Annotated in this window: 63 protein-coding genes and 1 riboswitch (2 of these 64 only partly in view); of the genes, 50 read left to right on the top strand and 13 right to left on the bottom strand. The window is 60.8% G+C overall.

Annotated features, from left to right (window positions below; translation table 11 throughout):
- From addB to K3166_RS07510, 6 genes are all read left to right on the top strand, one after another.
- Positions 1-2,118, top strand: the 3' portion of a protein-coding gene (gene addB / locus K3166_RS07535) for a double-strand break repair protein AddB (protein ID WP_221421677.1). It extends 903 nt beyond the left edge of the window; 2,118 of the gene's 3,021 nt are visible here — the last part of the coding sequence; its start codon lies off the left edge, out of view; it ends in the stop codon at positions 2,116-2,118.
- Positions 2,115-5,579 (top strand): double-strand break repair helicase AddA, encoded by a 3,465-nt coding sequence (gene addA / locus K3166_RS07530; protein ID WP_221421676.1) that lies wholly within the window; start codon positions 2,115-2,117, stop codon positions 5,577-5,579. The genes addB and addA overlap by 4 nt, the downstream gene beginning before the upstream one ends.
- A 51-nt stretch (positions 5,580-5,630) precedes the next feature.
- Positions 5,631-5,951 carry a thioredoxin gene (gene trxA / locus K3166_RS07525; protein ID WP_221421675.1) on the top strand — a complete coding sequence of 107 codons (321 nt, stop codon included), beginning with the start codon at positions 5,631-5,633 and terminating at the stop codon, positions 5,949-5,951.
- Positions 5,952-6,018: 67 nt separating this feature from the next.
- Entirely contained in the window at positions 6,019-6,804 is a 786-nt protein-coding gene (locus K3166_RS07520; RefSeq protein ID WP_221421674.1) for a LysR family transcriptional regulator, read from the top strand.
- A gap of 46 nt (positions 6,805-6,850) precedes the next feature.
- Positions 6,851-7,513 carry a hypothetical protein gene (locus tag K3166_RS07515; RefSeq protein ID WP_221421673.1) on the top strand — a complete coding sequence of 221 codons (663 nt, stop codon included), beginning with the start codon at positions 6,851-6,853 and terminating at the stop codon, positions 7,511-7,513.
- A 4-nt stretch (positions 7,514-7,517) separates the two neighbouring features.
- Complete coding sequence (locus K3166_RS07510; RefSeq protein WP_221421672.1) at positions 7,518-8,036, top strand: GNAT family N-acetyltransferase; 519 nt, start codon at positions 7,518-7,520, stop codon at positions 8,034-8,036.
- Here K3166_RS07510 and K3166_RS07505 read toward each other — a convergent pair.
- Entirely contained in the window at positions 8,033-8,515 is a 483-nt protein-coding gene (locus K3166_RS07505; protein WP_247714572.1) for a GNAT family N-acetyltransferase, read from the bottom strand. The genes K3166_RS07510 and K3166_RS07505 overlap by 4 nt on opposite strands.
- Between K3166_RS07505 and K3166_RS07500 the strand changes: the two genes are divergently transcribed.
- From K3166_RS07500 to K3166_RS07490, 3 genes are all read left to right on the top strand, one after another.
- On the top strand, positions 8,514-8,714 hold the full coding sequence (locus K3166_RS07500; protein ID WP_221421671.1) for a hypothetical protein: 201 nt from the start codon (positions 8,514-8,516) through the stop codon (positions 8,712-8,714). The genes K3166_RS07505 and K3166_RS07500 overlap by 2 nt on opposite strands.
- Positions 8,715-8,919: 205 nt before the next feature.
- Complete coding sequence (locus K3166_RS07495) at positions 8,920-10,680, top strand: copper resistance system multicopper oxidase (protein WP_221421670.1); 1,761 nt, start codon at positions 8,920-8,922, stop codon at positions 10,678-10,680.
- On the top strand, positions 10,680-11,645 hold the full coding sequence (locus tag K3166_RS07490) for a copper resistance protein B (RefSeq protein WP_221421669.1): 966 nt from the start codon (positions 10,680-10,682) through the stop codon (positions 11,643-11,645). Before K3166_RS07495 ends, K3166_RS07490 begins: the two co-directional genes overlap by 1 nt.
- A gap of 54 nt (positions 11,646-11,699) precedes the next feature.
- Here the strand turns inward: K3166_RS07490 and K3166_RS07485 are convergent, their stop codons facing one another.
- On the bottom strand, positions 11,700-12,386 hold the full coding sequence (locus K3166_RS07485) for a hypothetical protein (RefSeq protein ID WP_247714571.1): 687 nt from the start codon (positions 12,384-12,386) through the stop codon (positions 11,700-11,702).
- A 549-nt stretch (positions 12,387-12,935) separates the two neighbouring features.
- Between K3166_RS07485 and K3166_RS07480 the strand changes: the two genes are divergently transcribed.
- The 40 genes from K3166_RS07480 (at position 12,936) to K3166_RS07285 (ending at position 40,915) form a co-directional block, all read left to right on the top strand.
- On the top strand, positions 12,936-14,069 hold the full coding sequence (locus K3166_RS07480) for a DUF4062 domain-containing protein (RefSeq protein WP_221421668.1): 1,134 nt from the start codon (positions 12,936-12,938) through the stop codon (positions 14,067-14,069).
- Positions 14,066-14,551 (top strand): hypothetical protein, encoded by a 486-nt coding sequence (locus K3166_RS07475; protein ID WP_221421667.1) that lies wholly within the window; start codon positions 14,066-14,068, stop codon positions 14,549-14,551. Before K3166_RS07480 ends, K3166_RS07475 begins: the two co-directional genes overlap by 4 nt.
- A 367-nt stretch (positions 14,552-14,918) precedes the next feature.
- Positions 14,919-15,290 (top strand): 30S ribosomal protein S12, encoded by a 372-nt coding sequence (rpsL, locus tag K3166_RS07470; RefSeq protein ID WP_054118152.1) that lies wholly within the window; start codon positions 14,919-14,921, stop codon positions 15,288-15,290.
- 24 nt (positions 15,291-15,314) lie between these two features.
- Entirely contained in the window at positions 15,315-15,785 is a 471-nt protein-coding gene (gene rpsG, locus K3166_RS07465) for a 30S ribosomal protein S7 (RefSeq protein ID WP_221421666.1), read from the top strand.
- Positions 15,786-15,905: 120 nt separating this feature from the next.
- Positions 15,906-17,999: an elongation factor G gene (gene fusA, locus K3166_RS07460; RefSeq protein ID WP_221421665.1), complete on the top strand. Its 2,094-nt coding sequence runs from the start codon at positions 15,906-15,908 to the stop codon at positions 17,997-17,999.
- Between the two features lie 92 nt (positions 18,000-18,091).
- A complete protein-coding gene (gene tuf, locus K3166_RS07455; protein WP_221421664.1) occupies positions 18,092-19,282 on the top strand; it encodes an elongation factor Tu in 1,191 nt (396 codons plus the stop codon).
- A 317-nt stretch (positions 19,283-19,599) separates the two neighbouring features.
- Positions 19,600-19,911 carry a 30S ribosomal protein S10 gene (rpsJ, locus tag K3166_RS07450; protein WP_006831877.1) on the top strand — a complete coding sequence of 104 codons (312 nt, stop codon included), beginning with the start codon at positions 19,600-19,602 and terminating at the stop codon, positions 19,909-19,911.
- Between the two features lie 241 nt (positions 19,912-20,152).
- Positions 20,153-21,034 (top strand): 50S ribosomal protein L3, encoded by an 882-nt coding sequence (gene rplC, locus K3166_RS07445; RefSeq protein WP_221424011.1) that lies wholly within the window; start codon positions 20,153-20,155, stop codon positions 21,032-21,034.
- A gap of 2 nt (positions 21,035-21,036) precedes the next feature.
- Complete coding sequence (gene rplD, locus K3166_RS07440; protein WP_221421663.1) at positions 21,037-21,660, top strand: 50S ribosomal protein L4; 624 nt, start codon at positions 21,037-21,039, stop codon at positions 21,658-21,660.
- The gene (locus tag K3166_RS07435) at positions 21,653-21,973 is read left to right on the top strand and encodes a 50S ribosomal protein L23 (RefSeq protein ID WP_221421662.1); all 321 of its coding nucleotides are present in this window, start codon (positions 21,653-21,655) and stop codon (positions 21,971-21,973) included. The genes rplD and K3166_RS07435 overlap by 8 nt, the downstream gene beginning before the upstream one ends.
- A complete protein-coding gene (gene rplB, locus K3166_RS07430) occupies positions 21,973-22,809 on the top strand; it encodes a 50S ribosomal protein L2 (protein WP_221421661.1) in 837 nt (278 codons plus the stop codon). Before K3166_RS07435 ends, rplB begins: the two co-directional genes overlap by 1 nt.
- A 6-nt stretch (positions 22,810-22,815) precedes the next feature.
- On the top strand, positions 22,816-23,091 hold the full coding sequence (gene rpsS, locus K3166_RS07425; RefSeq protein ID WP_221421660.1) for a 30S ribosomal protein S19: 276 nt from the start codon (positions 22,816-22,818) through the stop codon (positions 23,089-23,091).
- Positions 23,091-23,468 (top strand): 50S ribosomal protein L22, encoded by a 378-nt coding sequence (rplV, locus tag K3166_RS07420; RefSeq protein ID WP_221421659.1) that lies wholly within the window; start codon positions 23,091-23,093, stop codon positions 23,466-23,468. Before rpsS ends, rplV begins: the two co-directional genes overlap by 1 nt.
- A gap of 1 nt (position 23,469) precedes the next feature.
- Entirely contained in the window at positions 23,470-24,165 is a 696-nt protein-coding gene (rpsC, locus tag K3166_RS07415; RefSeq protein WP_221421658.1) for a 30S ribosomal protein S3, read from the top strand.
- A gap of 21 nt (positions 24,166-24,186) precedes the next feature.
- Positions 24,187-24,621, top strand: a complete 435-nt coding sequence (gene rplP, locus K3166_RS07410; RefSeq protein ID WP_221421657.1) for a 50S ribosomal protein L16 — start codon at positions 24,187-24,189, stop codon at positions 24,619-24,621.
- Complete coding sequence (gene rpmC, locus K3166_RS07405) at positions 24,621-24,827, top strand: 50S ribosomal protein L29 (protein ID WP_221421656.1); 207 nt, start codon at positions 24,621-24,623, stop codon at positions 24,825-24,827. Before rplP ends, rpmC begins: the two co-directional genes overlap by 1 nt.
- 10 nt (positions 24,828-24,837) lie before the next feature.
- On the top strand, positions 24,838-25,128 hold the full coding sequence (gene rpsQ / locus K3166_RS07400; protein ID WP_221421655.1) for a 30S ribosomal protein S17: 291 nt from the start codon (positions 24,838-24,840) through the stop codon (positions 25,126-25,128).
- A 60-nt stretch (positions 25,129-25,188) separates the two neighbouring features.
- Positions 25,189-25,557 (top strand): 50S ribosomal protein L14, encoded by a 369-nt coding sequence (gene rplN / locus K3166_RS07395; protein WP_138615862.1) that lies wholly within the window; start codon positions 25,189-25,191, stop codon positions 25,555-25,557.
- Positions 25,557-25,877, top strand: a complete 321-nt coding sequence (rplX, locus tag K3166_RS07390) for a 50S ribosomal protein L24 (RefSeq protein WP_221421654.1) — start codon at positions 25,557-25,559, stop codon at positions 25,875-25,877. The genes rplN and rplX overlap by 1 nt, the downstream gene beginning before the upstream one ends.
- Entirely contained in the window at positions 25,870-26,451 is a 582-nt protein-coding gene (gene rplE, locus K3166_RS07385; protein ID WP_221421653.1) for a 50S ribosomal protein L5, read from the top strand. Before rplX ends, rplE begins: the two co-directional genes overlap by 8 nt.
- A gap of 41 nt (positions 26,452-26,492) precedes the next feature.
- Entirely contained in the window at positions 26,493-26,798 is a 306-nt protein-coding gene (gene rpsN / locus K3166_RS07380) for a 30S ribosomal protein S14 (protein ID WP_090478779.1), read from the top strand.
- Between the two features lie 11 nt (positions 26,799-26,809).
- Positions 26,810-27,205, top strand: a complete 396-nt coding sequence (gene rpsH / locus K3166_RS07375) for a 30S ribosomal protein S8 (RefSeq protein ID WP_221421652.1) — start codon at positions 26,810-26,812, stop codon at positions 27,203-27,205.
- The gene (rplF, locus tag K3166_RS07370; RefSeq protein WP_221421651.1) at positions 27,205-27,738 is read left to right on the top strand and encodes a 50S ribosomal protein L6; all 534 of its coding nucleotides are present in this window, start codon (positions 27,205-27,207) and stop codon (positions 27,736-27,738) included. Before rpsH ends, rplF begins: the two co-directional genes overlap by 1 nt.
- Before the next feature lies 1 nt (position 27,739).
- Positions 27,740-28,084: a 50S ribosomal protein L18 gene (rplR, locus tag K3166_RS07365; RefSeq protein ID WP_221421650.1), complete on the top strand. Its 345-nt coding sequence runs from the start codon at positions 27,740-27,742 to the stop codon at positions 28,082-28,084.
- Positions 28,084-28,944: a 30S ribosomal protein S5 gene (rpsE, locus tag K3166_RS13445; RefSeq protein ID WP_247714784.1), complete on the top strand. Its 861-nt coding sequence runs from the start codon at positions 28,084-28,086 to the stop codon at positions 28,942-28,944. The genes rplR and rpsE overlap by 1 nt, the downstream gene beginning before the upstream one ends.
- Positions 28,945-28,949: 5 nt before the next feature.
- The gene (rpmD, locus tag K3166_RS07355) at positions 28,950-29,135 is read left to right on the top strand and encodes a 50S ribosomal protein L30 (RefSeq protein WP_221421649.1); all 186 of its coding nucleotides are present in this window, start codon (positions 28,950-28,952) and stop codon (positions 29,133-29,135) included.
- Between the two features lie 94 nt (positions 29,136-29,229).
- Positions 29,230-29,769: a 50S ribosomal protein L15 gene (gene rplO / locus K3166_RS07350; protein ID WP_221421648.1), complete on the top strand. Its 540-nt coding sequence runs from the start codon at positions 29,230-29,232 to the stop codon at positions 29,767-29,769.
- A gap of 106 nt (positions 29,770-29,875) precedes the next feature.
- Positions 29,876-31,240, top strand: coding sequence for a preprotein translocase subunit SecY (secY, locus tag K3166_RS07345; RefSeq protein WP_221421647.1), 1,365 nt, complete (start codon positions 29,876-29,878; stop codon positions 31,238-31,240).
- A 31-nt stretch (positions 31,241-31,271) separates the two neighbouring features.
- On the top strand, positions 31,272-31,916 hold the full coding sequence (locus tag K3166_RS07340; protein WP_221421646.1) for an adenylate kinase: 645 nt from the start codon (positions 31,272-31,274) through the stop codon (positions 31,914-31,916).
- 60 nt (positions 31,917-31,976) lie between these two features.
- On the top strand, positions 31,977-32,546 hold the full coding sequence (locus K3166_RS07335) for an SRPBCC family protein (protein ID WP_221421645.1): 570 nt from the start codon (positions 31,977-31,979) through the stop codon (positions 32,544-32,546).
- Positions 32,547-32,907: 361 nt separating this feature from the next.
- Complete coding sequence (gene rpsM, locus K3166_RS07330; RefSeq protein WP_100259017.1) at positions 32,908-33,276, top strand: 30S ribosomal protein S13; 369 nt, start codon at positions 32,908-32,910, stop codon at positions 33,274-33,276.
- 55 nt (positions 33,277-33,331) lie between these two features.
- Positions 33,332-33,721, top strand: coding sequence for a 30S ribosomal protein S11 (gene rpsK, locus K3166_RS07325; RefSeq protein WP_221421644.1), 390 nt, complete (start codon positions 33,332-33,334; stop codon positions 33,719-33,721).
- 104 nt (positions 33,722-33,825) lie between these two features.
- Positions 33,826-34,881, top strand: a complete 1,056-nt coding sequence (locus tag K3166_RS07320; protein ID WP_221421643.1) for a DNA-directed RNA polymerase subunit alpha — start codon at positions 33,826-33,828, stop codon at positions 34,879-34,881.
- An 88-nt stretch (positions 34,882-34,969) separates the two neighbouring features.
- Positions 34,970-35,389 carry a 50S ribosomal protein L17 gene (rplQ, locus tag K3166_RS07315; protein WP_221421642.1) on the top strand — a complete coding sequence of 140 codons (420 nt, stop codon included), beginning with the start codon at positions 34,970-34,972 and terminating at the stop codon, positions 35,387-35,389.
- Positions 35,390-35,488: 99 nt separating this feature from the next.
- Positions 35,489-36,055 carry a GbsR/MarR family transcriptional regulator gene (locus K3166_RS07310; protein WP_247714570.1) on the top strand — a complete coding sequence of 189 codons (567 nt, stop codon included), beginning with the start codon at positions 35,489-35,491 and terminating at the stop codon, positions 36,053-36,055.
- Between the two features lie 49 nt (positions 36,056-36,104).
- The gene (locus tag K3166_RS07305; protein WP_221421641.1) at positions 36,105-36,740 is read left to right on the top strand and encodes a DUF4166 domain-containing protein; all 636 of its coding nucleotides are present in this window, start codon (positions 36,105-36,107) and stop codon (positions 36,738-36,740) included.
- Positions 36,733-37,890 carry a saccharopine dehydrogenase NADP-binding domain-containing protein gene (locus K3166_RS07300; RefSeq protein ID WP_221421640.1) on the top strand — a complete coding sequence of 386 codons (1,158 nt, stop codon included), beginning with the start codon at positions 36,733-36,735 and terminating at the stop codon, positions 37,888-37,890. Before K3166_RS07305 ends, K3166_RS07300 begins: the two co-directional genes overlap by 8 nt.
- Positions 37,887-39,257, top strand: coding sequence for a serine hydrolase domain-containing protein (locus K3166_RS07295; RefSeq protein WP_221421639.1), 1,371 nt, complete (start codon positions 37,887-37,889; stop codon positions 39,255-39,257). The genes K3166_RS07300 and K3166_RS07295 overlap by 4 nt, the downstream gene beginning before the upstream one ends.
- Positions 39,258-39,388: 131 nt before the next feature.
- Positions 39,389-39,967, top strand: coding sequence for a hypothetical protein (locus K3166_RS07290; RefSeq protein WP_221421638.1), 579 nt, complete (start codon positions 39,389-39,391; stop codon positions 39,965-39,967).
- Between the two features lie 189 nt (positions 39,968-40,156).
- Positions 40,157-40,915, top strand: coding sequence for a hypothetical protein (locus K3166_RS07285; RefSeq protein ID WP_221421637.1), 759 nt, complete (start codon positions 40,157-40,159; stop codon positions 40,913-40,915).
- A gap of 9 nt (positions 40,916-40,924) precedes the next feature.
- Here the strand turns inward: K3166_RS07285 and K3166_RS07280 are convergent, their stop codons facing one another.
- From K3166_RS07280 to K3166_RS07230, 11 genes are all read right to left on the bottom strand, one after another.
- Positions 40,925-41,560, bottom strand: coding sequence for a trimeric intracellular cation channel family protein (locus K3166_RS07280; RefSeq protein WP_221421636.1), 636 nt, complete (start codon positions 41,558-41,560; stop codon positions 40,925-40,927).
- Positions 41,557-42,258, bottom strand: a complete 702-nt coding sequence (locus K3166_RS07275; protein ID WP_247714569.1) for a PepSY domain-containing protein — start codon at positions 42,256-42,258, stop codon at positions 41,557-41,559. The genes K3166_RS07280 and K3166_RS07275 overlap by 4 nt, the downstream gene beginning before the upstream one ends.
- Positions 42,259-42,320: 62 nt before the next feature.
- Positions 42,321-43,655 (bottom strand): amidase family protein, encoded by a 1,335-nt coding sequence (locus K3166_RS07270; protein ID WP_221421634.1) that lies wholly within the window; start codon positions 43,653-43,655, stop codon positions 42,321-42,323.
- Between the two features lie 86 nt (positions 43,656-43,741).
- The gene (lpdA, locus tag K3166_RS07265) at positions 43,742-45,154 is read right to left on the bottom strand and encodes a dihydrolipoyl dehydrogenase (RefSeq protein ID WP_221421633.1); all 1,413 of its coding nucleotides are present in this window, start codon (positions 45,152-45,154) and stop codon (positions 43,742-43,744) included.
- A 10-nt stretch (positions 45,155-45,164) separates the two neighbouring features.
- Positions 45,165-46,412, bottom strand: coding sequence for a 2-oxoglutarate dehydrogenase complex dihydrolipoyllysine-residue succinyltransferase (odhB, locus tag K3166_RS07260; RefSeq protein ID WP_221421632.1), 1,248 nt, complete (start codon positions 46,410-46,412; stop codon positions 45,165-45,167).
- A 28-nt stretch (positions 46,413-46,440) separates the two neighbouring features.
- A complete protein-coding gene (locus tag K3166_RS07255) occupies positions 46,441-49,275 on the bottom strand; it encodes a 2-oxoglutarate dehydrogenase E1 component (protein WP_221421631.1) in 2,835 nt (944 codons plus the stop codon).
- Between the two features lie 105 nt (positions 49,276-49,380).
- Positions 49,381-50,271: a succinate--CoA ligase subunit alpha gene (gene sucD / locus K3166_RS07250; RefSeq protein ID WP_221421630.1), complete on the bottom strand. Its 891-nt coding sequence runs from the start codon at positions 50,269-50,271 to the stop codon at positions 49,381-49,383.
- Positions 50,268-50,762 (bottom strand): hypothetical protein, encoded by a 495-nt coding sequence (locus K3166_RS07245; protein WP_221421629.1) that lies wholly within the window; start codon positions 50,760-50,762, stop codon positions 50,268-50,270. The genes sucD and K3166_RS07245 overlap by 4 nt, the downstream gene beginning before the upstream one ends.
- Positions 50,763-50,791: 29 nt before the next feature.
- A complete protein-coding gene (mdh, locus tag K3166_RS07240; RefSeq protein WP_221421628.1) occupies positions 50,792-51,766 on the bottom strand; it encodes a malate dehydrogenase in 975 nt (324 codons plus the stop codon).
- A 300-nt stretch (positions 51,767-52,066) separates the two neighbouring features.
- Complete coding sequence (locus K3166_RS07235) at positions 52,067-52,408, bottom strand: hypothetical protein (RefSeq protein WP_221421627.1); 342 nt, start codon at positions 52,406-52,408, stop codon at positions 52,067-52,069.
- Positions 52,409-52,519: 111 nt separating this feature from the next.
- The gene (locus tag K3166_RS07230; protein WP_247714568.1) at positions 52,520-53,551 is read right to left on the bottom strand and encodes a cell wall hydrolase; all 1,032 of its coding nucleotides are present in this window, start codon (positions 53,549-53,551) and stop codon (positions 52,520-52,522) included.
- Between the two features lie 120 nt (positions 53,552-53,671).
- Positions 53,672-53,859: riboswitch (cobalamin riboswitch) on the top strand.
- A gap of 169 nt (positions 53,860-54,028) precedes the next feature.
- Here K3166_RS07230 and K3166_RS07225 point away from each other — a divergent pair.
- Positions 54,029-55,764: the 5' portion of a TonB-dependent receptor plug domain-containing protein gene (locus tag K3166_RS07225; protein WP_247714567.1), read on the top strand. The gene runs 136 nt beyond the window's last position; the window shows 1,736 of its 1,872 coding nt (coding positions 1-1,736); its start codon is at positions 54,029-54,031; the stop codon falls past the right edge of the window.

Below are 55,764 nucleotides of genomic sequence, written 5' to 3'. Positions count from 1 at the left end.
AGCGTTCGGCGCGAAGAGGTGCAGCCATGGCACCGTAAGGGCATGAGCGCTGCCCCGCCTGAACGCAGTCAGGCCATCGGCGCGGTTTTCCTGCCGCCGGAAGCGAGCAAGGTCTGGGCGGACCTTCCGAGCGAGAAGCGGCGCCTGTCTGGCGTGCGCGTCATGCAGACCACCAATCCCGAGGAAGAAGCGCAGGCCATCGCCCTGCTCGTGCGCGAAGCGATCGAAGAACCCGAACGGCGCGTGGCGGTGGTGACACCCGACCGTTCCCTCGCTCGCCGCGTGGTCCATCACCTTGCACGCTGGAATATTTCGGCAGACGATTCCGCGGGCCGCCCGCTGTCACAAACCGCCGCTGGCCGCGCTTTCCTGCTGGCAGCGGAGGTTATGGCCGAGAATGCGATGTCGGTGCCGCTGATGGCGCTGCTCGGTCATCCGCTCGCAAGCGGCGAGATGGAGCGCGGCGTCTGGCTGCGGCAATTACGCCGTGTAGAGCGCGAACTGCGCGGGCCACGGCTGGAAACTGGCCTCGAACCGGTCCGCGAAGTGGTCAGCAAACTTGCGGAAACGCACGCGAATGTGGGTGAGTTCTGGAAGCAGGCGGAGGCGGCCTTGGAGCCTCTTGTCGCCAGCGATCACGATGAACCGGCACTCCTTGCCGAATTGATCGATACGCTTGCAGCCAGCGCCGAGCAGCTGTGCGGTGAGCGGTTGTGGGGGCGCGAAGATGGCCGCAGCCTTGCGGCATTTGTCGAAGAATTCCGCCTCCATGCACGCGAGGCCGCCTTCACGGTCGCGCCGCGTGATGTCGCTGCGCTCTTGTCCGATGCGATGGAGCAAATTGCGGTGCGCCCGCCTTATGGCGGTCATGCGCGGGTCCAGATTCTCGGCCTCCTCGAAGCCCGGATGAACAGGGCGGACCTGGTCGTTTGCGCAGGCCTCAACGAAGGCGTCTGGCCTGCTCGCGGAAGTGTGGATGCCCTGCTGGCACCGCCTGTCCTGAGAACGCTCGGCGTGCCGGGAAGCGATTTTCGCATCGGCCTGTCTGCGCATGATCTTGCCGGAACGCTTGGCGCGCCCGAAGTCGTGTTGAGCCGGTCTGCACGGGACGAAGGCGGTCCGGCTATTCCCAGCCGCTTCCTGCTGCGCGTGCAGGCACTGCTTGGCGAGCAGCTTGGCAGGCACCTCGAGACTGACGCGGTCGATCTGGCCAAGGCCATTGCACGCGCCGAACCCGATGCAGAATATCCGCGCCCCAGGCCGATGCCATCTGCCGAGCAGCGCCTCGTTGCGATCTCCGCAACCGCGCTCGACCGGCTGCGGGGCGATCCGTACCAGTTCTATGCCCAGCGGATACTTGGCCTGTCCGATCTGGATGCGCTCGATGCTGAACCGTCGGCAGCATGGCAGGGCGAAGTTGCGCACCAGATACTTGAGGAATGGCACAAGGCCGATCCGCAGCTGCCCATCCGCGAAACGATGGCCCACGTTTTCGACGAGCGAAATCTTCATCCGCTGATGCGGGGCCTGTGGCAGCCGCGTTTGCAGCGTGCGCTCGAATGGGTCGAAAGTGAAATTGCGCAATATGGCCGGCGCAGCGTCGAGAAAGTCGAGGCCTGGGGCGAAATGCACGTCGACGGTGTGCGCGTGCACGGCAAGATCGACCGGCTCGACCGGCTGGATGACGGGAGCCTCGCCGTCGTCGATTACAAGACCGGTTCGCCGCCATCATCGAAGATGGTGGAAGAAGGCTATGCGCTCCAACTCGGTCTTCTCGGCATGATGGCCGAAAGCGGCGGGTTCGAAGGGATTTCGGGCCATGCCGGAGCGTTCGAATACTGGTCGCTGGGCAAGGCGAAGTCCGATGCAAACCCGTTCGGCTTCGGTTATGTGGAAACCCCGCTGAAAGTGGGCTCGAAACGGTCGGGCGTCGAACCGGAAGAGTTCCTGCCCAAAACGAAGGCCTATCTGACTGAAGCTATAGCGCGCTGGATCAAGGGTGACGATCCATTCACCGCGCGCCTCAATCCGGACTATCCGGCCTATGATACTTACGACCAGTTGATGCGGCTCGAAGAATGGCTTCCGCACCTCGACGCGGAAGAGGATGCGCTATGAGCGGCAAGGTCTATCCTCTCGTCGGTCACCAGCGCGATGCGGTCGACCCGCAGGAAAGCGTCTGGCTTTCGGCCAGCGCGGGCACCGGCAAGACGCAGGTCCTGTCGGCGCGCGTCCTGCGCCTGCTGCTGGAACCCGGCGCGGACCCCTCGCAGATCCTGTGCCTTACCTTCACCAAGGCGGGCGCGGCGGAAATGGCCGTGCGCGTCAACGAAGTGCTGGCCCGCTGGGTCCGTCTGGACGACACCAAGCTGAGCACCGAGCTCGGCAATCTGGGCGCGAAGAGCGATCCGGAAACCCGCAGCCGTGCCCGTTCGCTGTTTGCCCGCGTCCTCGATTGTCCGGGCGGCGGCCTCAGGATTGATACGATCCACGCCTTTGCCCAGTATCTGCTCGCCGCCTTCCCGGCCGAAGCCGAGATCCTCCCCGGCAGCCAACCGATGGAGGACCGCGAGCGCGATCTGCTGAGCCGCGAAGTGCTCGGAGAATTGTTGGAAGAAGGCGATCCGCGCTTCGTGGAGGCGGTCGCCGAAATGAGCCGCCGCAAGGGTGCCGACGCGGTGCGCGGCTGGCTCATGGAATGTGCCGGCTATCTTGACCTGTGGTACCAGCCCGGTTGGCAAGGCGACCTTGCCGGGGCGGTTCGCCGCGTGCTGGGCGTTCCCGGCGATGCAGGACCGGAATGGGTTGCCGAAGCGTGCAGCGATGACAGCTTTCCGATTGCCAGCCTGCAGGCATGCAGCAGGATCAATGCCGAGTGGGGTGCAAAGTCGGGCCTTGAAAATGCCGACTTCGCGGCTTCATGGCTGGCTGCATCGCCAGACGGGCGGATGCAAACATTGGATGGCTTTTACGGTACGCTCCTCACCAAGAAGGGCGAACCCAGCCGGCTTTCCAATCTCGAAAAGATCGATCCAGCGTATGGCGAGCTCATCGAACGGATGAAGCAGGGGATCGAACAGGTCGCAGAACGCCGCGCCTTGCTCGACTTGTCCGATTTCCTTGCGCCGCAACTTGAGGCCGGACGAATATTCGCCTTGCGCTGGGAAGCGGCCAAGGCTCGTGAAGGGCTGGTCGATTTCGACGATCTCATCCAGCGTGCTGCACATCTGCTGTCGAATGCGGCAGTTTCGGACTGGATCCGGTACAAGCTCGACCGCAGCTTCGACCATATCCTGGTCGACGAGGCACAGGATACCAACCGTGCACAGTGGAACATCATCGAAGCGCTGACCGATGATTTCTTCGCTGGCGAAAGCGCCCGCTCCGACCGCATCCGGACGATTTTCACGGTCGGCGATTTCAAGCAGGCCATCTTCGGTTTCCAGGGCACCAGCCCGCGCAATTTCAGTGAAGCGCGCGAGCGTTTCGCTGAAAAGATGCGCCGCACTGCAGAGGCCGCAGAGGATGCTCGCGGTGCTCCTGATCCGCGATACTTGCGCGAATACGGTCTGGGCCAGAGCTTTCGCACCGCGGACAACGTGCTCGACTTCGTGGACGAGGCGATTGCCGCAATCGGTTCTGCCGAACTCGGCCTCGACCGCGAAGCAGAGCCGCATGACGGCCAGGACCGACCGGGTCTGGTCACGCTCTGGAACACCGTCCATGCCGACAGCGGGATGGACGAAGGCGAAGCCGACGATAGCTGGCTGGGCAAGCACGACCGCAAGCTTGCCGACCGTATAGCGCGTCAGGTGAGGCGCTGGATGGACGATGGTTTTCCGCTGGTCAAAGGCGGCAAAGCGCGCCGCGCAGGACCCGGCGATGTGATGGTGCTGGTGCGCAAACGCCGCGATCTTGCCTCGCTGATCGTGGCACGGCTCTATCGCCACGGTGTCCCTGTTGCCGGCGTCGACCGGCTGCGGCTGGGCAACCCGCTCGCGGTCAAGGATCTCATGGCTGCCATCCGCTTTGCCGCGCAACCGCTGGACGATCTGACGCTGGCAAACCTGCTGGTTTCCCCGCTGACTGGTTGGTCGCAGGAAGAATTGCTCGACCATGCCTACCGCGAGCGCAACGTGCGGTTGTGGGAGCACCTTCGAGCCAGCGAGAACCCGCGTGTCAGTTCGACAATGGAGGCTCTGCGCGAAATCCTGCGCCGCGCCGATTACGATACGCCGCAACAATTGCTGCATTGGATATTGGTGGGGCCGATGGATGGCCGCCGCAAACTCGTCGCGCGGCTGGGCCGGGAGGCCAACGATCCGATCGACGAACTGCTCAACGCGGCCAATGCCTATGCGTCCAGCCATGTGGCCAGCCTTCAGGGCTTCATCCGGTGGTTCGACGCGGGCGAGGGTGAAATCAAGCGCGAGGCGGGCGAGGGCGGCGATCAGGTCCGCGTGATGACCGTTCACGGATCGAAGGGGTTGCAGGCCCCTATCGTGATCCTCGCCGATGCGGCCATCGGTCCGGATGGATCAGGCGATCTCGAACTGGAAGACGCGCCGCCGGGAAGCGAACGCAAATTTGCCGTACCTGTGCCGGGTCTCAAGAAAGACGAGAAAGTCGGCCCGCTGCGCGAGGCTGAAGCTATTGCTGCGTCGGCTGCGCTGGAAGAACACTGGCGCCTTCTTTACGTGGCCATGACCCGCGCAGAAGAGGCGCTCTTCATCGGCGGATCGCTGGGTCCGCGTGATGCCAGGAACGGCCCTCACGAAGATAGCTGGTATGCGCGATTGAAGCCGCTCATGGGCGATGATGCCATGGCGGATGATTTGTGGGGCGCTCGCTACGAATGGGGCGCGCTGAGTGATGCCAGGCTGCCCAGTATTGCCGAGGCTGCACCGGAACAGCAGGTCATGCCCGGTTGGGCGACAAAACCTGTCGGACCTGAACCGCGTCCGCCGCGACCGCTCTCACCTTCCGGGCTCGGCGAGATTGAGGGCAGCGACCCTCCTTTGCCGCCCGAAGTGGCCGCCGGTGCTGCGAGGCGGGGCGTGCTGATCCATGCGCTGCTCGAGCGCCTGCCCGAAGTGCCGGCAGAGGACCGCGCAGACCGTGCGCGCGATTGGATGGCGCGGCAGGCACCGGACCTGCCTGATGCCGAACGTGAAGAAATGCTCGGCCGGGCGCTGTCGGTTCTGGAAAACCCGCAGTTTGCGGATATCTTTGCGCCCGGGGCTCTCGCGGAGATACCGCTGGCTGCAACCGTGCAGGGACAGGTGGTCATGGGGACTGCTGACCGTCTGCTGGTGACGGCGGAGAAGATCACCGTGGTGGATTTCAAGACCGCCCGCCGCCCTCCCGCGTCGCTGGCAGATGTGCCGGATGCGACGTTGCGCCAGATGGCGGCCTATGTTGCCGCGCTGGAGGCAATCTATCCCGGGCGCGCCGTGGAGGCGGCGGTCCTCTATACCCAGACGCCGCAATTGATCGCCTTGCCCACTGCGACAATGGACGCCTACAAGGCCGCGTTTCCGGCTCGGCAGGAAAGCTTTGCCCTTCCGCCCGTTGAGTAATCAGACAGCCGCCCCAAATGGGTGGCAGACAAGACTTCAGGAGATTCCCACATGGCCACCATCAATGTAACCGACGACGGCTTCCAGAAAGACGTTCTGGACAGCGACAAGCCCGTCCTCGTGGATTTCTGGGCAGAGTGGTGCGGTCCGTGCAAGATGATCGCTCCGGCCCTCGAAGAACTTTCGGAAGAAATGGCCGATCAGGTCACGATCGCCAAGATGGACATCATGGAAAACACCGGCGTACCGGGACAGATGGGCGTACAGTCCATCCCTTATCTCGTGCTGTTCAAAAACGGCGAACCCGCGGCACAGATGCGCGGCGCTGCGCCCAAGGGCCAGCTCAAGCAGTGGCTCGAAAGCGCGCTGTGAGCCGCTGATAGGCTCATTTTCCTGCCATCTTGTGTTGCATCGCAGCACATCCTAAACGCGTTGGACCATGAAGCGCACGCACCTGCCCCTCAACGCCTTGCGCGTTTATGACGCTGCCGCCCGGCACCTGAGCTTCACCCGCGCTGCGGACGAGCTGGCGGTGACGCCTGCGGCTGTCGGCCAGCAAATCCGTGCGCTCGAGGATCACCTCGGCACGGTACTGTTCCGTCGGACAAGCAAGGGGCTGGAGCTGACACAGGAAGGCTGCGCGGGTCTCGACGCCCTGCGCGAAGGTTTCCTCAAGTTCGAGGAAAGCGTGTCCGCCATGCAGGCGGGACAGGCTTCGGACAATTACACGGTTGCGTGTCCGCGCGAGTTTTACGCGCAGTGGCTGGCCCCGCGCCTGGCGAAATTCGCCGCGAAGAACCCCGACATCAAGTTCACCTTCGTGGCGGACGAAAATGCCGACTTCACCGAGGCCAATCTCGATTGCGCCATTCGGCTGGTCGATGGGCCGGGTGACCTCCAGGGCGTGGAACTGGCAGCGGCCCGCCGCGTGACAGTCGCCGCACCCGGCGCGCCCGACAAATGGATCGACTGGGGCCTTCCGCTGCAGGACGGCACGGTTGCCCACGTCACCGTTAGCAATGCCGGACAGGCGCTTTCCGGCGCGATGGCGGGGCTGGGCAAGGCGATCCTGCCAGAACTCCTCGCCAAGGAAGCGATCGAGGCCGGACAACTCGAAGTTCTCGATGGTCCGGAAGCCGGCACACGGGCCTACTGGCTCGTCGCCCCGACACCGCAATGGCGGACCAAGAAGGTCAAGGCGCTGGTCGCTTTCCTGACGGACTAATCACCGCTATCCCTTAACCGAAAGGTTCAAAGAGGGGGGCGAGCCAATGGATTTCATGAAAATTCTCAAGAGCCTGGAGCAGGCTCTTTACGAGGTCATGGTCTGGCTGGTCTTCTATCCGCTGACAATGTGGAAAGTGCTGGTACGGCCAGGTCAAATGATGACCTATGCCGACGACGAGTTGTCGGATGATGATGAAGACCGGTATTCGGATCGGCTCAGCCCGCCCATCTTCCTGGCGATAACGCTTGGTTTGGCGCATGCGCTGGAATTGGCGACCGGACAGGTAGTGGAGCAAACCGGTCTGCTGCAAGACGACAAGAACCTGCTTGCGTTCCGGATGATCGTCTTCAGCGTCTATCCGCTCACCTTGTCGGTGCGGCTGTTGCGCAAGAAGGGCATCCCCCTGGATCGCAAGTCGCTTCTCGGACCGTTTTACGCCCAATGCTATGTTGCGGCCCCGTGGGCCTTCGTCTCCAGTTCAGCCGCCTTGATTGCGTTCTCGCTTCGCGGAGAAACCGGTGAGGCGCTTTTATACGCACTTGGCGGGATCCTCGTGGCCAGCATCTGGTATATTACGCTGCAAGCGCGTTGGTTCGCACGCTCTCTTGGTATCGGCATAGGCGGGGGTCTCAGGAATGCTTTGCTGACCTTCGCTGAAGCAACCATAATCATGGTGATCCTGGGTTTGATCGTAGAAAAGTTCTAAGTCGATGCGGCAGGTGGCTTCTCTGGAAACATCCCGTTTTACGCTCCGCTCCCTCCGGATGGAGGATGCTGCTGCGCTTTATCCCACGCTATCCAATGATGCGCAGTGCCTGTATCTCACCCGCCCCGCGTTCACATCCGAGGAAGAGCTGTGGGGCTGGCTGGCCGAACCCGGTTGGAACGGCCGCACCTGGATTGCCGAGGATGCAGACGGAAATGTTGCCGGACGGTTCGTTGCGGTTCCGGGGCACCAAGCGGGTGTCGAAGAGATCGGCTACGTCACCTGCATGGACCGGCAGGGCGAAGGCATCGCGCGCGAATGCACTGGGGCGCTGGTCGAACACCTGTTTGCCACCGGCACGCGCAAGCTTACTGCGGAGGTCGATATCGACAATGCGCCTTCGATCCGGCTGCTCGAACGTCTTGGCTTTACCCGCGAGGCCCTGTTTCGCGAGCATGAAACGACCCATGCAGGCCTCCGCGATGTGGCGGTATACGGCTTGCTCGCCCGCGAACGCGGCTAGCCGTCGAAGGCGGCGAAGACTGATGCGATGGCCGGGGGGTCGCACTGATCGCGCAGGCGCCGGATTGCTTCCGCCACATCGAGATCGAAACCGCGGGTCATGTCGGCGGAGCCTTTGCCCACGCCGCCCAGCATCTGAGTGAAGTTGGTCGCGCTGCGGTTCTCTGCCAGAGTATCCACATGGAAGCGAGTGATGCCCTCTTCCAGCGCATCGAGCAGGATCGTCGCTGTCAGCAGCTTGCCCAGACCAAGGCCGTGCCAATCATCGAGGATGGCGACGGAGAATTCCGCACAATCGGGGTCTTCCTTGTCGCGGAACGCGTGGACGACCCCGATCGCCGGACGGTCCACGCCTGACAGGTCGATGGCACCCCACGCCAGATGCGTATGGTCATCCACGTCGAGAAGGCGGTCGATGACCCAGTCTGGCGGGGTCCGCATGCCGGAGAAGAAGCGCAGGTAGCGCGAGCGGGGCGACATGCGTTCGATTCCCGCGCGCAGCAGGGCTTCGTCGTCCGGAGTGACGCGGCGTATGCAGACCGGCGTGCCATCCTCGAGCGCAGTATTGATCGAACCGGGCCCGCAACCGCCTCGCCAGGATGCCTGGGCTGATGGGGGACTTGGCGGGTTGATCGGGCTGCTCCCTGGATGTTCTGCGAAAGATGTCGATCCGCCATAACATCACCACCGTGGTTTCCACAAAGGTCGTATTCGCGCAGGTGACCGCGCGAATACGGATGCTCGTGAGCACATTCAGAACTTTCGCCTGACGCTTGTGGAATGAAAACAGCGCATTGCCGCCGGGCTGAACATGGCAGCGCGCGTAAAGCGGACATGTACGGTTTTGCACTGGATTCTTCCCCTCGGCGCCTTACTTGGGCCGCATGAACGTTTCGCGCCGACAATTCTTCCGCCGGACCACCGCCGCCTCCGCACTTGCGCTGCCGCTTCCGGCATGGGCCATGGGCGAAAGCCTCATGGAGGCGAAACAGGGGTTCGGAGAGGTTTCGGGAGAGCGCATCGACCTCTCGATCAACCGGCACAGCTTTGGCGTGGGCGGGCGGCGTGGTCACGCGATCGCCGTGAACGGAACGGTACCGGGCCCGCTGTTGCGGCTGCGCGAAGGCCAGAACGTGCGCATCGATGTGACGAACAACCTTGACGAGGACAGCTCGATACATTGGCACGGGCTGCTGCTGCCGTTCCAGTTTGACGGTGTGCCCGGGGTCAGCTTCCCGGGGATCAAGCCGGGCGAGACATTCACCTACGAATTTCCGGTGCGTCAGTCTGGAACATACTGGTGGCACAGCCACTCCGGCCTTCAGGAACAGGAAGGCCACTACGGCCCCATCGTGATCGAAAGTGCCGAGCCGGACCCGCGCTATGACCGGGATTTTGTCCTTCTGCTCAGCGAATTCACGCCGGTGCATCCGCACGAGGTCGCGCGCAAGCTGAAGGTCGGGGAACATTACTTCAACAACCAGATGCAGACCGCGACAGAAGGCGACATGCCTCTGGATGATCGGCTCATGTGGGGCGCGATGCGGATGAACCCGCGCGATATCTCGGATGTGACCGGCGCGACCTACACCTTCATGATGAATGGTCACGGTCCGCTGGACGGGCTCGAATATCTCTTCAATCCCGGCGAAAAAGTGCGCCTGCGGGTGATCAACGGGTCGGCCATGACCTTCTTTAACGTGCGCATTCCGGGCGTCCCCATGACCGTGATCGCTGCTGACGGGCAGGAAGTCAGCCCGGTCGAGGTGGACGAGTTCCAGATCGGCGTTGCGGAAACCTACGATGTCATCGTCGCGCCGGGCGAGGGCAGTCACGCGATCGTTGCCGAGGCGATGGACCGCTCGGGCATGGGCATGGCCTCACTTACTTCGCACAAGGGCCACAAGGCCACCCCGCCGCCGCTGCGCGATCCGGTCACGCTCACCATGGCGGACATGGGAATGGGCTCGATGGAGGGCTCGCACGGCCAGGCGATGGACCACAGCGCGCATGGCGGTATGAACCACGGCGCGGCCAGCGGCGACGCGATGGCCATGGATCACGGCTCGATGGACCATTCCATGCGCGATATCTCCAAGCTGCCGGACGATGTGAAGGTGGGGCCGGGGCTCGACATGGTGGCGCCGATGCCGATGGACCGGATGGATTATCCCGGCCTCGGGCTCGACAATCTCCCGCACCGGGTGCTGCGCTATACCGATCTCAAGGCGCGGCGCGCCAATCCGCACCGGATGCCGACGCGCAGCATGGAGATCCATCTGACCGGCAATATGGAGCGGTACATGTGGTCGTTCGACGGGAAGAAATTCTCGGCGGTAACCGACGATCCCATCCGCTTCGCTTACGATGAACGCGTGCGGGTGAAGCTGGTCAACGACACCATGATGGCGCACCCGATCCACCTCCACGGTCACTTCTTCGAACTGGTCAACGGGGCAGGGATGATGAACCAGCCGCTCAAGCACACGGTAGTCGTCCAGCCGGGCAGCACGGCCACGTTCGACCTCACCGCGAACGAGCCGGGCGACTGGGCCTTCCACTGCCACCTGCTGTATCACATGCACGCCGGGATGATGCAGACGGTGACGGTGCGGCCATTCCCCGCGCCGGAGGAGGGCGCGTGATGGTTCGCTTCTCCATCGCCGCATTGCTGGCCGCGGCCGCTGCGCCCTTGGCGGCGCAGGATCATTCGGGCCATGCCGGACACGGCGCGCAGGCTGAACAGCCCGCGAAGGACGATCATTCCGCTCACCAGCCGCAGGAGCAGGCACCAGCGCCGTTCAAGCTGCCCGACATGACGGGCGCACCGCAAATGGACCATTCCGCGCACCAGGTGTCGGATGTGCCCTCCGGCCCTCCGCCAGCGGAGGCGTTCGAAGGCCCCGCCCACGCTGCCGATGCAATTTTCGGCGAGGCTGCGATGGCCAGGGCGCGCGCCCAAAGCCTCGCCAGCCACGGTGAGATGAAGTTCGGCACCATCATGGCCGAGCGGCTGGAAGTGCGCATCTCAGAAGGTGACGAGGCGTTCCTGTGGGACGTGCAGGGCTGGTACGGCGGCGATATCGACAAGTTCGTGTTCAAGTCCGAAGGCGAGGGCGAGTTTGGCGAAGGCGTGGAAGACGCCGAAATCCAGGCGCTGTGGGGCCATGCGATCGGCCCGTTCTTCGACCTCCAGGCAGGCGCGCGGATTGATCTGGAGCCTGAGACACGCAGCCATCTCGTGCTCGGCGTGCAGGGACTTGCGCCCTATATGTGGCACGTCGACGGGGCGCTGTTCCTGTCCGACCGCGGCGATCTGACCGCGCGGTTCGAGGGCGAATACGACCAGAAGATTACTCAGCGACTGATCCTGCAACCGCGCGTAGAGCTTGAACTTGCCGCACAGGACATTCCCGAACGCGAGATCGGGGCAGGGTTCACCAAGCTGGAGACCGGCCTGCGCCTGCGTTACGAAATCGTGCGGGAATTCGCCCCCTATGTGGGCATCGGTTACGAGGCAAAGCTGGGCCAGACCGCCGATATCGCGCGGCTCGCGGGCGAGGATACAGGCGGCGTGGCGGCCGTGTTCGGCATCAGGGCGTGGTTCTGACGCGCTGAGAGGCCCGCCGCCGCTCTCCCCTGCCGCCCGGCTGAGTAACACCCATCAGCAGCCCGCGAAGAAAGCCTTGCGGTCTTCGGCGATCTTGCGCTTCTCGTCCTCGCTTGGCTGGGTACGGCCGAGCAGGATGCCGCGGCGGCGCATGACGGTAAGCTTGCGGTTGATGCTCTCGATTACCTCGTCATGGTCGGGCTTGTTCGCCTCGATTTCCGCCAGCACCTCGGCGCGGATGCTCTCGTAGAGCGGATGCCCCTTTTCGATGCGCCGCACGCCGTATTTTTCGGGCAGGCGGTGCTGGAGGAGGAAGCGCAGCAGCGTGTTGTCGGGCTTGTCCCACGTGCCCAGCATCTTACCGGCCGAAACGATCGGCGTGGGCGTGCCCTGCAATGCCCGCTCGAGCGCGCAATCCTCCAGCCGCTGCACCCCGCGCTCCAGCGCCGCATCCCAGGCGGCCGCAAACCCCTCGGCCCCGGTGCGCGCCCGCAGCTTGTAAAGCGCCTCCATGCTCTTGCCGATGGAGCGCGCCGCCTGCGTGACGATGCCCGTGGCCGCGAGCGTGCTCACGAAGCGGCGCTGTAAGTCCGGCGTAATCGAATTGCGCCGCGGCGCTTCATGGATGAAGGGCGCGAAGGCGAGCAGCGGATCGTCCTCCCCCGGCTCGGGCGCGACATGCGCGACGGCAGAGGTGGCCTGGCGGGCGATTTTGCGGGTGGGGGCGGGGTGGTCCGACACTAAATGGTCCCTCTCTATCTGGCGAAATCACCGAGCCGCAGGCGAGGCAAGGGCGACCGCCCGCCGCGGCTTATGCCGCGAAGCCAAGGAGCGCGGACGCGCTCCGCCCGGCGTTTGAGGGACGAAAACAAAAAACTGCGAAGTAGGAAAATGCTTTCTATCCGGCGAAATCACCGAGCCACAGGCGAGGCATTGCGAAGCAGAACCGGTGAAGCCGGGACATCGGTAGTCGCCCGCCCGAGATTATGTGGCGGCTATGCGGTGCGCCCGGTGCTCAAAACGCTTCTGTGCAAGATGGGGCGGTACAGCGCTAGAAACATTCAGTGGACAAAATGTGTACAAAATGGAGTTGGAATACCTCTGATGCTTGCTATTAAAGAAACATGCCGATTACGAAAAAGTATCGATGCCTCAATTGCGGAGAAAGGTTCGAAGCCGAGGTGCTCACGCTAGAAGAGGATCTGGAATACGAGCGTCACGATAGGCCTCGTAGCCAACTGCGCTGCCCTAAATGTAGACGGGCAGATTGGCGCGAGGGATGGGAGTAAAATGAGGATATTCATCAGCTCGGTCATTTCGGGATTTGAGCAGTATCGAGATGCTGTCGATACAGCCATTCGTTCTTTAGGGCATGAAGTCATACGCGCTGAAGAATTTCCGGCGTCCGATGCCCCATCTCGCGTCGCCTGCTTAAGCGGAGTACGCGATGCCGACTTGGTGGTGCTATTGCTCGGTGAGAGGTATGGGGTAGCTCTCCCTCCAGCGGACGTTGCGCCGACACACGAGGAGTTTTTGGAAGCGAAGGGCGTCAAGCCCATTCTGGTGTTCGTGCAGCAGGGGGTGGAGCGAGAGTCTGCGCAGGAGGCCTTTATTTCCGTCGTCGAATCTTGGGACAAGGGTCGGCATCGAAGGGGGTTTGTCGACGCCGAGGAGTTAAGGTCGGAGGTCACTCGAGCGATACACCAGTACGAGCTAAGTCTGGCTAAAACCCCTGTGAACCCGGACAGTCTTTTCAAGCGGGCTATTCAAATGTGCCAGATCGACAGGGGCCATAGGGGAAGGGGATTCAATGGGCAGTTGACGATAGCCTTGGCTGGCGGGCCAGAAGCCCAAATCTTGCGTCCGCGCGAGCTGGAAAGCGAGCAGTTGGAGGCTGAAATCTCGAAGATGCTTCTTTTTGCACCGCACAGCATTTTCGATAGAACCCTAGGAATAAAGACCCGCAAATTGGGTGGATTGCTTCATTTCCGCCAAGATGACGGAAGGCAATTCGCGATTTCCGAACAAGGGGACCTGATTATTACACTTGGGATCGTTCAGGCGAATAGCGGCATACCATGTGTGATAATTGAAGATGTTGAAGAGGCAGTTAGGCGCTGCTTTCTCCTCGCATCAGATGTACTCGACCTAATCGACAGTGCCCATAAGCTCTCGCGATTTGTAATCGCAATGCGTGCGAGTGATTTGGAATATGCGGCATGGAGGACGCGTGCGGAGCATGCGGCGAGCCCAAATTCGGTCACGCATGCTGCGTTCTTTGCAGGTGGAGAGCCTCGACCTGTGACACTGAGTCCAGCCGACATTCCCCGAGCAGCAATTGGCTATGACGCCAGTATGATGGCGGAAGATTTTGCAGCACTGCTACAGAGGGAAGCTGCGGGTGAACGAAGAGGTTCGGAATGATCCCTGTATCTGCGCTGCAAGCGAAGCTCCTATCCAAAGTCGAGGGCTTGGCGATTGTCATTCCATCTGGAAAATATGATCAGACTTTCTTGGTTGCCGATGCGGACCCAACAGTTGCAATTTTACTCGATGGACCTCATGCTTTCAATGCTTTCCAGTCCTCTTTGGCTGAGAATTGGAAGGGTGCGGTTGTCGAGGGGGTCGATATATACGTGGATCAAAGTTCCATCTATTCTGTCTCGTCCGATGGAGTTAAGTTGGGTTCGATTGTGATTAGTGGAGATCAGCCCAATTTGGTGGCCAACATCAAAGAGGGGCCGTGGACCAGCGTCGAACTCGTTCCCCTTAGGCGGTCACACAACTCTACTGCTGGGGCTCACAGTGAGAAGGTCGGTTTCACTAGCTGGCAGGCCATCCTGCAAGATGGGAACGAGAAGATCGTTGTTTTTGAGCGTTCGACAGTTGAGGACGTTGAGGATTAGTCCCTCTCCCTTGACCAATCCCCCCATTCCCCCTATCTGCGCGCCTATCCAGTGTAGGATTCGTCCAACACCGGTCAGATAGAGCTGAACATTGCCGGACCTGTCCCGGGAGCCTGTCGCTGACGCGATAAGGCTCTTTTCTATTGCAGCGGGGAAACTCGCTCGGGGCATCCGTCAAAGTAACCCGGTGGCCGTGTGGCCGTGGGTGGAGCGTTTCAGGCTCGTGCGATCAAACCGCCCAGGTGCCCGTTTTTGCGGCGTTTAGCGCGGCGTTCGCCCGAACCGAACCACCACCCGCAGTCACTAGTCGTCACCTTCCACGCTTTGACCCTTACGGGTCGGGCATACGGTGAAGAGAAAGAATTCTATGCCGACGATTAACCAGCTGGTCCGCAAGGGCCGCGTTCCGCAGAAGGCCAAGTCCAAGGTCCCTGCGATGGAGCAGAACCCGCAGAAGCGCGGCGTTTGCACACGTGTTTACACGACCACTCCGAAGAAGCCGAACTCGGCTCTGCGTAAGGTTGCCAAGGTTCGCCTGACCAACCAGCGCGAAGTCATCTCCTACATCCCGGGCGAAGGCCACAACCTGCAGGAGCACAGCGTTGTGCTCATCCGCGGCGGCCGTGTGCGCGACCTTCCCGGCGTTCGTTACCACGTCCTTCGCGGCGTGCTCGATACGCAGGGCGTCAAGGATCGCCGCAAATCGCGTTCGAAGTACGGCGCGAAGCGTCCGAAGTAATCCACGGGACTTAGGAGATAATCAATGAGTCGTCGTCGTCGTCCCGAGAAACGGGAAATCCTGCCTGATCCGAAGTTTAACGATCAGATCCTTTCGAAATTCATGAACAACCTGATGTATGACGGCAAGAAGGCCGTCGCTGAAGGTATCGTCTATACCGCACTCGACGTGGTCGAGGAAAAGGCCAAGGCGAACCCGGTCGAGGTGTTCCACACCGCGCTTCAGAACATTGCACCGCAGGTCGAAGTTCGTAGCCGCCGCGTTGGCGGTGCCACGTACCAGGTGCCGGTCGAGGTTCGCCCCGAGCGTGCCCAGGCTCTGGCCATTCGCTGGCTGATCAGCGCTGCGCGCGGTCGTCCGGAAACCACCATGGCTGCCCGTCTCTCGGGCGAGCTGATGGATGCTTCCAACAATCGCGGCAACGCGGTGAAGAAGCGCGAAGATACGCACCGCATGGCGGATGCGAACCGCGCTTTCAGCCACTACCGCTGGTAAGCCGTTCCGCTTGCAGGACCGGGGGAGGGGCGATCCTTCACCCCGGTCTTCAAGTGGGCACAAAGATACCCATATGGGGCGGGAGAATTGCTCTCCTCCATTTACGCTAAGGAAAACCACATGGCTCGCGAATATCCGCTGGAGCGGTACCGCAACATCGGCATCATGGCCCACATCGATGCCGGCAAGACCACCACGACCGAGCGTATCCTTTACTACACCGGCAAGTCCTACAAGATCGGCGAAGTCCATGACGGCGCTGCTACGATGGACTGGATGGAGCAGGAGCAGGAACGCGGCATCACCATCACGTCTGCTGCCACGACCACGTTCTGGCAGAACGAAGACGGCAAGGGCGAAAAGCACCGCATCAACATCATCGACACCCCCGGGCACGTCGACTTCACGATTGAAGTCGAACGCTCGCTGCGCGTGCTCGACGGCGCGGTTGCAGTCTTTGACGGCGTTGCCGGCGTAGAACCGCAGTCCGAAACCGTCTGGCGCCAGGCCGACAAGTACGGCGTTCCGCGGATGTGCTTCATCAACAAGCTCGACCGCACCGGTGCCGACTTCTATTACTGCGTGCAGTCGATCATCGAACGCCTCGGCGCGAAGCCGCTGGTTCTCTATCTCCCGATTGGCGCGGAAAGCGACCTCCAGGGCGTAGTTGACCTCGTCAACATGCGCGGCATCGTGTGGGAAAACGACGGATTGGGCGCAGACTTCAACTACGTTGAAATCCCTGCTGACCTTGCCGACAAGGCTGCCGAATACCGCGAGATGCTGGTTGAGACCGCCGTCGAACTCGACGACGACATCATGGAACAGTACCTCGAAGGCAACGAACCCGATGCGGCCACGCTGAAGAGCCTGATCCGCAAGGGCACCATGGACCGTGCATTCGTGCCCGTGCTGTGCGGCTCCGCGTTCAAGAACAAGGGCGTTCAGCCTCTGCTCGACGCGGTTGTCGACTACATGCCTTCGCCGATCGACGTTCCGGCTATCAAGGGCGTTCTGCCCGACAGCGATGAAGAGCAGACGCGTCCGTCGTCCGACGATGCTCCGTTCTCTGCGCTGGCGTTCAAGATCATGAACGATCCGTTTGTCGGCTCGCTCACCTTCACGCGCATCTACTCCGGCAAGCTGTCCAAGGGCACCGTCCTGAACAGCGTCAAGGAGAAGAAGGAAAAGATCGGCCGTATGCTGCTGATGCATTCGAACAACCGTGAAGACATCGATGAGGCATTCGCCGGCGACATCGTCGCGATTGCGGGTATGAAGGACACGACCACCGGCGATACGCTGTGTGATCCTGCTAACCCGATCATCCTCGAACGCATGGAATTCCCGGAGCCGGTTATCGAGCTTTCGGTGGAACCCAAGACCAAGGCCGACCAGGAAAAGATGGGCGTTGCGCTCAACCGCCTGGCTGCCGAAGATCCGAGTTTCCGCGTTACCACCGACCACGAATCCGGTCAGACGATCATCAAGGGCATGGGCGAGCTTCACCTCGACATCCTCGTCGATCGCATGAAGCGCGAATTCAAGGTCGAGGCGAACGTGGGCGCTCCGCAGGTTGCTTACCGTGAATACCTCGGCAAGCCGGTCGATGTTGACTACACCCACAAGAAACAGTCGGGTGGTTCGGGTCAGTTTGGCCGCGTGAAGGTCAAGGTTACTCCGGGTGAACGCGGTCAGGGTTTCGTCTTCGAAGACGAGATCAAGGGCGGCAACATCCCGAAGGAATTCATTCCGGCAATCGAAAAGGGTTTCCGCGAGCAGGCCGAGAGCGGCTATCTCGTAGGCTTCCCGATCATCGACTTCAGCGTCACGCTGTACGACGGTGCATACCATGACGTCGACTCGAGCGCGATCGCGTTCGAAATCGCTGGCCGTGGCGCAATGCGCGAAGTGTCGGAACGTGCTGGCATCAAGCTGCTGGAACCGATCATGAAGGTTGAAGTCGTTACACCCGAGGATTACCTCGGCGACGTAATCGGCGATCTCAACAGCCGTCGTGGCCAGATCCAGGGCACTGACAGCCGCGGTAACGCACAAGCTGTCGAAGCCACTGTGCCGCTGGCCAACATGTTCGGCTACGTGAACGAACTCCGGTCCTTCACTCAGGGCCGTGCGCAGTACACGATGCAGTTCAGTCACTACGACGAAGTCCCGGCAAGCGTCGCGGCTGAGGTCAAGGAGAAGCTTGCGTAAGGCAGGTTCACAGTCTAGGGGCGGCGCCTGATTCAGCGGGCGCCGTTTCTTCCCGCAGAAATCCGTATTTTTAAGACAGAGGTTATTGCAAAATGGCGAAGGAAAAATTCGAGCGGAACAAGCCGCACTGCAACATCGGCACCATCGGTCACGTTGACCATGGCAAGACCACGTTGACTGCGGCGATCACGAAGGTGATGGCCGAGGTAAACGGCGGTGCAGCGGTTGATTTCGCGAACATCGACAAGGCTCCCGAAGAGCGTGAGCGCGGGATCACCATCTCGACCGCACACGTTGAGTATGAGACCGAAGCACGTCACTATGCTCACGTCGATTGCCCGGGTCACGCCGACTACGTGAAGAACATGATCACCGGTGCAGCCCAGATGGACGGCGCCATCCTGGTTGTGAACGCTGCTGACGGCCCGATGCCGCAGACCCGCGAGCACATCCTGCTTGCACGTCAGGTCGGCGTTCCGGCTCTGGTTGTGTACATGAACAAGGTTGACCAGGTCGACGACGAGGAAATCCTCGAACTCGTTGAACTGGAAGTTCGCGAACTCCTCAGCTCGTATGACTTCGACGGCGACAACATCGCAATCGTCAAGGGTTCGGCTCTGGCCGCTCTTGAAGGTCGTGACGATGAAATCGGCAAGAACTCGATCATCGAACTGATGAAGGCTGTCGACGAGCACATCCCGCAACCCGATCGTCCGGTCGACAAGCCGTTCCTCATGCCGATCGAAGACGTGTTCTCGATCTCGGGCCGTGGTACGGTTGTTACTGGCCGTATCGAAACCGGCGTTGTGAACGTTGGCGACGAGTGCGAAATCGTTGGCATCAAGGACACCACCAAGACGACCGTTACGGGCGTTGAAATGTTCCGCAAGCTGCTTGATCGCGGTGAAGCTGGTGACAACGTTGGTGCCCTGATCCGCGGCGTAGCTCGTGAAGACGTCGAGCGCGGCCAGGTTCTGGCCAAGCCCGGCACCGTCAACCCGCACACCGAGTTCAGCGCAGAAGTCTACGTCCTTTCGAAGGACGAAGGTGGCCGTCACACGCCGTTCTTCGCGAACTACCGTCCGCAGTTCTACTTCCGCACCACGGACGTCACCGGTGAAGTAATCCTTCCCGAGGGCACCGAAATGGTGATGCCGGGCGACAACGTGACCATCCAGGTCAAGCTGATCGCACCGATCGCCATGGACGAAGGTCTGCGCTTCGCAATCCGCGAAGGCGGCCGCACCGTCGGCTCGGGCGTGGTTGCTTCGATCCAGAAGTAAGCTTCGGCTAAAAAACTGGTAGGCCCGTTCTTCCCATTGGGGAGGGCGGGCCTTCCGGTTTCTGGGGCAGTGCTGACGGTCCAGGGCAACGGTTCGTCGCACTCCGGTCACGCCTGTTGGATTAGGCGGAAATCGGGGGTTGCCAGATACGGGTGTCCCCCGTATATGCGCGGCCACAGGCAGAGATTCGTCCCTGCAATTATCGAATTCATGGAAGGTCGCTCGTTCCGGGAAGCCGGGTTCACTGCGAGGCGGACCTTTCTTTTTGTTTGCGGGTCACCCCCGACCCGCTTGGCTCTTTCGCATCGGTGTAGGTAATGGAAGCACAGAATATCCGCATTCGCCTCAAGGCGTTCGACCATCGCGTTCTCGACCAGGCAACTGGCGAAATCGCAGACACCGCGCGCCGGACGGGTGCCCTCATTCGTGGTCCCATTCCCATGCCGACGCGCATCGAGAAGTTCACCGTGAACCGCGGCCCGCACATCGACAAGAAGTCGCGCGAGCAGTTCGAGGTGCGCACCTACAAGCGGTTGCTCGACATCGTGCAGCCCAACGCCCAGACCGTCGACGCGCTGATGAAGCTCGATCTGGCAGCTGGCGTAAACGTGGAAATCAAGCTGGCCTAAGCCGCATGGTTTCAGTCCTCCTGCCGGACTTTAATAGGTGGGAAAGTTAAAGGGCCCCCGAAGGCCCGCCGGATCGAAAGATCAGGCAAGACATCGGGATACCGCCGGACATTAGTTCGGGACTGCGTCCCCCGTCTGCTTCTCTCCTGAGAGGCAATCAGCCCGGACGGGGCGCGCATCATTTCATCGGGCTGGCACGCACCTCGGATGGGCCGGGGTGCCTCTGTTGAGGAGTTTGACGATGCGCACAGGCGTGATCGCAAAGAAAGTCGGGATGACCCGCCTCTTCCAGGAGGACGGACGGCACGTGCCCGTTACCGTTCTTTCCCTGGAAGATTGTCAGGTTACCGCGCATCGCACGCAGGACCGTGATGGCTACATTGGCCTTCAGGTTGGTTCGGGCGAAGCGAAGCAAAAGAACGTAAACAAGCCGCAGCGCGAAGCATTTGCGAAAGCAGAAGTCGCTCTGAAGATGAAGGTCGCGGAATTCCGCCTCGATAGCGAAGAAGGTCTTCTTCCCCTCGGTGCGCGCATTTCGGCTGAGCACTTCATCGCTGGCCAGAAAGTTGACATCACCGGTCACACGCAGGGTAAAGGCTTTGCTGGCGCCATGAAGCGTTGGGGCTTCGGTGGTCTTCGTGCCACTCACGGCGTCTCGGTCTCGCACCGTTCGCACGGTTCGACGGGTAACCGTCAGGATCCGGGCCGCGTGTTCAAGGGCAAGAAGATGGCCGGCCACATGGGCGACCGTCAGCGTACCCAGCAGAACCTCGAAATCGTGCGCACCGACGCCGATCGCGGCCTCCTCTTCGTCAAGGGCTCGGTCCCGGGCGCGAAGAATGGTTGGCTGCTTGTTCGTGACGCTGTGAAAATCACCCCTGCTTCGGAACTTCCGTTCCCGGGTGTGATGCGCCGCAACCAGGACGAGTTTGCTTCGGAAGAAGCGGGCGCAGGTCTGGTCGAGAGTGCCGCTGAACATGAAGTTGGCTTGGAAGTTTCTGCTGATCAGCAGGCTCAGTTGCTCAAAGAGCAGGAAGCTGGCGCCGACAGCGAAGTAACGAAGCAGAATGCTCAGGATGCCCCGGAAACGGATGTACCTGACGCAGATAGCAAGGAGTCCTGATCGTGAAGGTCAAGGTCCAGAAAATCGACGGTAAGGCGTCGGGCGATATCGAGCTGAACGACGATGTGTTCGGTCTCGAGCCGCGTGCCGATATCCTTCACCGCGTTGTGACGTGGCAGCTTGAAAACCGCCGCGGAACCGCACGCCCTACGCGTGAACGTTCGGATGTCGCCCGCACGGGTGCCAAGTTCGGCCGTCAAAAAGGCTCGGGCGGTGCTCGTCACGGCGATCGCGGCGCTCCGATCTTCATCGGTGGTGGTAAGGCTCATGGTGCGCGCAAGCGTGACTTCGAGCAGTCGCTGAACAAGAAGATCCGTGCACTCGGCCTCAAAATGGCCCTGTCGAGCAAGGCGAAGGACGGCCTCGTCGTCGTCGACACGCTTGAGCTCAAGGATGCCAAGACCAAGGTGCTCGTCGGGCACCTGGCCAAGGCAGGTTGGGGCAAGAAGGTGCTGGTGATCGACGGTGACACCGTGAACGACGGTTTCATGAAGGCGGCAGGCAACATTCCTGGTGTCAACGTGATGCCCGCCATGGGCGCCAACGTCTACGACATCCTGAAGCACGACACGCTGGTCCTTACCAAGGACGCTGTCGAAAAGCTGGAGGGCCGTTTCAATGGCTAAAAAGCAGGAAATCGACGCGCGTCACTATGACGTAATCCTTGCTCCGCACATCACCGAGAAGTCGACTATGGCTTCGGAGTATAACGCGGTTGTGTTCAAGGTTGCAGGCGATGCAACCAAGCCGCAGATCAAGGAAGCGGTTGAAGCAATCTACGCTGGTCAGAAGGCCAAGGTTGTTTCGGTCAACACGATCAACGTGAAGGGCAAGACCAAGCGCTGGAGGGGCAAACCCTACAAGCGCAACGACGTGAAAAAGGCGATCGTTACCCTCGCTGAGGGTTCCATGATCGACATCACGGAAGGTGTGAGCTGATGGCACTCAAGAATTACAAACCGACGAGCCCCGCACGCCGCGGCCTTATCCTTGTCGACAAGTCGGGCCTGTACAAAGGCAAGCCCGTCAAGTCGCTCACGGAAGGTAAGCGCAAGACCGGTGGCCGGAATAACAAGGGTCATGTCACTTCGCGTGGCATCGGCGGCGGTCACAAACAGAAGTATCGCTACATCGACTTCAAGCGTCGCAAGTGGGACGTCGAAGGCACCGTGGAGCGGATCGAATACGATCCCAACCGCACCGCTTTCATCGCACTTGTGAAGTATGATGACGGTGAGCAGGCTTACATTCTCGCTCCGCAGCGTCTCGCTGTTGGCGACAAGGTCATTGCTGCAGAAAAGACCGACACCAAGTCTGGCAACGCAATGTTGCTTGGTCAGATGCCGGTTGGCACGATCTGTCACAACGTGGAAATGAAGCCGGGCAAGGGTGGCCAGATCTCCCGCGCTGCAGGTTCCTATGTCCAGTTGGTCGGCCGTGACCGCGGTATGGTCATCGTCAGGCTCAATTCAGGTGAGCAGCGCTATCTGCGTGCCGACTGCATGGGTACTGTTGGTGCTGTGTCCAACCCGGACAATCAGAACCAGAACCTAGGCAAGGCCGGTCGTCGTCGTTGGATGGGCATCAAGCCGCTGACGCGCGGTGTCGCCAAGAACCCCGTCGATCACCCTCATGGTGGTGGTGAAGGTCGCACAAGCGGTGGCCGTCATCCGGTTACCCCGTGGGGCAAGCCGACCAAGGGCGCTCGTACTCGTAACAACAAGCAGACGGACAAGATGATTATCCGTTCGCGCCACGCCAAGAAGAAGAGGTAATCCGACATGGCTCGTTCCGTCTGGAAAGGTCCGTTCGTCGAACTCAGCCTTCTGAAGAAGGCAGAAGAGGCGCAGGACGAAAGCAACGCGAAGCCGATCAAGACCTGGTCGCGTCGCAGCACCATCCTGCCTCAGTTCGTCGGTCTCACGTTTAACGTGTACAACGGCCACAAGTTCATCCCGGTCTCCGTCTCGGAAGAGATGGTCGGCCACAAGCTTGGCGAATTTGCGCCCACGCGCACATTCCCCGGCCATGCTTCTGACAAGAAGGGTAAGCGCTGATGAGCAAGCAGAAAGCTCCCCGCCGTGTCGCTGATAACGAGGCTCTTTCCGTGGGCACCACTATTCGTGGCTCCGCACAGAAGCTTAACCTCGTTGCCGAACTGATCCGCGGGAAGAAGGTCGAAGAGGCCCTCAACATCCTCGCATTCTCGAAGAAGCAGATGGCCAAGGACGCCACGAAGGTTCTCGCTTCGGCGATCGCCAACGCGGAAAACAACCATAACCTCGATGTCGACTCGCTGGTCGTAGCCGAGGCTTCGGTAGGCAAGTCGATTACGATGAAGCGCTTCCACACACGTGGACGCGGCAAGTCGACGCGCATCCTGAAGCCGTTCAGCCGCCTGCGCATCGTCGTCCGCGAGCAGGAGGAGGCGTAAGATGGGCCATAAAAGCAATCCGATCGGTCTGCGCCTGCAGATCAACCGCACCTGGGACAGCCGCTGGTACGCCGAAGGGCGTGATTATGCCAAGCTGCTCAGCGAAGACATCGAGATCCGTAAGTTCATCCTCAAGAATGCAGCCCAGGCTGCAATCTCGAAGGTGGTGATTGAACGTCCGGCCAAGCTGTGCCGTGTTTCGATCTATGCTGCGCGTCCCGGCGTCATCATCGGCAAGAAGGGCGCTGACATCGAAAAGCTGCGCGGCCAGCTTTCGAAGATGACCGACAGCGAAGTGAAGCTGAACATCGTCGAAATCCGCAAGCCGGAAGTCGATGCCAAGCTTGTCGCGCAGGGCATCGCAGATCAGTTGATCCGCCGTGTCGCGTTCCGCCGTGCTATGAAGCGCGCCATGCAGTCGGCCATGCGCCTTGGTGCTGAAGGCATCAAGATCATGTGTGGCGGCCGTCTTGGTGGTGCAGAAATCGCACGTGTAGAACAGTATCGCGAAGGCCGTGTGCCGCTTCATACGCTGCGCGCCAACATCGACTATGCCGAAGCTGAGGCGCTTACCGCCTATGGCATCATCGGCATCAAGGTGTGGATCTTCAAGGGCGAAATTCTCGGCCATGACCCGACCGCGCAGGACCGTCTCATGATGGAATCGCAGACGTCCGGCGTCCGTCCGGCTCGCTGATTGTCAGTATAGGAAAGCACCATGCTGCAACCGAAAAAACATAAGTACCGCAAGGCGTTCAAGGGCAAGATCCATGGCAATGCCAAGGGCGGAACCACGCTGAATTTCGGCTCGTACGGCCTCAAGGCCCTCGAACCGGAGCGTATCACAGCTCGTCAGATCGAAGCGGCTCGCCGTGCGATCACACGCCACATGAAGCGTCAGGGCCGTCTCTGGATCCGCGTTTTCCCGGACGTGCCGGTTTCCAAGAAGCCTGCCGAAGTTCGTCAGGGCAAGGGCAAGGGCTCGGTCGAATACTGGGCTGCTCGCGTAAAGCCGGGCCGCATCCTGTTCGAACTCGACGGTGTTGCCGGGCCGCTGGCAGCCGAAGCATTCAGCCGCGCCGCTATGAAGCTGCCGATCAAAACCAAGGTCGTTGCCCGTCTCGGTGACACCTCGCACCTGGGAGGCGAATAATGAGCAAGATCGAAGATCTGCGTCAGAAGAGCGACGACCAGTTGTCCGAGGAACTGACCAGCCTGAAGCGTGAGCAGTTCAACCTGCGCTTCCAGGCTGCGACGAACCAGCTCGAAGCGCCCGCTCGCATCCGTGAAGTCCGCCGCTCGATCGCCAAGATCAAGACGCTGCAGACCGAGCGCGCCAGCGCCGCTGCCAAGGCTTAAGGAGTAGACCATGCCCAAGCGTATTCTGGTCGGGACAGTCACCTCCGACAAGACCGACAAGACTGTTACCGTGCTCGTCGAGCGTAAGGTGAAGCATCCCCTGTACGGGAAGATCATCCGCCGTTCGAAGAAGTACCACGCACATGATGAGAAGAACGAGTACGCACTCGGCGACATCGTGCGCATCGAAGAGACCAAGCCGATCTCGAAAACCAAGACCTGGTTGGTCAAGGATCGAGTGACGGCAGGCGGAACCCAGGCTGTCGAGGCTAATCTCGAAGTCGAAGCCGCTGGCAACTGAGTTAGACGTTAGGAACTGCCGGGCAATTGTCCCGGCAAGCCAAGAGAAGGAACCGGATCTATGATCCAGATGCAATCCAATCTCGACGTCGCGGACAACAGCGGCGCCAAGCGCGTCCAGTGCATTAAAGTACTGGGCGGCTCCAAGCGCCGCACTGCGTCCGTGGGCGACGTGATCGTGGTTTCCGTCAAGGAAGCCCAGCCGCGCACGAAGGTGAAGAAGGGCGATGTCCATCGCGCTGTCATCGTGCGCACGAGGAAGGACGTACGCCGCCCCGATGGCAGCGTTATCCGCTTCGACAGCAACGCCGCGGTTCTCGTGAACAAAAACGAAGAACCGATCGGTACTCGTATCTTCGGACCGGTGGTTCGCGAACTTCGCGGCCGCGGCTTCATGAAGATCATCTCGCTTGCTCCGGAGGTGCTGTAATGGCTTCCGCTAAGATCAAGAAGGGTGACACGGTCGTCGTTCTGTCCGGCAAGGACAAGGGCAAGACCGGTACGGTTTCGAAAGTGAGCCCCAAGGACGGCAAGATTGTCGTCGAAGGCGTGAACATCGCAGCCCGTCACCGTAAGCCGACCCAGCAGAACCCTCAGGGTGGCATCGACCGCTTCGAAGCACCGATGCACATCTGCAAGGTTGCTGTTGCCGATCCCAAGGATGGCAAGCCCACCCGCGTCCGTTTCGAAGAAAAGGACGGCAAGAAGGTGCGTGTAGCTGTCAAATCTGGGGAGACAATCGATGGCTGATTCCAGCCCCCGTATGAAGCAGCGCTACGACGATCAGATCGTCAAGGCGATGACCGAGAAGTTTGGCTACAAGAACCGTCTTGAAGTGCCCAAGCTGGACAAGATCACACTCAACATGGGTGTGGGCGAAGCCAGCCAGGACAAGAAGAAGGTCCAGACTGCAGCCGAAGAAATGGCACTGATTGCCGGCCAGAAACCGGTCATCACCAAGGCCAAGAAATCGATCGCACAGTTCAAGCTGCGCGAAGGCATGCCGATTGGTGCAAAGGTAACCCTGCGCCGTGAACGCATGTACGAATTCGTCGACCGCCTTGTGACCATCGCAATGCCCCGTATCCGTGACTTTCGTGGGCTCAACCCGAAGTCGTTTGACGGCCGCGGCAACTATGCAATGGGCCTCAAGGAACAGATCATCTTCCCCGAGATCAGCTATGATCAGATCGACAAGGTCCGGGGCATGGATATCATCGTGACAACCACGGCGAAGACCGATGACGAAGCACGCGAATTGCTGCGTCTGTTCGGTTTCCCGTTCCCGGCCGAAGCAAAGCCGGAAGAGCAGGAGGCGGCGTGAGCCGCCTTCCGATCGAGAGATAAGGAAGGAACTTAAGTCCAATGGCGAAACTGAGTTCGATCAACAAGAACGAGCGTCGCAAGAAGCTCGTCAAGCAGTATGCGGATAAGTTCGCAAAGCTGAAAGCGATCGCAGACGACGAAAGCCTCGATGAAGGCGAGCGTTTGATCGCACGTCTCAAGATGGCGGAACTGCCGCGTAACGCGAACCCTACCCGGGTGCGTAACCGCTGCTCCACCACCGGCCGCCCGCGCGGCTATTACCGCAAGTTCGGCCTGAACCGTATCGAACTGCGCGACCTCGGCAACAAGGGCCTGATTCCAGGCCTCACAAAGTCGAGCTGGTGAGGAATCGATAGATGGCTATGACCGATCCCCTGGGTGATATGCTCACCCGTATCCGCAACGGCCAGCAGGCGAAGAAGGACAGTGTCCTTTCGCCCGCTAGCAAGCTGCGTGCAAACGTTCTCGAAGTTCTTCAGCGTGAAGGCTACATCCGTGGCTACACTGAAGACGCGAGCGGCAAGCACCCGGCGCTGCGGATCGAACTGAAATATTTCGAAGGCGAACCGGCTATCAAGCACGTCGCCCGCGTCTCCAAGCCTGGCCGCCGCGTCTATGCGGGTTCGAAAGAACTCCCCATTGTTCGCAACGGCCTTGGCATCACCATCGTTTCGACGCCGCGCGGCGTGCTTTCGGACGCCGAAGCACGTGCCGACAATGTCGGTGGCGAAGTGCTTGCGGAGGTATTCTGATGAGCCGCATCGGTAAGAAACCCGTCACGATCCCCAAAGGGGTCGAGGCCAAGATCGAAGAAGGCGCACTCAGCGTTAAGGGGCCCAAGGGCACTCTTTCCATGGGTCTGTCGGATCTGGTCCAGTACAAGCTGGATGACGGCGAGATTTCGATCACTCCGTCCAACGACACTCGTGCTGCACGCAACCACTGGGGAATGCAGCGTACGCTCGTCGCCAACCTGGTTGAAGGTGTGACCGATGGTTTCACCAAGGTCCTCGAGATCACTGGTGTTGGTTACCGTGCGCAGGCACAGGGCAAGAAGCTCAAGCTTCAGCTCGGTTTCTCGCATGACGTCGATCTCGATGTGCCGGAAGGCATTGAAGTGAAGACGCCTGACCAGACCACCGTCGAAATCAGCGGTAATGACAAGCAGGCCGTGGGTCAGTTTGCGGCAAACGTTCGCAAGTGGCGCAAGCCCGAGCCTTATAAGGGCAAGGGCATCAAGTACCGCGGCGAGTATATCTTCCGCAAGGAAGGGAAGAAGAAGTAAGATGGCAAAGCTTTCCCTTTTTGAACGCCGCCGCCGCCGTGTCCGCACAGCTCTTCGTAGCCGTGCTGGCGGTAAGCCGCGCCTGTCGGTCCATCGCACCGGTAAGCACATCTACGCGCAGATCATCGACGATGCGGACGGCAAGACCGTTGCTGCTGCCTCGACGCTCGGCGCGAAGAGTTCGGGTGCCAATGTCGATGCTGCCAAGCAAGTCGGCAGCGACATCGCTGCCGCCGCCAAGAAGGCCGGTGTCACTACCGTCGTGTTCGATCGCGGTGGTTTCCTGTTCCATGGCCGCGTGAAAGCGCTGGCCGACGCCGCTCGCGAAGGCGGGCTGGAGTTCTGATCATGGCTGACGACAAGAAAACCGAAAACGCTCCTGAAGCAGAAGCTCCCAAGGCCGACGCGAAGGTTGAAGAAACAAAGGTCGAAGCTACGGCTGAAACCGAAACTGCTGTGACCAAGGAAGAGCCGGCTATCGCCGATACTCCTTCCGAAGCTGCTGCCAACCAGAGCCCCGCACAGGGCGCTGAAGGCCAGCCGCGCGGACAGCAAAACGCTCGCGGTAATCGTGGCGGCGGTAGCGGCGGTGGCCGTGGCGGCAACGATCGTGGCCGTGGCGGCCGCGGTGGCCGTGACAACAACCGTCGCGGTGGACGCCAGGAAGAAGACGACGGCATCATCGAGAAGCTCGTCCACATCAACCGCGTCAGCAAGACTGTAAAGGGCGGTAAGCGCTTTGGTTTTGCTGCACTCGTAGTTGTTGGTGACGGTCAGGGCCGCGTCGGCTTCGGCAAGGGCAAGGCCCGCGAAGTGCCGGAAGCGATCAGCAAGGCAACTGCCGCTGCGCGCAAGAAGATGATCCGTGTCTCGCTGAAGGAAGGTCGTACCCTCCATCACGATGGCAATGGTCGCTTCGGTGCCGGCAAGGTTACCGTTCGTACCGCTCCAGCTGGTACCGGCATCATCGCCGGTGGCCCGATGCGTGCCGTGTTCGAAAGCCTGGGCGTTGCAGACGTGGTGACCAAGTCGGTCGGTACTTCGAACCCCTACAACATGATCCGCGCCACCTTTGATGCGCTGCAGGACCAGACTTCGCCGAAGTCGGTTGCGCAGCGTCGCGGCAAGAAGGTCGTCGACCTGCTTGGTCGTGGTGGTGCGTCGGAAGCAGAAGCGAAAGCTGACGCTGCCGCTATCGCGGAGTAAATGAGATGGCCAAGAACAACACCATCAAGATCAAGCAGATCGGTTCGCCGATCCGTCGCCCGGAAAGCCAGAAGAAAATTCTGATCGGCCTGGGCCTCAACAAGATGCACAAGATCGTCGAACGCCAGGACACCCCCGAGGTGCGCGGTGCAGTCGCCAAGGTCCCGCATCTGGTCGAGATCGTCGACTAACTCAGTCGACGGAACAATTTGACGGGAGCGGCCTGCTACGATAGCGGGCCGCTTCCATTTTTTAGCGCGAACAAAAGCGAAAGCGAGTGCAACTATGTCTATCAAACTCAACGAAATCCGTGACAATCCGGGCGCTCGCAAAGAGCGCATGCGTGTCGGCCGTGGTATCGGTTCGGGCAAGGGCAAGACTGCTGGCCGCGGCCAGAAGGGTCAGAAGAGCCGCTCGGGCGTAGCGATCAAGGGCTTCGAAGGCGGCCAGATGCCGCTTCACATGCGTCTGCCGAAGCGCGGTTTCAACAATCCGTTCGGCAAGGATTTTGCCGAAGTGAACCTGGGCATGGTCCAGAAGTTCATCGACGCGAAGAAGCTCGACGGCAAGAAAGACATCGACCACGCAGCGCTCAAGGCAGCTGGTCTTGCCCGCGGTGGCAAGGACGGTGTCCGTCTTCTCGCCAAGGGTGAAATCACTGCGAAGGTCAAGTTTATAGTCGCTGGCGCATCGAAGGGTGCGATCGAAGCGGTCGAGAAGGCTGGCGGCAAGGTCGAAGTACTGCCCAAGGCACAGCCTGAGCACGAAAAGAAGGCCGAACGTGCCGCTGCTAACAAGGCAGCCAAGGCCGACAAGCAAAAGTAATCGATGGAAACAGGGGAGTGGGGGTTCGACATTCGTCCCTCCGCTCCCTATCTGTCCGGTCATAGCCGGGACGGGCCGGCGACAAGCTTAGGATCGAAGACGACCAATGGCATCAAGCGCCGACAGTTTCGCGAGCAATATCAGTCTCGCCAATTTCTCCAAGGCCACTGAGCTCAAGCAGCGCATCTGGTTCACGATCGGTGCGCTGATCGTTTTCCGGTTCCTCAGCTTCGTGCCTCTGCCGGGCATCAACGCCCGCGCGTTGACCCAGCTTGCCGATGTCACCCAGGGTGGCATCATCGACATGTTCAACATGTTCACGGGCGGCAGTCTTGAGCGGATGAGCCTCATCGCGCTCGGCGTCATGCCCTATATTACCGCTTCGATCGTGGTGCAGATGGCCTCAGCCTTGCATCCCACGCTTGCCGCCTTGAAGAAGGAAGGCACGGTCGGACGCCAGAAGCTCAATCAATACACGCGTTACGGCACGGTGCTGCTGTGTTCGATACAGGGCTGGTTCCTGGCCGCAGGCCTCGAGAGCTTCGGCGCCTCCGAAGGGATCGCGGCCGTGGTTGATCCAGGCTACATGTTCCGCATCGGCGCAGTCGTCAGCCTGGTCGGCGGTACGATGTTCCTATTGTGGCTTGGTGAACAGATCACCAGCCGCGGTATCGGCAACGGCGTTTCGCTCATCATCATGGCTGGCATCGTCGCCCAGTTCCCGACCTTCGTCACGAACATGGCGACCGGGTACAGCGAAGGTTCGATCGCTACCGGTATCCTGCTCGGCTTTATCGCCATGGTCGTGGTGCTCATTTACGGCATCAGTTTCTTCGAGCGCGCTCAGCGGCGACTGCTGATCCAGTATCCCAAGCGCGCAACGCAGCGCGGCGGGATGCAGGCAGACCGTTCGCATCTTCCGCTCAAGCTGAACACCGCCGGCGTTATCCCGCCGATCTTTGCCAGCTCGCTCTTGCTGCTGCCGCTGACGATCACGCAGTTCGCCGGAAACTCACTCGACACTGAAAGCAGCTTCGGCGGCGGTGTCCAGACGGTGCTTCAGTATCTCCAGCACGGCCAGCCGCTCTACATGACGCTGTATGGCCTCGGGATCATTTTCTTCTGCTTCTTCTACACTGCGGTTGTATTTAATCCGGAAGAGACGGCAGAGAATCTGAAGAAGAACGGCGGGTTTATTCCCGGCATTCGGCCCGGCAAGCGGACAGAGCAGTATCTCGATTATGTCCTGACACGCATTACGGTGATTGGTGCCATCTACCTGACAATCGTCTGCGTCGTTCCGGAATACATGATCGCGCAAACCGGTATCCCCCTATTCCTTGGCGGTACCAGCTTGCTTATCGTCGTGAACGTGACAGTGGATACGATCAGTCAGATCCAGTCGCATCTGCTGGCACACCAGTACGGCGATCTCATCAAAAAGGCGAAGCTGAAGGGCCGCCTGCGTTAAGTCTTCACCGAGGCGAAGGGGACCCCTCTCGATGGATATCATACTTCTCGGCCCTCCGGGCGCAGGCAAGGGCACTCAGGCCCAACGCCTGGTGGAACATCATGGCATGCGCCAGCTTTCTACCGGCGACATGCTGCGCGCGGCGGTGAAGGCCGGAACTCCGGTTGGGATCAAGGCTAAGGCCGTGATGGATGCGGGCGGGCTTGTTTCCGACGTCATCGTTTCGGAACTGATCGATGCTGAACTGACCGCAATGGGTCCGGATACCGGTGCCATCTTTGATGGCTATCCTAGGACCGAGAAGCAGGCCGAGATGCTTGACCAGCTGTTGGCGAAGCACGGTCGGAGCCTGGACCATGTGATCGAACTGGGCGTCGATGAAGATGCGTTGGTCGCCCGCATTACCGGGCGCTATACCTGCGCAGAATGCGGCACCGGCTATCACGACACTTTCAAGCAGCCGGAAACTCCTGGCAAATGCGACCAGTGCGGGTCGACCGAATTCAAGCGGCGTCCCGACGATAATGAAGAAACGGTCCGCCACCGTATGCAGGTCTACCGCAGCGAAACCGCGCCTATCCTTCCAGGGTACGAAGCTCGCGGAATTGTCTCGCGCGTCGATGGCATGGCTGCGATCGATGATGTCGCCCACGCGATTGATGCACTGCTGGACTGATCAGCCTTTCCAAAAGAGGTTTGCGACCATAGGACCGTCTTCCAGTCAAGGGAGAGTCCTATGCCGCGTTTTCTGATTATCGCTGTTGCCGCCGGGCTGGCAGGATTGGCCGTGCCTGCTTCGGCAGAAGTCGTATCGACCAGCGATAGCGGCTTTGTGACCAAGGCAAGTGCCCAGGTTGCAGCTACGCCTCGCGAAACGTGGATGGCGCTTATCAAACCGTCGGACTGGTGGAATGATGGGCACACTTGGTCAGCTGACGCGTCCAACATGACGCTGGTACCGAGCGCGGGCGGTTGCTTCTGTGAAAAGATCCCGGGCGAGGGTGCCATCCCGCTGGACGGGAGTGCGCAGCACGCTGTTGTGGTCCAGGCGGTTCCCGACCGCGCCTTGCGCCTGCGCGGCGGACTGGGTCCGCTCCAGGCTGTTCCGGCGACCGGAGTGCTCACGATTACGCTTGAGGAAATCGACGGCGGCACTCGTATTTCATGGGAATACAATGTCGGCGGGCCGATGGGCTTTCCGATCGACCAAATTTCCAATGCGGTGGACGGCGTGATGGACCAGCAGCTTGCGGGCCTTCGGGACCATCTCGGTGCGCTGGGCGGTGACGAGGACATTTCCGAATAGCAGCCAGCAGTGCGAACTCCCGAGGACTACAGTGCTTGTCTGTTCTGATAGGCCAATAACCTGTAACTGAATGGATTGCTGCTTTTTGACCTTTTTGCCAATCGGTCGTAGGCAGGGATTGAAACATGGGCGGGACCACCCACATTGGTGGCCCAGTCGTTTGCGCGTGCGGGCTGTTGACCTCTTGGCCGAATCCGCCTAAGCGCGCCTTTCATTCGACACTTTCGGTGAGTCCGGCAGGCGGTAGTCTTTTGCACGCCATCCGGGCTTTTTGCGTTAGTTGCAGCCGCCAGTGTCAGTGAAAACAAGGCGTTGAGATAGGGTCCCGCTTTAAAGGACCTTGTGGAGCATGGAGAATTAAGTGGCTCGTATTGCCGGGGTAAATATCCCCACCAACAAGCGCGTTATTATCGCGCTTACCTACATTCACGGAATCGGCCGGACCAAGGCCGTTGAGATCGCTGACAAGCTTGGTATCGATCACGCTCGCCGCGTTCAGGACCTTTCCGACGAGGAAATCCTGCGCGTTCGCGAAACGATCGACGAAGAGCACATGGTCGAAGGCGACCTTCGTCGCGACACTGCGATGAACATCAAGCGCCTGATGGACCTGCGTTCATACCGCGGCCTTCGTCACCGTGCCGGTCTGCCTGTTCGCGGCCAGCGCACTCACACCAATGCCCGCACCCGCAAGGGTAAGGCCAAGCCGATCGCCGGCAAGAAGAAGTAAGCTCGGATCCAATCCAGGCTTTTACCTTCTTGAGAATATGTAAGGAATTAACATCATGGCACGCGAACCCGGCCGCGTTAAGCGCCGCGACAAAAAGAACATTTCGAGCGGCGTCGCGCACATCAACGCCAGCTTCAACAATACAATGATCACCATCACCGACGCGCAGGGCAATGCTATCAGCTGGTCCAGCGCAGGCGCGATGGGCTTCAAGGGTAGCCGCAAGTCGACTCCCTATGCTGCCCAGGTCGCCGCCGATGATGCCGGCAAGAAGGCCGCCGAACACGGCGTCCGTACGCTGGAAGTCGAAGTGAAGGGCCCGGGTTCGGGCCGTGAGAGCGCACTGCGCGGTCTCGCCGCTGTCGGCTTTACGATCACTTCCATTCGCGATGTTACGCCGATCCCGCACAATGGTGTGCGGCCGTCCAAGCGTCGCCGCGTCTGATCCGTACCTGCCTGGTGGCCCGGTAACGGGTCACCGACATTTTCACGGACCGGACGCTCAGCAAGAGCTCCGGTCCTGCCCGCATCCACACCCAGGGGAAATCCATGTCCGTCAACATCAAGAACTGGCAGGAACTCAAGAAACCCAACACCCTCGACATCAAGGACGGTGGCGACAAGAAGCGTAAGGCAATTTTCGTTGCCGAACCGCTCGAGCGTGGCTTTGGCCTGACGCTCGGCAACGCTCTGCGTCGTGTGCTGCTTTCCTCGCTTCAGGGCGCAGCGATTACCTCGATCAAGATCGAGAACGTGTTGCACGAATTCTCTTCGCTCGCAGGCGTGCGCGAAGACATCACCGACATCGTCCTGAACGTGAAGCAGATCGCGCTCAAGATGGAAGGTGAAGGCACCAAGCGTCTTCAGCTCTCGGCCACTGGCCCGGGCGAAGTGAAGGCAGGCGACATCGCCGTTTCGGGCGATATCGAGGTCATGAACAAGGACCTCGTGATCTGCCACCTCGACGAAGGCGCCACGCTGAACATGGAACTGACCGCTGATACTGGTAAGGGCTATCGTCCCGCCGTGATGAACCGTCCGGTCGATGCACCGATCGGTCTCATCCCGATCGACAGCCTGTATTCGCCGGTCCGTCAGGTCAGCTACAAGGTCGACAACGCCCGCGTTGGCCAGGAACTGGACTACGACAAGCTGTCGCTGACCATCGAAACCGATGGCACGGTCACTCCCGAAGATGCCGTGGCTTACGCTGCACGCATCCTCCAGGATCAGCTGACCCTCTTCGTCCACTTCGAAGATGGCATCCCGCAGCCGACCTCGGCGATGATCGGTCAGGCTGCAGAGCCGCAGGAAAGCGACACGAACCAGCTCAACCGCTACCTTCTCAAGAAGGTGGACGAACTGGAACTGTCGGTCCGTTCGGCAAACTGCCTCAAGAACGACAACATCATCTATATCGGCGACCTGGTCCAGAAGACCGAGGCCGAGATGCTCCGTACGCCGAACTTCGGCCGCAAGTCGCTCAACGAGATCAAGGAAGTCCTGAGCTCGATGGGTCTGCGCCTCGGCATGGACATCCCTGGCTGGCCGCCGGAAAACATCGAGGAAATGGCCAAGAAGCTCGAACAAGAGCTGCTGGGTTAATTACTTAGACGGGGCATAGGCCGGACCCCTTTTTCCGGCCTGTTTCGGGCTACCTCATACGGGCCCCCTACGAACAAAGGACAAGAATATGCGTCATAAGATTTCCGGTCGTAAGCTTCAGCGTAAGACGGGTCACCGTCACGCAATGCTTCGCAACATGGCTGCCGCGCTGATCAAGCACGAGCAGATCATGACCACGCTGCCCAAGGCGAAGGAAATGCGCCCGTACATCGAAAAGCTGATCACGCTGGCAAAGCGTGGCGGTCTTTCGAACCGCCGTCTTGCGATGGCTCGCCTTCAGGACGAAACGCAGCTGAAGAAGCTGTTCGACGTTCTGGCAGAGCGTTATGCTGACCGTGAAGGCGGTTACAGCCGCGTAATCAAGGCTGGCTACCGCGGTAGCGATGCCGCCCAGATGGGTATCATCGAACTGGTCGAGCGCGACGTCGATGCCAAGGGCCAGGACAGCGGTCCGGTTATGGGCGACGAGGAAATGGAAGACGCGTAAGCGTATCCATCACCGAACAATTGAAGGCCGGAGGGGAAACCTTCCGGCCTTTTTGTTTGCGCGCTTGACTTCCGTGTTTGTTTGGCTGACATTTCTGTCATGACAGAAATAAGTGACAGAATCGAGATGTCGCCCTCAATTGCGCGGTTCGTATTGCATTGGGGTGATCTGGGAAGCCAATGGGGCGTGAACCGCTCGGTCGCGCAAATCCATGCGTTGCTGTTCATCTCCGACAAGCCGCTGAACGCCGAACAGATCGCCGCGACGCTCGGGTTGGCAAGGTCCAACGTTTCCAATTCCATCCGCGAACTCCTCGCCTGGAAGCTGATCGAGCGCGCACCATTGCTGGGCGAACGGCGTGACCACTTCACCGCCGAAGAAGATATCTGGGAGATGGCGACCCGGATCGCCAAAGGCCGCAAGGAACGCGAAATTGATCCGGCGGAGGCCGCGCTGAAGCTGTGCAACGCCGAAGCGGCGAACGATCCTGACATCAGCCCTCAAGCGCGCGAGAAACTGGCGGGCATGCTCGAATTCGTGACCACCATGTCGAGCTGGCACGATGAAATGCTGCGCGTGCCCAAACCTGCGCTCATGCGCCTCATCAAAATGGGTTCGGGCGTAGTGAAGCTGATCAACTGGAGGCCTGGCAAAAGTCAGAACTGACACTCTGTTCGCAGATAGGGGAAGCGCAGTGGAAGCACGGAAGATCAGGATGAGCCATGAAGTGGGGCCGGGCACCTCACCGCCATACGACACTCGCTTCCGCAGGTTGGTCGGGGAGGAACGATGGGCACAGCTGCCCGAGGCAGTGCGCGCACGGTTTTCCAAGCGCCTCGCACAAGCGCGCGTCGCCTTGTATCCCGGCATCATCCGCGAGGTGCGATTTTCAGCATTGGGCCGCGTGTTGGCGCAAGTCTGCCGGCTAATCGGCAGCCCGCTGCCTCTCCACAAAGACTGCGGTGTTCCGGCCACCGTTTCCGTCAGTGAAGACCGTGAGAGTGGCGGGCAGTGCTGGACAAGGATCTACGGGCGGGCACGCGGATTTCCGCAAGTTATCCATAGCGCCAAGCGTTTTGCCGGGCCGACCGGGCTCGAGGAATATCTCGGGAAGGGCATCGGCATGGCGCTGAAAGTCGACGCCGTCGGCAATGGTCTGGTATTCTCGAGCGATCACTATTTCGTCAAGCTTGGCGGGCGCCGTGTCCGATTTCCGCGCTGGATGAGCCCAGGGCGCACTGTGGTGCGGCATGTGGACATGAGCGAGGGCGCTTTCGAGTTCTCGCTAAGCCTCGTGCACCCGGTCTTTGGAGAACTCGTCTATCAATCGGGAGAGTTTCGCGATGGCTAGTCCGCTCAAGGTCCTGATCGTCGGTGCCAGCGGCGTATTCGGATCGCGCCTTGCCGAATTGGCGGTGCGCGAAGAAGGCATTTCATTGACTCTTGGCGCGCGGAATTTGTCCAAACTCGAAAAGGTCGCGCAGGAGTTGGCTGGCCCGGTCAATCTGGCCCGGATCGACCGGGACATGGTCAAGGCGGTGGACCTGACCGGCTATGACCTCATTATTGACGCTGCCGGACCCTTTCAGTCGTCGCATACAAATTTGGTCGAGGCTGCCATCGGCGCGCGTGTCGCCTATCTCGATCTGGCCGATGGCCGTGAGTTCATCGCTCACTTCCCCAGCTTTGATGGAGAGGCAAAGGCTGCCGGGGTCCCGCTCGTGACAGGAGCCAGCTCGATCCCGGCGCTCAGTCATGCAGTGCTCGATGCTCTGGTTGCCGGTTGGCGCGCGGTGGATAGTGTCCGCATCGGGATTTATCCGGGAAACAGGGCGCCGCGCGGCAGGTCCGTAGTCGAGGCAATCCTGTCTTATGTCGGCAAGCCGGTGCGGGTTTTCCGCGAAGGTGAATGGCAGAACGTGGCAGGCTGGGGCGGAATGCACCGCGAGCAGATCGCCGGTATCGGGCCGCGCTGGGCCTCCGTGTGCGACACGCCTGAACAAGATTTGCTTGTTGGCCGGTACAAGCCCCGCCAATCCGCCGAGTTTTTTGCCGGTCTCGAACTCGGCTTGCTCCATGTCGGGCTGTGGCTGTGCAGTCTTCCTGTGCGCATTGGCATCCTTAGAAGCCTCAGGCCGTTCGCCGGTCCGATGTTGGCCATGGCAGAGCTTCTACGCCCGATCGGCTCGGACCGCGGCGCAATGACCGTTCGGGCGAGAGGAGCAGATGCGGCAGGCGACCCCGTCGAACGATGCTGGGTGCTTCGCGCTGACGCAAACCGGGGGCCTTATGTCCCGATCCTTGCGGCGCTGGCGATGATGCGCCGGTTTCGCGATGGCACCGGACCAAATGCGGGCGCACTTGTTTGCTCTGGCTTGCTTGAGTTCGCCGATTTCGCGCCGGACATGGCGAAGCTGGAAATGGAGCACTGGCTTGAGGGGGAGGCGACGCAACTCGGCTTTGACTCTGCGGGGTCCGCACTGCAATCCTCTGCTGCATGAACCGAAGCATCCTCGCGGCCCCCGTGCTGCTCTCCGCCGCGCCCCTTGCCGCCCAGTCCACTACGCAGGACCAGCTGGAGGCTCGCCACGACCGCGCCCTGGCCGCAGGTTACAAGGCGCTGTTCCTGTGTAGCGCCATCGCGAATGCGGAGGCGAACGGCGCCGAGCGAACCGCAGGGAGCGTAGAGCAGTGGGAATTGACCGGTGTGCAGGCTCCGCTGGATGCGATCATGCCTGATCTGGAGCACCGGATTTACCGTTCGGGTGATGGTGCGGGTGCGCTTGCGCGGGTGGAAGTGGATTGGTCGGAGGACATGCCGCCGAGGATCGCGCGTCACCGGGAGGGGGGAGGCTGCTCGCAGGAGCCGGTCGGCCAATCGGCCGTACCCCAGGATCATGAGCTCCAGCGATCCTATCCCGATGCGCTTGTAAACCCGCACGCCCGGATCAACCCGCCAGCTCTCAAGCGCGTGTTCGATGCTTCGATGCAAGGAGCCTATGGAGAGGGAACGCGGACAACCGCCGTGATCGTCAGCGAGCAGGCCGGAGACGGTTACTGGCAATATGCCGACCCGCAGATCGGGCCAGCCACCCCTCAGCGCACGTGGTCTGTAGCCAAGAGCATCGCTGCAACGCTGGTCGGCGCGGCTGTGCATCGTGCAGGCACCGATATAAACGCGTCTGCCGGGCTGGGGGCTGACGAGGCTGATCCTCGCCGCGCCATCACTGTGGATCATCTGCTACGCATGGCGTCGGGCCGGTACTCTGACACACCCGGCAATCGCACCGACCCCCTCTACTTCGGAGGGGCCACGGTTGAGGAGACCGCTTTGCACTGGCCGCTCGTCCACGCGCCGGGCACTGTCTATCGCTATGCAAACAACGATACATTGGCGGCGGTCAAAGCCATCGAGGAAACGTTTGCGGAATTCCCGCCAAGCAAATTGCTCGAACAGCTGGGCATGACGAACACCGTCGCGGAGACTGACTGGCAGGGTGACTACATCCTATCCAGCCAGGTTTGGGCGACTGCCCCCGACCTGATGCGGCTTGGCCAGCTCTACCTCAACGACGGCGTCCTCCCGAACGGCGAGCGCGTCCTGCCCGAGGAGTGGGCCGAGTACGTTTCCACCCCGTCCGGCCCGCAACCCGATGGTCCCTTTGGCTACGGTGCTGGCTTCTGGCTGTTCAACAAGAGCGCAGGCATTCCCGCGGATACATTCGCTGCCATGGGGAACCGCGGACAGTTCATCGTAATTGTCCCCAGCCTGAACATTGTGATCGTGCGCAGGGGCGAAGATCCGACAGGTTCGCGCTTCGATATTGCGGCATTCACGAGCGATGTACTTGAATCTCTTGGGAAATAACTGTTCACATAAACTGATAGTTTTCTGAACATACACTGCTGATACAATTCAGCGTCACCTCAGTGCGACTCGCCTAGAACATCAATCAACCGAGGCAATCCCGCCCCGGTAGCAGATGAGGAGAGCCTCACATGACCAATTTCAAGAAGACTTTTGCGAAGGGTGGGATCGCAACCGCAGCCGTAGGCGCGATGGCCTTGGCATCAGCAACCCCGGTGCAGGCGCGTGACCGCGGCGATGATGGAATTTCAGTCGGCGACGTGATTGCCGGTGCAGTTATCATTGGCGGTATTGCCGCCGTAGCCAGCGCAGCCAGCAAGGACCGCGACCATTACCGCGGCAGCCGCTACTACCGCGATGGACGTTATTACAGCGATGGCCGCGATTACCGCCGCCAAGCCTATCGCAGCCGCGGCAACCCGCGAGCAGCAGTCGAGAAATGTGTGAACGCTGCAAGGCAGGATGCGCGCCGGTCCGGCTACCGCTTCGCCGAGGTGACGGACATTCGCGACGTGAAGGACACGCGTTATGGCTGGAAGGTCAAGGGCCGCATGGTTGTCGATGGGCAGCGTGGTTACAACCGGTATGACCGCTACGATCGCCGCGACTATCGCCGCTATGGCAATGAAGATCACGGCAAATTCTCCTGCTACATCGAGCGGGGTCGTGTGACGCAGGTAGATTTCAGCGGCATTCGCGGACTTCGCTAAGAACTAGCAGTCACCACAGGATGGCTCGGGCTCCAGGGTCCGGGCCATTCTTCCATTTGGTTCAGGCGCGCTACAGCAGGGATGTGCGATCCGAACCCATCGTTACGCTTTGCGCAGGGGTGGTGCGCATCAGTGAAGGGCATCATTAATATGATTCACATTCGAAATTGGGCTGCCGCGCCTGCGCTGTTGGCTACCGCCTCGATGACCGCCATTCCGGCCTCCGCTGCGGAGCTGCCGCAAATATCCAGTGCGCCCGCGCATTCCGAAAGCACCACTTCATACGATCCGGCAGACCAGACCTTCGAAAACCATCGCGACCGCCGGTATCGGCATTATCGCTACCGCCGCGGGCCCAGCACCGGCGACGTTCTGGCCGGTGTCCTGATCATCGGCGGGATTGCCGCGATCGCCAACGCATCGAAAAGGGATGACCGCCGCTATCGTGAGCGCGATCGCGACTGGCGCTATCCCGAAGATCGCAATTACCGCGATGATCGCCGTGACGGTTCCGGCATGGATGGTACACGCGGTATCGACCGTGCGGTAAGCATGTGTGTCGACGAGGTAGAGCGCGAAAGCCGGGTCGAAACAGTCGACCGCGCTGATCGCACTGCAGACGGATGGCAGATATCCGGCACCGTCTCCAGCGGCAGCAGCTTCAGCTGCGAGATTGGCCGCGATGGCCGGATCGAGAACATCGATCTGGGTTCCCGCGAAAGCTGGGGCGGTGAAGACGAGCGCGATGATGGCTATGCTCGTTCCACCCCGGACAACCAGTGGGACGATGACCGTTATGCTTCCGAGCGTGACAAGGTCGAACGTCAGGCAGTCGCTCCGGCGCAGACCGGGCCGCAGCCGGCTTATCCCGGCGGCCCGATCGAAGGCGAAGAGCCCGTCGACGACGATCTGGACATCGGCACCGGCTATCCCGGCAAGTCAACCTGAGCCTGAACCTCAGTCCTTGGCCGCTCCACGTTCAGTGTAGGACGGCAAGGCAAGATTGAATCGGATCGCGGCGAGACGCAGGCCGAAACCTGCGATCGTCGCGCCGATCCAGACATACCAGCTTTCGATCCCTGCCAGAGCGCCGAGTACGGTGAGGCTGGCCGACAGCGCGGCTGCGGTGACGTAAAGTTCGGGCCGCATCAGTATCGAGGGCCGCCCGGCGATCACATCACGGATAATTCCGCCGACACAGCCGGTAATGACGCCCATCAGCACGGCAGGAACAGGCGGGACGCCGTATTGCAGTGACTTGGCCGTGCCGAGCACTGCGTAAGCGGCAAGTCCCAGGCCGTCGGCAATCGAGAGGAATCGGCCTTCCCACCAGCGGGTCGGCGTGAACCACGCGAACAGCGCGATACCCAGGCACGTCGCCGCTACCCAGGGGTCGGCTATCCAGAACACCGGCGCACCGATCAGAAGATCGCGGATCGTACCGCCGCCGACACCGGTGATGAGCGAAAAGAATACCAGCGTGACAAAGGTTTGACGTTCCTTGGCGGCCACCAATGCGCCGGTCAGCGCAAAGATCGCAACACCGGCAATATCGAGCCAGTCCAGAACAGGTGTGAGGATTTCCTCGTTCATGACGGCTGCGCTCTTCCAGGGGCGGTTTTGCGCGATTTCCGGCGCCGGAACATCAGTACACAGCCCAGGAGCGAGCCGAGGACCCCCAATCCTGCGAACAGGATCAATATTGGATGGCTCGTATCTTCACGCGTCTGGAGGTCCATGATGTGCAGGCCCCATACGAAGTCGAACGTTCGCCACCACTTCGTGCGAACCGCTTCGATATTGCCGGTTTCAGTGCCCACGTAGACATGCGTGCCGTCTTCCAGCGCGACCTGCCAGACCGGGATGGGCCGCCGGAAGTCGAACGGAACATCGTCTGCCTCGAACCTGGCGGTATTCTCTACTCGGTCACCGCCCTCGATATTTTCCGCAACGATCATGCGCGCTTCCACTTCGGACAGCGGAGACATCGGCCTTCCGTCAGCGCGGAAACGCTCGCTCTGGCCGTCCATGTAGGTAATGCGGGTGACCGTTTCTCCGCGTTCAATCTGGGTGGTTACAGATCGAACCGGGCGAGTACTTTCGGCAGGCAGGGTAACCGCGATCTGAGTGTCGGACGGCAGGGCGCGCTCGGCCACTTCCTTGCGCAAGTGATTGCCGCGAACTTCCTCGATTGGTTTGATGACCATGACGAGGCCCGTAACGGTCCACATCAGGATCGGCACACCAACCAGCCAGCCAAGCCAGATGTGCCACTTGGCGAATCGCCGCATTACGCGCTGCTGACCCACAATCGTCCTCCTGTCGAATCGCGGTTCGGAATGGGACCCCGCGATCAGGAGTGCAACACCTGCCCCATGGCTCTTGCCGCCGCGATCGTGGATAGATCGCTCCAACGTGGTCCCATGACCTGCATACCGCATGGCAGGCCGCCGGTCTCTCCAATGGGCAAGACTGTTGCGGGCAGGTTGGGGAAGGTCGCAAAGCCTGCCCAGCACAGGCCCGCGGCACCGCGAACCTGATCACCGTTGATCGTAAGCATCCCGTCGAACACCCTGCCTTCCGAATGCGGCACGGCCAGCACCGGGGCGGGCGGCGCCAGTACGTAATCGTAGGTCTGAAAAACGCGGCTCCAGGCGGCTTCGTTGCGGTACTGGATGTCCAGCAAATCGAACCAGTCGGTGGCACTTGCGCGGGAACCGTCACGCGCAGGTGCACCGCGCGCCATCGCGATATTGAGCATCCTCATGTAGTTGGCATGTTGCTGTGCCAGATCGGGCAGCAAGTCACTGGCCCGGTCAATCTTTGCCCCCGCAGCCTCAAGGGCGGCAAAAGCTGCTTCGTGGGGGCCGCGCACCGCGTCATCGGTGGGGCAATCGGGATGTTCGGTCAGCGCAAGCAGCCGCATTTGCGAAACGGGTTTGCGCGTCTCGTCCAATTTTCGGTCTGCCGTGAGCCGGGTGAGCAGCGCGAGGTCCTCTGCATTGCGGGTCAGCGGACCAGCAATGGACAGCACCCCATCATGCGCCCCGCGTCCGGCCATCTGGGGATGATCGTGACCTTCCTTGCTGATGAGGCCCCAACTGCTTTTGTGACCCCAGACGCCGCAAAAATGCGCCGGAACACGGACCGATCCGCCTATGTCCGTCCCGAAATCACAGGGTACCATCCCGCTGGCGACCGCTGCGGCAGATCCGCCAGACGACCCGCCCGGAGAGCGGTCGTGGTCGTGCGGGTTATTGGTACGGCCATAGACCGGATTGTTCGATTGCCAGTCAGCGAGGTCCGGCGGAACGTTGGTCTTGCCGAGGAAGATGGCTCCGGCAGCCTTTAGTTTGCTGACGACTGCGGCATCGGCAGTAGCGATATTGTCGCGGTGCGCCTCGTGGCCCCAGCACGTAGGCAAGCCTTCGATATCGAAGCTTTCCTTGATCGTCATGGGAACGCCGAACAGCGGCTGGTCAGGGCCGGGCTTCGTGCCGGACATTGCCCGCGCAGTTTCCTGTGCGCGTTCGAAATCGCACACCACGACCGCGTTGATGTGCGTATCGAGGTGCTCGATCCGCGCAATGGCGGCATCGACCGCCTCGATCGGAGAAAGCTTGCCCTGAGCAATCTGGGCAGCCGTTTCCAGCGCCCCAGGTTTCTTGGTCAGTTTCGGATAGGTCATCTAGCTCTCCCCCGCGTGCGAGGGAAAGCTAGCGCGTCAAAGCTTCACGAGGAAGCCACTTCCGATCTTTCCTGCTTTGCGGCAGATCAGATGTGGATCGGTTTACCCTGAACACCCATCGCCGCTTCCTTGATAGCTTCGGAATGCGTCGGGTGGGCGTGGCAGGTGTAAGCGATGTCTTCGGATGTTGCGCCGAATTCCATCGCCTGCGTGGCCTGCTGGATCATCGTGCCCGCGACGCTGGCAATCGCCCACACGCCGAGTACGCGGTCGCTTTCGGCCTCGGCAATGATCTTCACGAATCCGTCGGGCTCGTGGTTGGTCTTGGCGCGGCTGTTGGCCATCATCGGGAACTTGCCGACTTTAATCTTGGTCTTGTCGCCGCCCATCTTTTCGATGGCTTCGTCCTGCGTAAGGCCGACACCGGCAAATTCGGGCCAAGTGTAAACGACGCCGGGGATGAGATCGTGGTTCACGATGCCGGTCAGTCCGGCCACGTTTTCCGCGCAGGCGATGCCTTCGTCTTCAGCTTTATGGGCAAGCATCGGGCCGGGGACTACGTCGCCAATGGCCCACACACCGTCGACCTTCGTGCGGAAATCGTGATCGATGTCGATTTGGCCGCGCTTGTTGGTTTCAAGTCCGATCTTGTCGAGGCCAAGTCCGTCGGTATTCGGCTTGCGGCCGATAGACACCAGCACGCAATCGGCTTCGAGGGTCTCACTTTCGCCGCCAGCGGACGGTTCGAGCGTCAGCGTGGCCTTCTTGCCTTCGACCGAAACGCCGGTGACCTTGGTCGACAGGCGCAGTTCCATGCCCTGCTTCTTGAAGATCTTCGCGGCTTCCTTGCGGACATCGTCGTCCATGCCCGGCAGCAGCTTGTCTAGGTATTCCACGACGATGACTTCTGCACCGAGGCGGCACCAGACCGACCCCATTTCAAGCCCGATCACACCGCCGCCTATGACGACCATCTTCTTGGGCACAGCAGGAAGTTCGAGCGCACCGGTAGAGTCCACGACGACGTGGTTGTCGTTGTCGATCTCGACGCCGGGCAGGGGAGTGACGGAAGATCCCGTCGCGATGATGATGTCCTTGGCGGTAACCGTTTCATCGCCAATCTTGACCGTGTGAGCATCCTGGAAGGTGGCGTAACCCTTCTTCCAGTCGACCTTGTTCTTCTTGAACAGGAACTGGATACCGCCGGTCAGGCTCTTGACCGCGTCGCGGCGCTGTTCGTGCATCTTGTCGAGGTTGAGCTTGGGCTCCACCTCGATGCCCATTTCGGCCATCGTACCATTGGTAGCTGCGTTGAAGAATTCCGAGGCGTGCAGCATCGCTTTCGACGGGATGCAGCCGACGTTGAGGCATGTTCCGCCCAATGTCTCGCGGCCTTCGGCGCAGGCGGTTTTCAGACCGAGCTGTGCTGCGCGAATTGCGGCAACATAGCCGCCGGGGCCAGCGCCGATGACAAGGACGTCGTAGTCGTATTCAGCCATTAGTCTTTCCTCAGAGGTCGATCAGCATCCGGGTCGGATCTTCGATCGCTTCCTTGATGATCTTGAGTGCGGTGACCGCCTCGCGGCCGTCGATCAGGCGGTGGTCGTAGGACAGGGCAATATACATCATCGGGCGGATGACGATTTCGCCGTCGACGACGACCGGGCGGTCCTCAATCCGGTGGAGGCCGAGAACGGCGCTCTGTGGCGGGTTGATGATCGGGGTCGACATAAGCGATCCGAAGACGCCGCCGTTGGAGATCGTGAAGGTACCGCCCTTCATGTCTTCCATGGTCAGCGTGCCTTCCTTGGCGCGCTTGCCGAAATCGGCGATGTCTTTTTCGATCCGGGCAAAGCCCTTGTCCTGCGCGTCGCGGATCACCGGAACAACCAGACCGTTGGGTGCCGACACGGCGACCGAAATATCGACGTAATCGTGATAAACGATCTCATCGCCTTCGATGTAGGCGTTGACCGCGGGCACGTCCTTCAGCGCAAGGCAGGCGGCCTTGGCAAAGAAGCCCATGAAGCCGAGGCGGATGTCGTGCTTCTTGGCGAACATGTCCTTGTACTTCGCGCGCGCTTCCATGACGGCCGACATGTCGACATCGTTGAAGGTGGTGAGCAGCGCCGCGTTGTCCTGCGCGCCCTTGAGGCGTTTGGCGATCGTCTGGCGCATGCGCGTCATCTTCACGCGCTCTTCGCGGCGTTCGCCGGTTGCTGCCGGGGCAGACGGAGTTTCAGCCTGAGCTGGCGCAGCGTCGGCAATCGTTCCGCCATCCTTCTTGGACTTGGCAGCAGCGATCACGTCCTCCTTGGTCAGGCGGCCATCCCTGCCGGAACCCTTGATGGTCGAAGGATCGACGCCGTGTTCCAGGACTGCGCGGCGAACAGCCGGCGACAGCGTTTGCGAAGCATCTGACGAAGCCGCAGGAGCAGGCGCTTCTGCACGCTCATCCTTGCCTTCTTCGCGCTGCTCGGCTGCGCGGCCAGCTTCTTCGCCCTTGGCAGCCGGAGCGCCGCCTTCCTCGATGACTGCAAGCACAGCGCCGACTTCGACGGTATCGCCGACAGCGACCTTGAATTCGGTGATGACGCCAGCGACGGGCGAAGGTGCCTCGACCGCGACCTTGTCGGTTTCGAGACTGACGATGGGTTCATCCACCGCGACAGCATCGCCGACATTCTTCAGCAATTCGCCGATGGAGGCTTCGGTAACGCTCTCGCCGAGCGCGGGGACTTTGACTTCGGTGGCCATGGTCAGATGGTTCCTTCTCGGGCCTGAATCAGGTGCAATTGCTGGTGGCGGCGGAGTTGTCGCCGTCGTTGAGGCCCAGCGCGATGTTCACCAACGCTTCCTGCTGGACCTTGTGGCGGCTGGCAAATCCGGTGGCGGGCGATGCGGCAACTTCGCGGCCGGCATAGCAGGGGCGCATGCCCTTCTTGCCTGCCTTGTCGGCTGCTTCTTCGATCAGGCGATCAACGAAGAACCAAGCGCCGTTGTTTTTCGGTTCTTCCTGGCACCAGACGATGGTTTCGAGATTTTTCATCCGCTCGAGGCGCACTGCAAGCGGTTCGCCGGGGAACGGATAAAGCTGCTCGATCCGCACGATGGAAACATCGTCCAGACCAGCTTCATCGCGGCGCTGCATCAGGTCATAGGCAACCTTGCCGCTACATAGGACGAGGCGCTTGACCTTTTCGTCAGGGATCGTGGCCAGATCTGACTTGATCCGCATAAAATGCGTCTCACCCGTGAAGGCGTCGGCTTCGCTCTTCGCCATCGGATGGCGCAGCAGCGACTTGGGCGTCATGATGACCATCGGCTTGCGGAACGAACGCAGCATCTGGCGGCGAAGCACGTGGAAGTAATTCGCCGGGTCGGTGATGTTGCAGACCTGGATATTGTCGTTCGCACACAGTTGCAGGAAGCGTTCAAGACGCGCCGAACTGTGTTCCGGACCCTGTCCTTCATAACCATGCGGCAGCAGCAGGACGAGGCCGTTTGCACGGAGCCATTTCACTTCGCCAGCGGCGATGAACTGGTCGATCATGATCTGCGCGCCATTGGCGAAATCGCCAAACTGCGCTTCCCACATCACGAGGCTTTTCGGGTCCGCCATGGCGAAACCGTATTCGAAGCCGAGCACGCCGTATTCCGAAAGCGGGCTGTCATACACTTCGAACTTGCCGTGGGGCAGGGTGGTGAGCGGGATGTATTTGCGCTCATCCTTCTGGTCGACCCAGACGGCGTGGCGCTGGCTGAAAGTGCCGCGGCCCGAATCCTGGCCGGACAGACGCACACCAAATCCTTCGGTGACGAGGCTGCCGAATGCGAGAGCTTCTGCCGTGGCCCAGTCGAACCCTGTGCCGCTGTCGAACATTTCCTTCTTGGCCTTGAGCACGCGGCCCAGGGTCTTGTGGATCGTCACATCGTCAGGGACCGTCGTCAGCGTGCGGCCGAGGCTGTCGAACAGCTTCTTTTCGATCGCCGTTTCAACATTGCGCCGCGCCCCTTCAGGATCGGCAGGCTTGTTCATGCCGGCCCAGCGGCCACCGAACCAGTCGGCTTCGTCGGGCTTGTAATCCTTGGCGGCAGCGAATTCTTCTTCGAGGTGGGCGTCAAATTCCTGGCGCAGCTGGTCGGCATAGCCTTTTTCGATGACGCCGGACTCTTCCAGCCGTGCTGTGTAAAGCTCGCTCACTCGCGGATGCTGGCGGATCGCGTCATACATCAGTGGCTGGGTGAATTTGGGCTCGTCGCCTTCGTTGTGACCGAAGCGGCGATAGCACCACATGTCGATCACGATATCGCGGCCGAATGTCTGGCGGTATTCGATGGCCAGCTTGCAGGCGAATGTCACGGCTTCGGGATCATCACCGTTGACGTGCAGGATCGGCGCCTGAATGCCCTTCGCCACATCGGACGGATAGGGGCTGGAGCGGGCGAACTGCGGGCTGGTGGTGAAGCCGATCTGGTTGTTGATGACGAAATGCAGGCAGCCGCCCGTGTCATATCCGCGCACGCCCGAGAAGCCGAGGCATTCCCACACGATGCCTTGTCCAGCGAAAGCAGCATCGCCGTGAAGCAGTACGGGCAGGACCTGTTCGTGCTTCTTCAAGTCGTCGCGAATGGCCTGCTGCGCGCGGCTCTTGCCGAGCACGACCGGGTTCACCGCTTCTAGATGCGATGGGTTGGGCACGAGGCTCATGTGCACATCGATACCGTCGAACGTGCGGTCGGTGCTGGTGCCGAGGTGATATTTCACGTCGCCAGAGCCGCCCACATCGTCGGGGTTCGAGGACCCGCCGGAGAATTCGTGGAAGATGACCTTGTACGGCTTGCCCATCACATTCGCGAGGACGTTCAGCCGGCCGCGGTGGGCCATGCCATAAATGATCTCGCGAACGCCTTGCTGGCCGCCATACTTGATGACTGCTTCGAGCGCAGGGATCATGGATTCGCCGCCATCGAGGCCGAAACGCTTGGTGCCGACGTATTTCTTGCCGAGGAATTTCTCGTATTCCTCGCCGCGGATCACGGCAGCGAGGATGGCGCGCTTGCCTTCCTCTGTGAACTGGATGGTGTCTTCAGGCTGCTCGAACTTGTCCTGGAGGAAGCGGCGTTCCTCCGTGTCCGAGATGTGCATGTATTCAAGGCCGACATTGCCGCAATAGGTGAGGCGCAGGGCATTGTAGAGGTCGCGCACGGTAACCCAGTCGAAACCGAATACGCCGCCGACGAAAACTTCCTTGTCTTCCTGTCCGGCAAAACCATGCCATTCCAGCGTGAGGTCTTCCGGCACTTGGCGGTGAGAGAGGCCCAGCGGATCGAGATCGGCTGCGAGATGCCCGCGAACCCGGTAAAGCCGCACGAGAAGCATGGCGCGAATGCTGTCGTCCGCCGCCTGTTCGATTGCCTTGGGGTCGGTCGCCTTCCCGGCCTTCGCAGAGGCCTGTGCCACAGCAAGGCGCATCTGCGTGGGGTCGAGCGCCGCGGTCAGGTCCGCTTCGCTATCGACCACCTCTGCCAGCCAGCGCGGGTTACCCCAGCTGGGACCCGGTTGGGGACCTTCCTGGTCGTTCATCTCGGGAAGGAAATCGTGGCTCTCGTTACCCATCGGGTTACCTTTCGCGCCGAACGTGGTGCCGGCTCATACTGCCAATGCCTCGGCGGTGCGGAAGGCTCCCGATTATGAGAAAACCTTTCCGCACCTTTCCGCGGATCAGGCGAGTTCTTTCAGCATCGCGTCGAGCGTGGTGCCAAGTTCGCTGGGCGAGGGGGAAACACGGACGCCTGCATCTTCCATCGCTGCGATCTTGTCGTCCGCGCCGCCTTTGCCGCCCGATACGATGGCACCAGCGTGGCCCATGCGGCGGCCCGGAGGCGCCGTGCGGCCGGCGATGAAGCCAACGGTCGGTTTCTTGCGGCCCTTGGCTGCTTCGTTCTTGAGGAATTCAGCGGCTTCTTCTTCCGCGCTGCCGCCGATTTCGCCGATCATGATGATTGAGGTGGTTTCCTCATCGTCGAGGAAGAGGTCGAGCACGTCGATGAAGTTGGTGCCGTTGACAGGGTCGCCGCCGATGCCGACCGCAGTTGTCTGGCCGAGGCCGACCATCGTGGTCTGGTGGACGGCTTCATAAGTCAGCGTCCCCGAGCGCGAAACCACGCCGACGCTGCCCTTCTTGAAGATGGAGCCGGGCATGATGCCGATTTTGCATTCGCCGGGCGTCAGGACGCCGGGGCAGTTCGGGCCGATCAGGCGCGATTTGCTGCCTTCCAGCGCGGCCTTGACCTTGACCATGTCGAGCACCGGAATGCCTTCGGTGATGGCCACAATCAGTTCCATCTCGGCGTCGATCGCTTCGCAGATTGCGTCTGCGGCGAACGGCGGCGGAACATAGATGCACGATGCAGTCGCGCCGGTTTCGGCCTTCGCTTCGCGTACGGTGTTGAAATTGGGCAGGCCGATATGCGTGGTGCCGCCTTTGCCGGGCGTTACGCCTGCAACCATCTTGGTGCCGTAATCCAGCGCCTGCTGCGTGTGGAAAGTGCCGGTGTCACCGGTCATCCCCTGCGTGATGACCTTGGTGTTCTTGTCTACGAGGATGCTCATTCGGCGCTCTCCTGGGGAATTGCTGTGATTTCAAAACGGGCGATAGGTTTGTCGCGGTCGCCGGTGGGATCGACGCGCATGACCTTGCCGTCACCGAGCGCCCAAAAATAGGTCGGGCCGTCGGCGCGGTTCGGCATGCCGACAAATTCCGAAACGCCCTGCGCTGTGGGACCGTAGTCGGACGTATTGTCCAGCCGTGCGAAGACGGTGCAGGCCTTGGCCTTCAAGTCTTCCTTGGTGATGATGATGAGCGCTTCATTGCCCATCTTTTCGTACGCACCGCGGATGACTTGTGCGCGGCGTCCGGCCGCCTTGCGATAGGGCTTCCAGCCATGTTCCCTGAGATCGTCGAGTTCGATCCAGGTGGAGCTTGTAACCGCCTTGCAAGCATTGATCGCGTCAGCGATCTCGCCAGCGGAAGCGGGTTTCTCCTGCGCTGCGGCCGGAACCGCAGCGAGGGCAAGGAAAGGGAGAAGGCGAAGGGTCTTCATTGAAATGCGTCCCAATTCAATCCGTTCGCTCAGGCGAGCGAGCTGTCCATGTTCTTGCAGGCTTCGAGCAGTTCTTCGACTGCATCGACCGAAACCTTGAGGTTGGACTTCTCTTCGTCTGACAATTCGATTTCGATCACGTCTTCGATGCCGTTGCCGCCAATCACCGCAGGTACGCCGACATAAAGTCCGTCGACGTCATACTTGCCTTCGACATAGGCCGCGCAGGGCAGGATGCGCTTCTGGTCGCCCAGATAGGCTTCCGCCATACTGATCGCGCTGGTTGCCGGGGCATAATAAGCCGAGCCATTGCCGAGCAGGCCGACGATTTCGCCGCCGCCGCCGCGTGTGCGCTTTACGATTTCGTCGAGGCGCGCCTGGTCGACGCCGCGGATCTTGGCGAGATCGCCAACCGGGATGCCGTTGATCGTCGAATAGCTGAGGACCGGGACCATTGTATCGCCGTGTCCGCCGAGGACGAATGCATTCACGTCCTTGGCGCTGACACCGAATTCCCATGCCAGGAAAGTGGCGAAGCGGGCACTGTCGAGAACGCCGGCCATGCCGACGACCTTGTTGTGCGGCAGGCCGCTGAATTCGCGCAGCGCCCAGACCATCGCGTCAAGCGGGTTGGTGATGCAGATCACGAATGCTTCGGGGCAATTGTTCTTGATACCTTCGCCGACCGACTTCATCACCTTGAGGTTGATGCCGAGCAAATCGTCGCGGCTCATGCCGGGCTTGCGGGGAACGCCAGCAGTCACGATGACCACGTCAGCGCCGGCGATGTCGGCATAGTCGTTCGAGCCGGTGATCTTGGCGTCGAAACCTTCGATCGGGCCGCACTGGCTCAGGTCGAGCGCCTTGCCCTGCGGCATGCCCTCGGCGATGTCGAACAGGACGATGTCGCCCATTTCCTTCTTCGCTGCGAGGTGGGCGAGGGTACCGCCGATCATGCCGGAGCCGATCAGGGCGATTTTTTTGCGGGCGACGCCTTGGGCCATGCGGGAAAAGTCCTTCCAAACGTGCGGGACTGCACAAGCCGATTCAATTGGCGCGCACGCGTGTCCCGCGACGGTGCGCACGCCCGGTGTTCGTAGGGCGGCCTAGGCTCCGAGACATAGGATTGCAACCGCCAAAAAGGCCTATAGCCAAACTATCTTTGCAAATAGTTCGCAATAGCAATAGATGTAAATTCGTGGGGTTTCACCTAGGCAATGGTCTATGCCCATGCGGGTTCCGCAAAGATCTGTCTTCGAATGAGCGGCAAGGCCCACGTTTGAGCTTCTCGGCCTCTGAGCTTGTCAGCCGATCAGTGGCTCGTTCTCGCGGATCAGGGCGCGTTCGAACTCGCTAGCTTGTTTGCGGTCCAGCGCCATGCAGATCTTTTTCCAGTGAATGCAGCCCGGCACGTCGCCTCTTGTGTTCGCGTCCTCGGCATTGCGCCGCGCCTGGCTGGCGGCAGAAAGCCCGAATTCGGCGAAATGGATCAATGCATCGCGCATGATGGGATCGAAGACAAAGGCTCCGCCAACTGGTTCGCCATTATCGTTGGCCGGACGCGATGGTGTCTTCCAATTCAGAGCGCGCGCAACATGGGAGCGCGCGGTGCAACGCGCAGCAGCGAAATGGACGGGCATCTTCATGATCCTTCTTTGTCGCCGCCAAGATTGTGCTTGGCGACCCGGCTGACAAAGGAATTAGCGCAAGGGCGCTAAACTTCGGTTCCGCAGCATACTTGAGAAGAGGTTAAATCGCTACTGCGTGGGCTTTTTCGGTGCGCCGGGTTCGCGCAGCCAGCGACCGGAGTTGCGAAACTCGGGTTTCACATCGCCTGACTGCGGTGGACCCGCCGGCGCGGCCTCGGCATTCCCGCCGACTTTGGGAGCGCTCGCAGGCGATATCTCGATCACGGCATTTGGTGGAGGCGGCGGCTCTGCGACGATGCTCGCCTGTGAAGGCACTGTGGCCTCCGTCCTGGTGTTGGGCAGCGCCAACGGCTCGCGCCCTGCATAGGAATTGGTAAAGGCGGCGGCACGTCCTGCACTGCCTTTCCAGCGATAGAACCGGTGCGCCCCGATCGATCCGATCAGGTCGAGGCTGCTGGCCCAGTAAGGGTTTACCGCGTGCGTATGATAATGCGTGGCCAGTCCGGCGGGCGCGAAGACCTTGCCGGACAAGGAGGCCAGCGCGACAGATTGCGCGCGGGCCCATCCGCTTCGCGACGGTTCTCGGCGCAGCGAACCGTCACATGTGAAGGTGAACTGGCAGCCGGTCGTCCGTTCCGAACCCTGAAACACAACCCCGCATATGCTGGACGGGTAGGCCGGATGAGCCACCCGGTTCAGGACCACCTGAGCCACGGCTTCCTGACCGGCCTGACTTTCGCTTGCTGCCTCGTAATAAACTGCCATCGACAGGCATTTGAGCGCGCGCGCCTTGTCGATACCCGTGCCCGAGCTTTGAAACGCTTTCGCAGTCGCTCCGGCGCCGAATTTCTCCGTGAACTTCGCGGTTTCCAGATCGCCTTCGGACGCCCGCAATTCCTCGATATCGAACACTGGCCGGGGCGGCTGGTCGAGATAATAGAAAGCGGATCCGGGAAAGCTCTGGCCCGCAATTTCGAAGGGCATGGGTTCGACGTATTCGTTATTCTCCGCGAGCCCCATCGCGCTTGCGAAGCCTGGCCACACGCCTTGAGCCGCCGCTGTGGGCAAGGCCACCGCCGTGGCAAGGACAGCTGCTCGCTTGGCGAATTGGCGCCGCGCAGCCGCGCGCGCTTCCCGCACGGCCCGCCTGCTTGATTTTGGCACGTCATTTTGACCCATGGGGCGCGTCATATCGCAGGAACCCATAGCGGGGAAAGGTTAATACTAGCGCTCTTGCCGCGCTGGGACACTGGGACTATTGCGGCCTTCGTTGGTTCAGGTTGCCTGCGCAAGCGGGCCTAAGAGGGAACGGGGTCAAATGCCCCGGCTGCCCCCGCAACTGTACCCGGGGAGCGATCCTGCCAAATGTCACTGCCACCAAAGGCGGGAAGACGGCAGGGAAGCGTTGATCCGGAAGCCAGGAGACCTGCCTGTTCCAGTCGTTCGGCCGCGGGCGGGGTGTACCGATGGCAAGCGGGGATGCGCGCAATTCCGTGCGCTCCCGTCATGGATGGCACTTCGTTCATGATGGGAAATCTTGTGTCCAAATACCTGTTTTTACTTTCTTCTATTGCAATTCCTGTGTCAGCCACGGCGCAATCTTCTGCGGAGGACGCGTTGGCGGATATCATCGCCGCGCAGGATGCGGAGGCATCGCAGGAGGCAGTGCCGGAGCAGGCGCAAAACGCAGTGCCCCTGTTGACTGACGAGCAGCGGGCCTTCGTCACCTCCGAACTCCCGATCCCGATCGTGACGGTGACCGCTAACGGGCTTTCGACGGCTATCGAGAATACCGGCCAGGCAGTGACCGTTATCGAGCGCGACGAGATAGAAAGCGTTCAGGGCGCCGATGTAACGCGCGTCCTCCAGCGCACACCGGGCCTTTCTTTTTCGCGCAACGGCGGCGTGGGCGGCTTTACCGGCGTAAACATTCGCGGGGCGAGCGCTGACCAGCTGCTCGTCCTTGTCGACGGTGTGCGCGTTGCTGATCCGGCCGCCCCGGGCGGCGGTTTCGACTTCGGCAACCAGCTGGGCGGAATGGCTGGCAAGTTCGACATTCTGCGCGGCTCGAATTCCACGATCTGGGGCAGCGAAGCGATCGGAGGCGTGGTCGATATCTCGACACGCACCGAAACTGGCATGGCAGGCACCTTGGAATACGGCGCGCGCGATACATTATCTGCCAATCTGGCGGCAGGAGTCAGCGATGACCGCGTCTATGTCGGGCTGGTCGGCTCGTGGTTTCAAACCGACGGGTTTTCCGCTGCAGCCAATGGGACGGAGGCAGACGGCTTTGAACAATTCGCTATCGGCGGCACGGGCTTCCTCGAGCTTACCGACAGTCTCGAGCTGTTCACCCATCTGAACTGGAGCGAAGGCAAGCTCGACATCGACGGCTTTCCGCCGCCAGCATACGCCTTGGCCGACACGCTGGAAACGCAGGAAACCCGGCGCCATTGGGGCGATCTGGGGCTTGCCTATTACGGCAACGACCTGACCCTGCGCGCTGCATACAGCCTTGCAGACACGCAGCGCGATAATCTGGATGAGGCTGGCACTGTCGGCTTCGCCAGTGAAGGGCATTCCGAACGGATTCAGCTGCGCGGCGAATACCGCCTGCTGGGTGGTCTGAGCATTGCGTTTGGCGGCGAGCATGAGTGGACCGACTTCCAGACGAATTTCGATGCACCTGCCGAAACCGAAATCTCGGGTGCCTATGCGCAATTGGGCTGGGTACTGGGTAAGCTCGCCGTACACGTTGGCGGGCGGCTTGATGACCACGAACAGTTCGGCAGCGCGACAAGCTTTGGCGGCGACTTCAGCTATGGGATCGGCAATGACTGGCGCGTACGTGCCAGCTTGGGAGAAGGGTTCAAGGCCCCGACCCTGTACCAGCTGCTCTCCGCATACGGGAACACCGATCTCGAACCTGAGCAGAGCACCAGCGTCGACCTCGGGATCGAGCGCGGCCGCCGTGACAAGGGGCTATATTTCTCACTGACCGGCTTCCGGCGGGATAGCGAGAACCTGATCGGGTTTGCGTTCACTCCCGACCGGCCATTCGGCGTCTACCAGAACACCGCACGTGCCCGAGCCCAGGGTATCGAGGCGGAAGCGGGGTTCCAGATTGCCTCGGGACTTCGGGTTTCCGGTGTCTATGCCCTCGTTGACGCCGAGGACCGGGAAACAGGCCTCGACCTCGCGCGGCGGCCCAAGCACTTCGGCACCCTGTTTGCCGATTGGCAGAGCGGCTTCGGCCTCCATCTGGGTGCTGACCTGCGTATCTCCGGACCGAGTTTCGACAATGCCGCGAATTCGGTGAAGCTGGACGGCTATGAAGTGCTCGATCTGCG

Origin of the sequence: Qipengyuania psychrotolerans (genome assembly GCF_019711355.1) — a bacterium.
In the GTDB taxonomy this organism is placed as follows: Bacteria; Pseudomonadota; Alphaproteobacteria; order Sphingomonadales; family Sphingomonadaceae; genus Qipengyuania; species Qipengyuania psychrotolerans.
This window is presented reverse-complemented; position numbering and strand designations above follow the sequence as displayed.

Bases quoted from the DNA above. Each gene is read 5' to 3' on its own strand.
- sucD (WP_221421630.1), bottom strand. From the start codon at position 50,271: ATGAGCATCCTCGTAGACAAGAACACCAAGGTCATCACGCAGGGGATG.
- addA (WP_221421676.1), top strand. From the start codon at position 2,115: ATGAGCGGCAAGGTCTATCCTCTCGTCGGTCACCAGCGCGATGCGGTC.
- rplO (WP_221421648.1), top strand. From the start codon at position 29,230: ATGTCTATCAAACTCAACGAAATCCGTGACAATCCGGGCGCTCGCAAA.
- K3166_RS07310 (WP_247714570.1), top strand. From the start codon at position 35,489: ATGACAGAAATAAGTGACAGAATCGAGATGTCGCCCTCAATTGCGCGG.
- K3166_RS07255 (WP_221421631.1), bottom strand. From the start codon at position 49,275: ATGGGTAACGAGAGCCACGATTTCCTTCCCGAGATGAACGACCAGGAA.
- rplV (WP_221421659.1), top strand. From the start codon at position 23,091: ATGAGCAAGCAGAAAGCTCCCCGCCGTGTCGCTGATAACGAGGCTCTT.
- rpmD (WP_221421649.1), top strand. From the start codon at position 28,950: ATGGCCAAGAACAACACCATCAAGATCAAGCAGATCGGTTCGCCGATC.
- rplC (WP_221424011.1), top strand. From the start codon at position 20,153: ATGCGCACAGGCGTGATCGCAAAGAAAGTCGGGATGACCCGCCTCTTC.
- K3166_RS07280 (WP_221421636.1), bottom strand. From the start codon at position 41,560: ATGAACGAGGAAATCCTCACACCTGTTCTGGACTGGCTCGATATTGCC.
- K3166_RS07290 (WP_221421638.1), top strand. From the start codon at position 39,389: ATGACCAATTTCAAGAAGACTTTTGCGAAGGGTGGGATCGCAACCGCA.
- K3166_RS07480 (WP_221421668.1), top strand. From the start codon at position 12,936: ATGAGGATATTCATCAGCTCGGTCATTTCGGGATTTGAGCAGTATCGA.
- rplP (WP_221421657.1), top strand. From the start codon at position 24,187: ATGCTGCAACCGAAAAAACATAAGTACCGCAAGGCGTTCAAGGGCAAG.
- rpsL (WP_054118152.1), top strand. From the start codon at position 14,919: ATGCCGACGATTAACCAGCTGGTCCGCAAGGGCCGCGTTCCGCAGAAG.
- rpsJ (WP_006831877.1), top strand. From the start codon at position 19,600: ATGGAAGCACAGAATATCCGCATTCGCCTCAAGGCGTTCGACCATCGC.
- rpsQ (WP_221421655.1), top strand. From the start codon at position 24,838: ATGCCCAAGCGTATTCTGGTCGGGACAGTCACCTCCGACAAGACCGAC.
- K3166_RS07500 (WP_221421671.1), top strand. From the start codon at position 8,514: ATGCGTTCGATTCCCGCGCGCAGCAGGGCTTCGTCGTCCGGAGTGACG.
- rplQ (WP_221421642.1), top strand. From the start codon at position 34,970: ATGCGTCATAAGATTTCCGGTCGTAAGCTTCAGCGTAAGACGGGTCAC.
- odhB (WP_221421632.1), bottom strand. From the start codon at position 46,412: ATGGCCACCGAAGTCAAAGTCCCCGCGCTCGGCGAGAGCGTTACCGAA.
- K3166_RS07275 (WP_247714569.1), bottom strand. From the start codon at position 42,258: ATGCGGCGATTCGCCAAGTGGCACATCTGGCTTGGCTGGCTGGTTGGT.
- K3166_RS07335 (WP_221421645.1), top strand. From the start codon at position 31,977: ATGCCGCGTTTTCTGATTATCGCTGTTGCCGCCGGGCTGGCAGGATTG.
- rpsS (WP_221421660.1), top strand. From the start codon at position 22,816: ATGGCTCGTTCCGTCTGGAAAGGTCCGTTCGTCGAACTCAGCCTTCTG.
- rpsC (WP_221421658.1), top strand. From the start codon at position 23,470: ATGGGCCATAAAAGCAATCCGATCGGTCTGCGCCTGCAGATCAACCGC.
- K3166_RS07435 (WP_221421662.1), top strand. From the start codon at position 21,653: ATGGCTAAAAAGCAGGAAATCGACGCGCGTCACTATGACGTAATCCTT.
- K3166_RS07515 (WP_221421673.1), top strand. From the start codon at position 6,851: ATGGATTTCATGAAAATTCTCAAGAGCCTGGAGCAGGCTCTTTACGAG.
- K3166_RS07320 (WP_221421643.1), top strand. From the start codon at position 33,826: ATGTCCGTCAACATCAAGAACTGGCAGGAACTCAAGAAACCCAACACC.
- rplX (WP_221421654.1), top strand. From the start codon at position 25,557: ATGGCTTCCGCTAAGATCAAGAAGGGTGACACGGTCGTCGTTCTGTCC.
- rpmC (WP_221421656.1), top strand. From the start codon at position 24,621: ATGAGCAAGATCGAAGATCTGCGTCAGAAGAGCGACGACCAGTTGTCC.
- K3166_RS07495 (WP_221421670.1), top strand. From the start codon at position 8,920: ATGAACGTTTCGCGCCGACAATTCTTCCGCCGGACCACCGCCGCCTCC.
- K3166_RS07490 (WP_221421669.1), top strand. From the start codon at position 10,680: ATGGTTCGCTTCTCCATCGCCGCATTGCTGGCCGCGGCCGCTGCGCCC.
- lpdA (WP_221421633.1), bottom strand. From the start codon at position 45,154: ATGGCTGAATACGACTACGACGTCCTTGTCATCGGCGCTGGCCCCGGC.
- rplB (WP_221421661.1), top strand. From the start codon at position 21,973: ATGGCACTCAAGAATTACAAACCGACGAGCCCCGCACGCCGCGGCCTT.
- K3166_RS07305 (WP_221421641.1), top strand. From the start codon at position 36,105: ATGAGCCATGAAGTGGGGCCGGGCACCTCACCGCCATACGACACTCGC.
- tuf (WP_221421664.1), top strand. From the start codon at position 18,092: ATGGCGAAGGAAAAATTCGAGCGGAACAAGCCGCACTGCAACATCGGC.
- rplN (WP_138615862.1), top strand. From the start codon at position 25,189: ATGATCCAGATGCAATCCAATCTCGACGTCGCGGACAACAGCGGCGCC.
- K3166_RS07270 (WP_221421634.1), bottom strand. From the start codon at position 43,655: ATGACCTATCCGAAACTGACCAAGAAACCTGGGGCGCTGGAAACGGCT.
- K3166_RS07235 (WP_221421627.1), bottom strand. From the start codon at position 52,408: ATGAAGATGCCCGTCCATTTCGCTGCTGCGCGTTGCACCGCGCGCTCC.
- rpsK (WP_221421644.1), top strand. From the start codon at position 33,332: ATGGCACGCGAACCCGGCCGCGTTAAGCGCCGCGACAAAAAGAACATT.
- secY (WP_221421647.1), top strand. From the start codon at position 29,876: ATGGCATCAAGCGCCGACAGTTTCGCGAGCAATATCAGTCTCGCCAAT.
- rplR (WP_221421650.1), top strand. From the start codon at position 27,740: ATGGCAAAGCTTTCCCTTTTTGAACGCCGCCGCCGCCGTGTCCGCACA.
- K3166_RS07510 (WP_221421672.1), top strand. From the start codon at position 7,518: ATGCGGCAGGTGGCTTCTCTGGAAACATCCCGTTTTACGCTCCGCTCC.
- K3166_RS07245 (WP_221421629.1), bottom strand. From the start codon at position 50,762: ATGAAGACCCTTCGCCTTCTCCCTTTCCTTGCCCTCGCTGCGGTTCCG.
- rpsG (WP_221421666.1), top strand. From the start codon at position 15,315: ATGAGTCGTCGTCGTCGTCCCGAGAAACGGGAAATCCTGCCTGATCCG.
- trxA (WP_221421675.1), top strand. From the start codon at position 5,631: ATGGCCACCATCAATGTAACCGACGACGGCTTCCAGAAAGACGTTCTG.
- rplE (WP_221421653.1), top strand. From the start codon at position 25,870: ATGGCTGATTCCAGCCCCCGTATGAAGCAGCGCTACGACGATCAGATC.
- K3166_RS07340 (WP_221421646.1), top strand. From the start codon at position 31,272: ATGGATATCATACTTCTCGGCCCTCCGGGCGCAGGCAAGGGCACTCAG.
- K3166_RS07505 (WP_247714572.1), bottom strand. From the start codon at position 8,515: ATGTCGCCCCGCTCGCGCTACCTGCGCTTCTTCTCCGGCATGCGGACC.
- K3166_RS07520 (WP_221421674.1), top strand. From the start codon at position 6,019: ATGAAGCGCACGCACCTGCCCCTCAACGCCTTGCGCGTTTATGACGCT.
- rpsH (WP_221421652.1), top strand. From the start codon at position 26,810: ATGGCTATGACCGATCCCCTGGGTGATATGCTCACCCGTATCCGCAAC.
- K3166_RS07295 (WP_221421639.1), top strand. From the start codon at position 37,887: ATGAACCGAAGCATCCTCGCGGCCCCCGTGCTGCTCTCCGCCGCGCCC.
- mdh (WP_221421628.1), bottom strand. From the start codon at position 51,766: ATGGCCCAAGGCGTCGCCCGCAAAAAAATCGCCCTGATCGGCTCCGGC.
- rplF (WP_221421651.1), top strand. From the start codon at position 27,205: ATGAGCCGCATCGGTAAGAAACCCGTCACGATCCCCAAAGGGGTCGAG.
- K3166_RS07475 (WP_221421667.1), top strand. From the start codon at position 14,066: ATGATCCCTGTATCTGCGCTGCAAGCGAAGCTCCTATCCAAAGTCGAG.
- fusA (WP_221421665.1), top strand. From the start codon at position 15,906: ATGGCTCGCGAATATCCGCTGGAGCGGTACCGCAACATCGGCATCATG.
- K3166_RS07300 (WP_221421640.1), top strand. From the start codon at position 36,733: ATGGCTAGTCCGCTCAAGGTCCTGATCGTCGGTGCCAGCGGCGTATTC.
- rpsN (WP_090478779.1), top strand. From the start codon at position 26,493: ATGGCGAAACTGAGTTCGATCAACAAGAACGAGCGTCGCAAGAAGCTC.